The 53,418-nt window shown below is 60.8% G+C and carries 44 protein-coding genes and 1 pseudogene; 23 read left to right on the top strand and 22 right to left on the bottom strand.

Going from position 1 to position 53,418, the window contains the following annotated elements:
* The 20 genes and pseudogenes from ACODSJ_RS20635 to ACODSJ_RS20730 all read right to left on the bottom strand — a co-directional run.
* Positions 1-1,339: pseudogene (locus ACODSJ_RS20635) on the bottom strand (ImcF-related family protein); the annotation flags it as partial.
* On the bottom strand, positions 1,326-2,315 hold the full coding sequence (locus tag ACODSJ_RS20640) for a hypothetical protein (protein ID WP_489103536.1): 990 nt from the start codon (positions 2,313-2,315) through the stop codon (positions 1,326-1,328). The gene ACODSJ_RS20640 and the pseudogene ACODSJ_RS20635, both read right to left, overlap by 14 nt.
* A gap of 140 nt (positions 2,316-2,455) precedes the next feature.
* Positions 2,456-2,719 (bottom strand): PAAR domain-containing protein, encoded by a 264-nt coding sequence (locus ACODSJ_RS20645; RefSeq protein WP_489103495.1) that lies wholly within the window; start codon positions 2,717-2,719, stop codon positions 2,456-2,458.
* Positions 2,716-5,052: a T6SS phospholipase effector Tle1-like catalytic domain-containing protein gene (locus ACODSJ_RS20650; protein ID WP_489103496.1), complete on the bottom strand. Its 2,337-nt coding sequence runs from the start codon at positions 5,050-5,052 to the stop codon at positions 2,716-2,718. The genes ACODSJ_RS20645 and ACODSJ_RS20650 overlap by 4 nt, the downstream gene beginning before the upstream one ends.
* Positions 5,040-5,570 (bottom strand): Tli1a family immunity protein, encoded by a 531-nt coding sequence (tli1a, locus tag ACODSJ_RS20655; RefSeq protein ID WP_489103497.1) that lies wholly within the window; start codon positions 5,568-5,570, stop codon positions 5,040-5,042. The genes ACODSJ_RS20650 and tli1a (ACODSJ_RS20655) overlap by 13 nt, the downstream gene beginning before the upstream one ends.
* A gap of 23 nt (positions 5,571-5,593) precedes the next feature.
* The gene (locus ACODSJ_RS20660) at positions 5,594-6,133 is read right to left on the bottom strand and encodes a phospholipase effector Tle1 domain-containing protein (RefSeq protein ID WP_489103498.1); all 540 of its coding nucleotides are present in this window, start codon (positions 6,131-6,133) and stop codon (positions 5,594-5,596) included.
* Positions 6,121-6,654, bottom strand: coding sequence for a Tli1a family immunity protein (gene tli1a / locus ACODSJ_RS20665; RefSeq protein ID WP_489103499.1), 534 nt, complete (start codon positions 6,652-6,654; stop codon positions 6,121-6,123). The genes ACODSJ_RS20660 and tli1a (ACODSJ_RS20665) overlap by 13 nt, the downstream gene beginning before the upstream one ends.
* A gap of 52 nt (positions 6,655-6,706) precedes the next feature.
* Positions 6,707-7,096 (bottom strand): hypothetical protein, encoded by a 390-nt coding sequence (locus ACODSJ_RS20670; RefSeq protein WP_489103500.1) that lies wholly within the window; start codon positions 7,094-7,096, stop codon positions 6,707-6,709.
* Positions 7,084-7,617 (bottom strand): Tli1a family immunity protein, encoded by a 534-nt coding sequence (tli1a, locus tag ACODSJ_RS20675; RefSeq protein ID WP_489103501.1) that lies wholly within the window; start codon positions 7,615-7,617, stop codon positions 7,084-7,086. Before tli1a (ACODSJ_RS20675) ends, ACODSJ_RS20670 begins: the two co-directional genes overlap by 13 nt.
* Before the next feature lie 28 nt (positions 7,618-7,645).
* Positions 7,646-8,419: a YceK/YidQ family lipoprotein gene (locus tag ACODSJ_RS20680; RefSeq protein WP_489103502.1), complete on the bottom strand. Its 774-nt coding sequence runs from the start codon at positions 8,417-8,419 to the stop codon at positions 7,646-7,648.
* 2 nt (positions 8,420-8,421) lie between these two features.
* Positions 8,422-9,201 (bottom strand): toxin Tle1 chaperone Tla1, encoded by a 780-nt coding sequence (gene tla1, locus ACODSJ_RS20685; RefSeq protein ID WP_489103503.1) that lies wholly within the window; start codon positions 9,199-9,201, stop codon positions 8,422-8,424.
* Positions 9,202-9,212: 11 nt separating this feature from the next.
* Positions 9,213-11,606, bottom strand: coding sequence for a type VI secretion system Vgr family protein (locus ACODSJ_RS20690; RefSeq protein WP_489103504.1), 2,394 nt, complete (start codon positions 11,604-11,606; stop codon positions 9,213-9,215).
* Positions 11,603-14,272 (bottom strand): type VI secretion system ATPase TssH, encoded by a 2,670-nt coding sequence (gene tssH, locus ACODSJ_RS20695; protein ID WP_489103505.1) that lies wholly within the window; start codon positions 14,270-14,272, stop codon positions 11,603-11,605. The genes ACODSJ_RS20690 and tssH overlap by 4 nt, the downstream gene beginning before the upstream one ends.
* A gap of 113 nt (positions 14,273-14,385) precedes the next feature.
* Positions 14,386-14,877 carry an Hcp family type VI secretion system effector gene (locus ACODSJ_RS20700; protein WP_489103506.1) on the bottom strand — a complete coding sequence of 164 codons (492 nt, stop codon included), beginning with the start codon at positions 14,875-14,877 and terminating at the stop codon, positions 14,386-14,388.
* Positions 14,878-14,898: 21 nt separating this feature from the next.
* Complete coding sequence (locus ACODSJ_RS20705; RefSeq protein ID WP_489103507.1) at positions 14,899-16,668, bottom strand: OmpA family protein; 1,770 nt, start codon at positions 16,666-16,668, stop codon at positions 14,899-14,901.
* A complete protein-coding gene (tssL, locus tag ACODSJ_RS20710; protein WP_489103508.1) occupies positions 16,631-17,314 on the bottom strand; it encodes a type VI secretion system protein TssL, short form in 684 nt (227 codons plus the stop codon). The genes ACODSJ_RS20705 and tssL overlap by 38 nt, the downstream gene beginning before the upstream one ends.
* On the bottom strand, positions 17,311-18,666 hold the full coding sequence (tssK, locus tag ACODSJ_RS20715) for a type VI secretion system baseplate subunit TssK (RefSeq protein ID WP_489103509.1): 1,356 nt from the start codon (positions 18,664-18,666) through the stop codon (positions 17,311-17,313). Before tssK ends, tssL begins: the two co-directional genes overlap by 4 nt.
* Positions 18,667-18,689: 23 nt before the next feature.
* The gene (gene tssC / locus ACODSJ_RS20720; RefSeq protein WP_489103510.1) at positions 18,690-20,225 is read right to left on the bottom strand and encodes a type VI secretion system contractile sheath large subunit; all 1,536 of its coding nucleotides are present in this window, start codon (positions 20,223-20,225) and stop codon (positions 18,690-18,692) included.
* Between the two features lie 44 nt (positions 20,226-20,269).
* Entirely contained in the window at positions 20,270-20,764 is a 495-nt protein-coding gene (tssB, locus tag ACODSJ_RS20725; protein WP_489103511.1) for a type VI secretion system contractile sheath small subunit, read from the bottom strand.
* Positions 20,765-21,425: 661 nt separating this feature from the next.
* Entirely contained in the window at positions 21,426-22,331 is a 906-nt protein-coding gene (locus ACODSJ_RS20730) for a transcriptional regulator GcvA (protein ID WP_489103537.1), read from the bottom strand.
* 130 nt (positions 22,332-22,461) lie between these two features.
* On the opposite strand from ACODSJ_RS20730, the gene gstA reads away from it, so the two are divergent.
* The 13 genes from gstA (at position 22,462) to ACODSJ_RS20795 (ending at position 39,245) form a co-directional block, all read left to right on the top strand.
* On the top strand, positions 22,462-23,070 hold the full coding sequence (gstA, locus tag ACODSJ_RS20735) for a glutathione transferase GstA (protein WP_489103512.1): 609 nt from the start codon (positions 22,462-22,464) through the stop codon (positions 23,068-23,070).
* A 244-nt stretch (positions 23,071-23,314) separates the two neighbouring features.
* Positions 23,315-25,189 (top strand): 3-dehydroquinate synthase, encoded by a 1,875-nt coding sequence (locus tag ACODSJ_RS20740; RefSeq protein ID WP_489103513.1) that lies wholly within the window; start codon positions 23,315-23,317, stop codon positions 25,187-25,189.
* On the top strand, positions 25,186-26,076 hold the full coding sequence (locus ACODSJ_RS20745) for a UbiA family prenyltransferase (RefSeq protein WP_489103514.1): 891 nt from the start codon (positions 25,186-25,188) through the stop codon (positions 26,074-26,076). Before ACODSJ_RS20740 ends, ACODSJ_RS20745 begins: the two co-directional genes overlap by 4 nt.
* Positions 26,073-26,837 (top strand): EboA domain-containing protein, encoded by a 765-nt coding sequence (locus ACODSJ_RS20750; protein ID WP_489103515.1) that lies wholly within the window; start codon positions 26,073-26,075, stop codon positions 26,835-26,837. The genes ACODSJ_RS20745 and ACODSJ_RS20750 overlap by 4 nt, the downstream gene beginning before the upstream one ends.
* Before the next feature lie 44 nt (positions 26,838-26,881).
* Positions 26,882-27,766 (top strand): TatD family hydrolase, encoded by an 885-nt coding sequence (locus ACODSJ_RS20755; RefSeq protein WP_489103516.1) that lies wholly within the window; start codon positions 26,882-26,884, stop codon positions 27,764-27,766.
* Complete coding sequence (eboE, locus tag ACODSJ_RS20760) at positions 27,763-28,989, top strand: metabolite traffic protein EboE (protein WP_489103517.1); 1,227 nt, start codon at positions 27,763-27,765, stop codon at positions 28,987-28,989. Before ACODSJ_RS20755 ends, eboE begins: the two co-directional genes overlap by 4 nt.
* Positions 28,979-30,424, top strand: coding sequence for an alkaline phosphatase family protein (locus ACODSJ_RS20765; protein WP_489103518.1), 1,446 nt, complete (start codon positions 28,979-28,981; stop codon positions 30,422-30,424). Before eboE ends, ACODSJ_RS20765 begins: the two co-directional genes overlap by 11 nt.
* Complete coding sequence (locus ACODSJ_RS20770; protein ID WP_489103519.1) at positions 30,403-31,545, top strand: hypothetical protein; 1,143 nt, start codon at positions 30,403-30,405, stop codon at positions 31,543-31,545. The genes ACODSJ_RS20765 and ACODSJ_RS20770 overlap by 22 nt, the downstream gene beginning before the upstream one ends.
* A 10-nt stretch (positions 31,546-31,555) precedes the next feature.
* The gene (locus ACODSJ_RS20775; RefSeq protein WP_489103520.1) at positions 31,556-33,937 is read left to right on the top strand and encodes a hypothetical protein; all 2,382 of its coding nucleotides are present in this window, start codon (positions 31,556-31,558) and stop codon (positions 33,935-33,937) included.
* Between the two features lie 155 nt (positions 33,938-34,092).
* Complete coding sequence (locus ACODSJ_RS20780; RefSeq protein ID WP_489103521.1) at positions 34,093-35,016, top strand: hypothetical protein; 924 nt, start codon at positions 34,093-34,095, stop codon at positions 35,014-35,016.
* An 18-nt stretch (positions 35,017-35,034) separates the two neighbouring features.
* Entirely contained in the window at positions 35,035-36,336 is a 1,302-nt protein-coding gene (locus tag ACODSJ_RS20785; protein ID WP_489103522.1) for a hypothetical protein, read from the top strand.
* 3 nt (positions 36,337-36,339) lie between these two features.
* Positions 36,340-38,157 (top strand): hypothetical protein, encoded by a 1,818-nt coding sequence (locus ACODSJ_RS20790; RefSeq protein ID WP_489103523.1) that lies wholly within the window; start codon positions 36,340-36,342, stop codon positions 38,155-38,157.
* 32 nt (positions 38,158-38,189) lie between these two features.
* On the top strand, positions 38,190-39,245 hold the full coding sequence (locus ACODSJ_RS20795; protein WP_489103524.1) for a hypothetical protein: 1,056 nt from the start codon (positions 38,190-38,192) through the stop codon (positions 39,243-39,245).
* A 119-nt stretch (positions 39,246-39,364) separates the two neighbouring features.
* Here the strand turns inward: ACODSJ_RS20795 and ACODSJ_RS20800 are convergent, their stop codons facing one another.
* The gene (locus ACODSJ_RS20800) at positions 39,365-40,321 is read right to left on the bottom strand and encodes a threonine dehydratase (protein ID WP_489103525.1); all 957 of its coding nucleotides are present in this window, start codon (positions 40,319-40,321) and stop codon (positions 39,365-39,367) included.
* 94 nt (positions 40,322-40,415) lie between these two features.
* On the opposite strand from ACODSJ_RS20800, the gene ACODSJ_RS20805 reads away from it, so the two are divergent.
* Positions 40,416-41,249, top strand: coding sequence for a helix-turn-helix transcriptional regulator (locus ACODSJ_RS20805; protein ID WP_489103526.1), 834 nt, complete (start codon positions 40,416-40,418; stop codon positions 41,247-41,249).
* 16 nt (positions 41,250-41,265) lie between these two features.
* Here ACODSJ_RS20805 and ACODSJ_RS20810 read toward each other — a convergent pair whose 3' ends face one another.
* The gene (locus ACODSJ_RS20810; protein WP_489103527.1) at positions 41,266-41,862 is read right to left on the bottom strand and encodes a TetR/AcrR family transcriptional regulator; all 597 of its coding nucleotides are present in this window, start codon (positions 41,860-41,862) and stop codon (positions 41,266-41,268) included.
* Positions 41,863-42,045: 183 nt separating this feature from the next.
* Between ACODSJ_RS20810 and ACODSJ_RS20815 the strand changes: the two genes are divergently transcribed.
* From ACODSJ_RS20815 to ACODSJ_RS20855, 9 genes are all read left to right on the top strand, one after another.
* On the top strand, positions 42,046-42,201 hold the full coding sequence (locus tag ACODSJ_RS20815) for a hypothetical protein (protein WP_489103528.1): 156 nt from the start codon (positions 42,046-42,048) through the stop codon (positions 42,199-42,201).
* A gap of 187 nt (positions 42,202-42,388) precedes the next feature.
* Positions 42,389-43,402, top strand: coding sequence for an SDR family oxidoreductase (locus tag ACODSJ_RS20820; protein WP_489103538.1), 1,014 nt, complete (start codon positions 42,389-42,391; stop codon positions 43,400-43,402).
* Positions 43,403-43,483: 81 nt separating this feature from the next.
* On the top strand, positions 43,484-45,004 hold the full coding sequence (locus ACODSJ_RS20825) for a class I adenylate-forming enzyme family protein (RefSeq protein WP_489103529.1): 1,521 nt from the start codon (positions 43,484-43,486) through the stop codon (positions 45,002-45,004).
* Complete coding sequence (locus ACODSJ_RS20830; protein ID WP_489103530.1) at positions 44,994-45,605, top strand: HAD-IB family hydrolase; 612 nt, start codon at positions 44,994-44,996, stop codon at positions 45,603-45,605. The genes ACODSJ_RS20825 and ACODSJ_RS20830 overlap by 11 nt, the downstream gene beginning before the upstream one ends.
* A gap of 3 nt (positions 45,606-45,608) precedes the next feature.
* Complete coding sequence (locus ACODSJ_RS20835) at positions 45,609-47,372, top strand: FAD-dependent monooxygenase (protein WP_489103531.1); 1,764 nt, start codon at positions 45,609-45,611, stop codon at positions 47,370-47,372.
* A gap of 110 nt (positions 47,373-47,482) precedes the next feature.
* The gene (locus ACODSJ_RS20840; protein ID WP_489103532.1) at positions 47,483-48,580 is read left to right on the top strand and encodes an acyl carrier protein; all 1,098 of its coding nucleotides are present in this window, start codon (positions 47,483-47,485) and stop codon (positions 48,578-48,580) included.
* A gap of 76 nt (positions 48,581-48,656) precedes the next feature.
* Positions 48,657-52,079, top strand: coding sequence for a beta-ketoacyl synthase N-terminal-like domain-containing protein (locus tag ACODSJ_RS20845; protein WP_489103533.1), 3,423 nt, complete (start codon positions 48,657-48,659; stop codon positions 52,077-52,079).
* Between the two features lie 8 nt (positions 52,080-52,087).
* Entirely contained in the window at positions 52,088-52,615 is a 528-nt protein-coding gene (locus ACODSJ_RS20850) for an SRPBCC family protein (protein WP_489103534.1), read from the top strand.
* A gap of 81 nt (positions 52,616-52,696) precedes the next feature.
* Positions 52,697-53,395 (top strand): outer membrane protein, encoded by a 699-nt coding sequence (locus tag ACODSJ_RS20855; protein ID WP_489103535.1) that lies wholly within the window; start codon positions 52,697-52,699, stop codon positions 53,393-53,395.
* The last annotated feature ends 23 nt before the right edge of the window (positions 53,396-53,418 follow it).

The following is a 53,418-nucleotide window of genomic DNA, read 5'->3' on the forward strand; positions in this document are numbered from 1 at the left end:
TGCGATTCAGGCCAAAGCGCTGGTACCACGGCGCACCGTGTACGAGGCGATCATCAAGGCGCGCCAGGTCACGGACCAACTCGTGCAGCGCCAGCAGTTGCTCACCGGGCGTCGACGCCTGCTGCAACGCCGTCACCAACGCTTGCGCCTGGACGATCTGCGCGCGGTTACTGACGAAGGACAGCGCCATGCCCGCGCCCCATACCACGGCCAGCCCCAGAAACAGCACGTAGGCGATGCGCGGCGCGCTCCACCCCAGGCGAGCGCCGCTGGCCTTGTCGTGCTGCACGCCGTGCCAGGCCGGATCCGGCCACCAGAAGTGCTCGCCCTCAGGTTTTTCGGCCACCTTCAGCGGCAGGCTGAACCACACCCCGCGCAGCAGCACGCCAGGGTTGAACCCACCCAACAACGGCGCCAACGCCTGCCGCCAACGGGCAATGCCTTCGGCCTGCAAATCCCGGGACAGGCGAAACAGGAAATCGTGATGCATCTGCCGCTTGACCTGCATCTGCGCAATACCCTGCCAACGCAGTGGTTCCACCAGCTCACCCAAGCGCTCCTCCAGCAGCGCCGGCGTCACCCGCGCCGGCAACAAACAGCCCACCGGCTGGGTCTCGCGCCCATCCTGCGGCCAAGCGCTTTCACACACCTGCCACAGGTGCAACGGCAACTGCCGCCGCAGTTGGCGCGCCAGGTCCTGTAAATGCCGCATGGCCTTGGCCAGCGTTGGTGCGTCGGTGCTTTGCGATGGGGTCAGGGCCCAGACTACGCCGTCCAAGGCCCGGCCACGGCGCAGGGTGAGCCACTGCTCCAGCAGCGGGGTTTGCAAACTGTCCGCGACACTGCCGCCCCATAGCAGCACGGTGCGCTGGCCTTCGAGCCATTTCTTTTCTGCCAACTGCGGGGCGATGGCGGTGATTTGGGCGGGTTCGCCGACGACGAGGAGGAGGCGGGTTTTGTGGCGCCAGAGGGGGCCGTATTGGAAGCGCAGGTGTTCGCGCAGGCTGCGCAGCTTTTCTTCGTCGTCTTTCGTATCGGGCAGTGGATTCAATCGGGAGGCTGGGGTGTCGCCATGGACCTCCCGCGTGATCCATTGTGCCCGGTGTAGCGCCAAGCGATCCCAGGCCAACAGAATCATCGGGCAAAACCAACAGAGCGCCAGCCATGCCCCCAGCCCCCACAACACCAGCTGCTGGAACGCGACGGGCGGCCAACCCAGGTTATGGCCAGCCAAGCGATACAACAGGCAGCCGAGCAGGACCATGAACGTCATGATCAGCAGGTAGCCTGACCCCAACCCTAGCAATGAGCCCTTGCGCTCGCCGTTATCCCTCGCCATAAGGTTTTGCCACTCCTATTGCCAATCGCTTGTCCGCATCCTGGCTCAGCCAGCCACAGGGCTGCCCGGCCTCCTTTGCTTGTAACAACGCCAACGACATGCCGATAAACGGCGCCAGGTTCCCCAGCGAGCCCCAGTGCCCGGCCAATTGATGCTCGGCCGCCGACCAGCCGCCGGACACGAAGGCCTCCTGGCTGGCCGAGTCCATGGCCAGGCAGGTCGGCGGCGCTTGTAGCCCGGCGTAGCGCTGCATCTGGGCGCAGAGCCCGGCGGGCGGCTCCTGGGTCTCGCTCGCCAGGTATTCGCCGCGATGCAACAGCTGGCGCCCTTGTCGGCTCACCCGCCAGAGAAAACCGCCTTCGCCGGGCGGTGCGGCTTCTTCGGCGCTCTGCACCGACGCCACCCCAGCGCACAGCAGCCAATCGTCGGCACTGCGGCATTCGCGGTGGAAGATGTCGATCAACTCATCCAGGTCGGCCAGGCCCTGCAACGGCAAACGCACCTTGGGCAGCACCGCGCCCCGGTCGACCAATACCTGCTCGAAGGCCGCCAGGCTGGCTTCATCACCGTTCCAGACAATGGCCCGCAATTGCGGCCAGCACTCCGATACCTCGGCAAGCTCGAAGGTCAATTGAGCCAGGCGCTGCGCCAAAAGCGGCCCGCGATCGACGGTTTGACCGAGCCTCACCGGACAGCGCAACGAGGGTGTCGCCGCATCGGATGCCGTAGTGGCTTTGGGCAAGACGGTGTTCTGCATCAAGCCCTGGTAATGCGTTTGCTCATCTCCGATCGGCCCCAGCAACAGCACCTGCTCCACCGGCAGCCCCAGGCTTCGCCAGTACCACCAGCGTTGGGTGGCGGCGTCCTGGGTCCGACGGAACACGTCGCGGGTGTACAAACCGATCTGCCAAGGCAGCAGGCGCAGCGACAAGGCCAACCCCCAAACCAGGGGCAGCACCGCACTCCACAACCACAGTTCCAAACGGGGCTGATCCTCGGGCCAGAGCGGCACCAGAACCGCCGACTGCGCCCCCCACAGCAACGGCAACGCCAGCCACCAGCGTCCCCAGTGTGGTTCGCGTGGCTCAGCGAACGGCGGATAACGCGGCGGTCGGTTCATGGGTTCACCCCCATCGCCGACACCGCCAGCGTACTCACCAACGTACAGCCGCACTCACAGCGGTAGCCGTCCAGGGCCAACAACTGCCCACAAAAATTGAAACCCGTCGCGCCCTGGGCGATGCGGTTTTCGCCGTGTTTATCGCAGCGGACCTTGTCCCCCGTGCAGGCCAATAGTTGACCGATGGCCAGGAAACGGCCTTCAAGCACTTCGCCGCCGAAGGGGTGCAGCGGATCGCCGACGCGGATCAAGGGCATCATGAGATCACCTCCTTGACTTGTTCAACCAAGCCGCCGGTAGCTTTCAGGCTCTCCAGCATGCTCTGCATCCGCAGCGCATCCTCGGCCTCGATGATCGCCTCGCGCTGTTGCGCCACCACTTCGCCGATGGCAAAGGTCGGTTGCAGGATCTTTTCCGCCCCCGGCAAGAATGGCTCTACCTCGCCGCTGACGGCATTGATCACCTTGTAGCCCACGGACGCCGCGCCGAACGTACCGGCCGCGCCCTTCCAGCCATCCCGACGGATGCTGTACGCACCGCCCAGCACCAGCGCGATGCCCACGACTCGCCCGGCGATAACCACTGGGGTCATGCGTTTGCTGGACTCGTCGCCGAAATACACCATGCGATAGCGGAAGTAGTCGCCGAATATTTCCCGCGAGTCCAAAACGTTGTGCATGAACCAGGCCCGCGAGTCGTGGACCTGATCGTCGAACAACGCCACCAACGCGGCGATCTGCGGCGCGCTGAGTCGCTGGCTCACGAAGCTGGAGCCTTTCACGCCAAACAGGTCCTTGACATAGACCTCGCCCGCCGCCTTGATCCGCGTGTATTCCTGCTGCTCGTCATCATCGTTGAGCAGGTACACCGTGTCCCTGAACACACCATCGACTGCCCAGCCACCCCAGCCGGTTTGATCACGCCGAAAATTCTGGTAGTCGTGCTCGAACTCCACGGCGGCCTCACGGATTTGCTGCTGGTCAATCACTGGCTCGTAAGGGGGCGGGCCCGCCGCATCCAACAGCAGTTGCGCTGCGTTGGCTTGGCCGCTGGCTTTTTCGCGCTTTTCTTTGGCCTCCTTCATTCTCTTATCGCGGGCCTCTTCTTGCGTTTTTTGATCCGTCGCGTTGGTTTGCGTCGCGTGGATGTAAAACGGCTGTCGCAAATAGGTGCCTCGGGCAAAACGTTCGATACGCCAGCCGGTGATCCAGGCCAACTGCTCGGCCAGGGTGTCTTCCAGGTTATGGGAAAGGCGTAAGGCTTCGTCGTTGGTTGAGGTTTCTGGGGACTTGGCTTCGGCCAGTCCGAGGGTGATGCGCCAGGTGTTGAAGCGGTTGATGAGTTCCCCTGAGATATCAAACTCTTCTTTTGTATTGAGAGACATCTGTCGGGCTGGCGGAATCTGCCGCAGCTCTTCCGGTACCACCGCCTCGGGCACCGTCAATGGTGCGCCCGCCGCAAACGCCACCGCGTACAGGTCATGTAAAACGATCTGCGACAGCAACTCGCTCGAGCTGTTACGGGCCTTGCCCTGATCGCCCTTCGGGTAACCGCCGCCGACATCCGAGTGCATGCCAGGGTAAACCACCTCTTGGGCATAACCAGGGTAGCGACCATCGGCGTAACGGATTGAATCCAGTGGAAAACACAAGCGCTGTTCATGGGCTGCAACAAAGTGTCGACACACCTTGATCCACTTGGGAAAGCGCCTCTCATCGGGCAGCGGCTGGGTGCCATCGGCCCAGTCCATATGCCCTTCGGCAAAGGGCGCGGCACGGGCGCTGCCCACCGAAGCCACGGTGTCCAGCAGGCCCAGGAACTCGATGCTCAGCGGAATTCCCAACAGTGCCTGTGTTGGATGTTTGGCCCCCGGCGGCGTGTCGAACAACTCGCTCAACCAGTTGACGAAGGTCCGCGCCTCCGCCGCCCCACGGGAAAAACCGTAGACGAACAGCTTGATCGCCAGCACCTTGGGTTGCACCGTGGCGACCTTGGCGCGCAACGGTTCCAGCAGCGAAGCCATGGCCTGGCGACGGCTGCTTTTGCCCAGGTTGGTCAGGGGCCAGATGGTGGCCATGGTTTTGAGTTTGGCTTGCATGGTCGTCAAGGACAGTTCATCCCGAGTCAACGCAAAAGACAGCGCATCGGCGATTTGCAGCAAACCCCAGTTGATCCGGTCCTCGCCCCGATTGGCGACAGCCATTCCGAAGGTCGTGAAGTCCAATTCGCCGATCTCCGGGAAAGGTGTGCCTACGCCGGGGATGTAATAACGGAAGTAACCGCTCTCTTGATGCTCCAGGCTGGTGTGATAGAGCCGGGCGATATTAGTGGGGTGGGGAGGCTTGGCATTGTGGGTGTCGTGAGGTTCGTTGTTATTAGTGCCATCGAAAAACAGGCTGATATGCAGGACGCGGGCGCAAGTGGATGCACCGCGTAAACCGCGTTTGGCATTCAACTCCTGGCGATGCAGATTAAATTCGGCCATTTGCTGCTCGTAGTTGTCTCTGACTGCTTGAGGGTCGCTAGGCAAACGCCCCTGTTTGGGAAACAAGGCCGGTGCATAAACCGGCTCAACACTTTTCACTTCGGACATACGGCAGGCTCCTGCATTTTCAACGGTTCTTTAATGGGATATCCAGGTTGACCGAAAGCCATACAGGCTGTCGTGACCTTGACTTGATGGCACGGTAAGAAATGAACTTTTAACGAGCACAGTTTTTCTGTCTCGTAAGGCGGAAGATCCACAATGGCTCGATGTTGTTGGTAGTTGGCTTTATGTTTAACCATGAAAGCTCGAAACTCATCAGTCCCTAATGGCGGTGAGGGCGCATAAGGATTCGGATCAGTTTCCCATTTCACTTCAAACTTCAAACCCGGTTGCCATTGGCTGGGCAGCATTGCGCAGCACATGCCGCCGCCAAAACCGAAGGGGGAAATATTGGGCCCACCATAACCGTTAACGGAAAAATAATTGATGGCCGCCGATGTGTGATTCACCCCATTCAAGTTGCCCGCCAAATACTTTTGCGTGCCGCCTGAACATCCTGCCAATAGCAGTAGAAAACATCCTCTCAGCCATGGCCGTACGGCTTTCCTTGTTAAACGACTCATTCAATATCCCTTTGCATGCGTTATTAAAGTTGCACACGAAACATGTCTATTCCCAAGCATGTTTCGTGTGCAACTTTGGGTAGGTCCAGTTCCTGCTGATTGTTCAGGGCAAAGGACAACGCATCGGCAATCTGAAGCAATCCCCAATTGATCCGGTCCTCGCCCCGATTGGCGAAAGCCATGCCGAAGGCAGTGAAGTCCAATTCGCCGATTTCCGGGAAAGGTGTGCCTACGCCGGGAATGTAATAACTGAAATACCCATCTTTCGGCTGGTCCAGGCTGGCGTGATAGAGCCGGGCGATATTGGTTGGGTTCTTGGCCTTGGTGTCGTGGGGTTCGTTGTTCTTGGTCCCGTCGAAAAACAGACTGATATGCAGTGCACGGGCACAGGTAGACGCGCCACGTAAACCGCGTTTGGCATTCAACTCCTGGCGATGCAGATTGAATTCGGCCATTTGCTGTTCGTAGTTGTCTCTGACCGCTTGAAGGTCGCTGGGCAAACGCCCCTGTTTTGGAAACAAGGCTGGTGCATGAACCGGTTCAACACTTTTCACGTCGGACATACGGCAGGCTCCTGCATTTTCAAAGGTTCTTTAATGGGGCTGTTAGGTGAGGGATAGGCCCAACAGGACGTGGAAACCTTGACCTGATGACAAGGCAGAAAATGCACTTCCAAGGCACACAATCGGTTCTCGTAAGGCGGAAGATCTACGATGGCTCGATGTTGTTGGTAGTTGGCTGCATGTTTGGCATAAGCCTCTTCATCGGCTCCGTATCCAGATGCCTTGCGTTTGAGTTTTGCATAAGGATTCGGATCAGTTTCCCACTCCACTTCAAACTTCAAACCCGGTTGCCATTGGCTGGGCAGCATCGCGCAGCACATGCCGCCACCAAAACCAAAGGGCGGTATATTTCTTCCACCATAACCATTAACGGAAAAATGATTAATGGCCGCCGACGTGTGATTCACCCCGTTCAAATCACCCGCCAAGTACCTGGGCGCACCTCCTGAACACCCGGTCAAAAGCATTAGCACACATACACCCATCCATGGGCGAACGGCTTTCCTCGTTAAAAAATCCATTCAACCTTCCTTTGCGTACGTTATTAAAGCTTCGTATGAAACATGTCTGCTTTCAGACATGTTTCGTTCGACTGAAATCCAATTCACCGATTTCCGGAAAAGGTGTACCTGCGCCGGGAATGTAATAACTGAAATACCCATCTTTCGGCTGGTCCAGGCTGGCGTGATAAAGCCGGGCGATATTGGTTGGGTTCTTGGCCTTGGTGTCGTGGGGTTCGTTGTTCTTGGTCCCGTCGAAAAACAGACTGATATGCAAGGCACGGGCGCAAGTGGAGGCACCGCGTATACCGCGTTTGGCATTCAACTCCTGGCGATGCAGATTGAATTCGGCCATTTGCTGCCCGTAATTATCTCTGACCGCTTGAGGGGTGCAGGGCAAACGCCCCTGTTTGGGAAACAAGGCCGGCGCATAAACCGGTTCAACACTTTTCACGTCGGACATACGGCAGGCTCCTGCATTTTCAACGGTTCTTTAATGGGGCTGTTAGGTGAGGGATAACGCCAACAGGAAGTGGAAACCTTGACTTGATGACAAGGAAGAAAATGCACTTCCAAGGCACACACTCGGTCCTCGTAAGGTGGAAGATCTACAATGGCTCGATGCTGTTGGTAGTTGGCTGCATGTTTGGCATAAGCCTCTTCATCGGCTCCGTATCCAGATGCCTTGCGTTTGAGTTTTGCATAAGGATTCGGATCAGTTTCCCACTCCACTTCAAACTTCAAACCCGGCTGGCATTGGCTGGGCAGCATCGCGCAGCACATGCCGCCGCCATAACCGAATGGACTGGCATTTCCCCCGCCATAACCGTTTACCGAAAACCAATTAATAGCTGCGGAGGTGTGATTCACGGCATTCAAGTTACCCGCCAAGTACTTGGGCGTGCCTCCTGAACACCCTGTCAAAAGCATCAGCACACATACACCCATCCATGGGCGAACGGCTTTCCTCATTAAAAAAACCATTCAATTTACCTTTTAAAAAAACAATTAATCAATGAGTGCGAGCAGATGACTGGAAGCTCGGCTCACTTGCAAGAACTGCCCCCTCACAACCAACAGAAGGAAAAATTGTAATCTTGCTATCACCCTTATTAGCATCTGATTCGAAATCATAGAAACTAAAGCCAGTTGCACTGAAGCCACTATCAGTTGGCACTGCGCCGAACGCGGATTCGGAGACTTTTTCCCGACATGATATATTCACTCCAACTTCCACCTTGTCTCCGTATTTCACGTTCAGTGAGCGTGGCGCGTACCCTTCAAGCATAGGGATATACATCATGACAGCGGAGTGTCTGACCGGCGCATCCGAAACCTTCAAAGAAATGGTCTTATTCCCCCGTCGATACCGAATAAAATAAGAAAGCGATGACGTGTTTTTTTCAAATTTAGCCGAAGAGGTAAAATCAAACTTGAATGCGCCATACGTAGACATTGACCTCACCTGCTCATGCGTATACATCCTGCTCTCCCACCGGTCCGCACGGCTATAGTCATGGGGAAGTAAAAGAGTATCTATCGCAAAATCAACCGGAACACTGGCCAGAACAGCAAAAGGACAAACAATTGTCATATAACAAGCAAAGCCCGCCCAGCTTGCTCCCGTCTGGAGCTCTAAAAGCTGTAGATCGGCATTGACCCCCTTGTAATATGTAGTCGGCGTCGTATGCCTTTCATTGCTCATACGGGCCGAATAGGTTCCGCACCCGGTGACGCAGGCAAAAGCAAATAATATCGCTGTCCTCTTAAGAAATTTACCAGCCACTATTAATTCTCCCGCGCCGACAATTTTGCTTTCCCTATATTCAATTTTGCGTATTCCTCCAAATCGCCAAAGTAATTATCCTCACTCGCTTGAAGCACCAAGCAATAACAAAGTGCAAACCATTGTTCTTCGGAATGTTCCGGAAACTGCGCCTTGGCTATGCCCCGCAAAGCGTGCGCATCACTGATACTGCCCAGCCGATCAAACTGGGCGTCTGTCAACGAAACTGGATGCAGGGGTTCTATAAGCTTCTGGCTCGAACGGTAGGTACCCGAGTGCCAGACAGGTTGTTGGTCCCGGTCGAGCCAGCTCCACAGCAGCGCCACGCTCAGGAACTGCTCTTTTTGTTCGGCGGTCAGCACACTTGCCAGTAACTCGGGCAGCACGCGGGGATCGTAGAAACGCAACAGTCCAGTCTGGCCGCCCCATTCAAGCTGCGACGATGCCTGGAGGGACTTGACCAAGGCGTCAAAGGGCATCGGTGAAATCAGCACAAGGAGACGCGGTAGTCCCCAAAGTTGTTCGACCAGTTCCTCCAACCAGTCTGTGTGTCGCCAATCACCGAGATCGATGCGCATCAAAATCGGCGCTTGGTCCAGCAACGTCTCTTCCGGCGTGCCGCTGAACAAAGAAAACCAGGGCATGCTCGGCATGCTCCGCAGCGCCGGCAGGACGGATAGTCCCCAAGCGGCTTGATCGACCACGACGTCGACATGCCCAACGTTGGCGGAAGCACACAGGCTTTTTATCTGCTCGATCCACTGCACATACAGTTCTTTCATATTCTGTTTCCTCATCCAGCAGTACGCATGGCGGCGCCCGCCGCTTGCCTTTGAGCCATCTTCACGCACTCCTCGCACACCGACTGCGGCAAATCCGGCAAGGCAAAACTCTGCCCGGCGGGTAACTCCCAAACGTGCCAGCCCTTGAGGTTCAACTTGCCGGGGGAATGGATGTCGATGTCGCCATTGGGGGTGATCCGAATGAGGCCACCCCCACACCCCAACGTGATGCCATTCTTGGCCGTCACCTGCACATGCCCTTGCACCGTCTGCACGCTGATGTCCTGCTGGGCTTTCAGGTCCAGCACATCGCCGTGGGATTCGATTTCCAGCGGCCCCTTGCCCGAGACCAGGCGCAGGCCTTCTTCTTGCGCGAGCAAGGAAATGGCCTGGTTGGCGTGCAGGGACAGACGCTTGGCGGCGGCCAGGTTGATTTCGTCCTGGCTTTGCAGGTACAGCGCGTCGCCGCTGTTGAGCAGCAGGCTGGCCGGGGTCACCGCGCCGATGCCTTTGGGGGCGCTGAGCAGGATGGCCGGGGCCTTGAGGTCTTTCGCGTCGGCCTGGAGTTGCTGCAAGCCGTTCAGGTCGGGTTGGCGACTGTGGTGGGCCTGGGCGATGTCTTGCCAGGCGGTCATCTGGTGTTTCGCGCCTTCGACCTGAGCGGTGGCCGGGGCCATGCTGAGGACATCGCCAGTGGCCTTGACCTGCTCATCCGCACTGATCAACACCCCTTTACCACCCCGAATCGCCCCCCAGCCGTCAGTGCGCAGTTCAAACCCTTCCCCGCGTTTTTTCTTCTCGGCATCCACCAGATGCCCCAGGTTCAACTGGCTCTTGCCGCTGTGCTCGGTGCTGAGCTTGATGTGTTCCTGCCCACGGGTGTCGTCCATTCGCAGTTTGTTGTTGCTCGGGGTGCGCAGCACGTTGCGGCGTTCGTTGCGTGCGGTGACCAGGTCGGGGTGGTCGCTGTCGTGCAGGGCGTGGGCGATGTAGGGACGGTCCGGGTCGCCCTGTTCGAAGGCGACGGCCACTTCGGTGCCGGCCAGCAGTGGGAAATGCAAGCCGTAGGTGTCGCCGCCGTAGGGTCGGGCCAGGCGCAGCCAGAGGCTGGCTTGGCCGGGTTTCCAGGTGTCGCGGTCGAACAGGAAGCGCACGCGGTAGCGGCCTTCGAAATCGAGGTCGGTGTAGGGGGCGTTGGCTTCCGGGTGGCTGATGCGGGCCGGGAGGGTGCCGCTGATGCAGGGTTTGGGCGGCAGCGGTGGGCGGAAGCACACCGTTTCCGAATAGGGAATGGCCTGGAAGGTCGCGACGAAACTGCGGTCGCGGGCCGCTTCGGTGCGCAGGCCGACAATCACCGCGTCGGGCTCGAAGGCCTGGGGCGCGCCGCCGGTGATTTCCAGCCTCTGGCCCGGCGCCAAGGTCGCGCTGCTGGTGGTGCCGTGCAGTTGGGTCTGCGCGTTGAGGTAGCGCTCGTGGCGCAGGCGCGCGTAGAAAAAGCCGCTTTCGCTTTGCAGGTCTTCGTCCTGGTCGTAGCGGTCGCCCAGCTCCCGGTAGGGTTCGGCGTAGTGATAGGCCTCGCCGTAGGTACTCTTGGCGCCGCGGGTCTGGTCGACCTCGCCGTCCAGGAAAGCGTGGGCATCGCGGTAGTGATAGGCCCGAAAATCAATGTGCTGCTCCACCACCTGATGGGCCGTTTGCAGGTTCCAGACCGCGTCCTGCCCCTGGCCGGCAAAACCCGACGGCGAGCGACACGGCAATGTAACGTTGCGTTGGTAATGGCGTTGGTCATCGTGGAAGTGCACCACGTCGAAGTTCACCCGCTCGTGGCTGACGAAGCGATACCAGATGCCGACCTCGGCCAGCAGGCGGTCGATGAAGGCCAGGTCACTTTCGTCGTACTGCATGACCTGCTCGCGCCGGGGGTATTCGCGTACCAGCTTGAAGTGGAAGTGGTAGCCCTCGAAGTCGTGGCGCGTGCGCAGGATGTGCTCGACGATCTGCGGCACCGACTGGTGCTGGTAAATCCGAAACTGCTTGCCCCGCCCCAGCAGCGCGAAACGCGGTTGCAGGGTGATTTCATAGCGCGCTTCATCCTTGGAGCCGGACAGGCGCTTGAACCCGGTGACCACGCCATGGAAGGTGCGCAGCGGTTTGATCTCCGGCGGCTTGAAGCCCTTGGGCGTCGGCGGTGGCGGCAGGGGGTAGAGGCAAAAATCCGCGTCCTGGTTGAGCAGGTCGGTGGCCGCCAGGTCGCGCTCGGTGCAGGTGAACTCCACACGGTAGAGGTAGGGCCGGCTCAGGTGCTCGTCGCCCTCGAAGGCCAGGACGTCGAGTTGGGCATCGAGTTTGTAGACCTCCAGGGTGTGGCGGCTGTGGTCGAAGAAGGTGCGCACGTTCATGTTCATTTAGCGCCCTCCGTGGCAACGCAGTGCGTCTCATCCGGGGCATCGGTGAAGCACACGGTGATGCCTTCCTCGGCGCTGTAGCCCAGGCTCACCCCTCGGGTTCGTTGCTGCGCCGCCCGGCGCTGCAACAGATGTTGGCTCAATACCGGCAGGATCTGTTCGTCGAGCAGGCTGTCGATGTTGCGCGCGCCGGTGTCGGGCAGCAGGCACGCGGCAACCAGGGCTTGGTTGAGTGCGCCGTCAATCCGGCAGTCCAGGCCGTAATGGCGTTGCAGGCGCTTGGCTACCTGGCCCAGCTTTATTGCGACGATGCGCTCGAGGGCATCGGCTTGCAGCGGGCGGTAGATGAGGGTCTGGCAGCGCGCCAGCAAGGCCGGTTGGAAGTGCTCGCGCAGGATCGGTCGCAACCGTTCGTGCAGTGCGCTGTCCGGTGTGTCGGGGTGTTCTTGCACACAGGCTTGCAGGAGGTCGCTGCCCAGGTTCGAGGTCATGAGGATGACGGTGTTGCGAAAGTCGATCTCGCGCCCTTCCCCATCACGCATGAAACCGCGATCGAAGACTTGGTAGAACAGGTTGAGCACGTCGCGGTGGGCTTTTTCCACCTCATCGAGCAGCACGACACTGTAGGGCCGTTGGCGCACGGCTTCGGTCAGCACACCGCCCTGGCCATAACCGACATAACCGGGCGGTGCACCCTTGAGCTGGCTGACGGTGTGGGCTTCCTGGTACTCGCAAAGGTTGAGGGTGATGAGGGATTTCTCGCCACCGAACAGGCTGTCGGCCAAGGCCAGGGCCGTTTCGGTCTTGCCAACGCCGCTGCTGCCCACCAGCAGGAAGACGCCCAAGGGGGCCTTGTCATCGGTGAGCCCGGTCTTGGCCGCGCGCAAGCGCTGGGCCAGGGCATCGAGTGCCGGGGCTTGGCCGATGACACGCTCGCCCAGTTGTCGCTCCAGCTCCAGCAGGTGGCTTTGTTCGTCCTTGAGCAGGTTGCCCAGGGGTACGCCAGTCCAATCGGCGATCACTTCGGCTACGCTGCGTGCGTCGACGTCCAGGGACACCAAGGGTTGATCGCCTTGAATGGCCTCCAGTTCTCGCTGCAGTTGCGCGCAGGCCTGCCGTTGCGATGGCGCCGCCTCGCGTGCATCGAGCAACTGTTGGGACAGTTCGAGCACCTGCCGGTATTGCCGCACCCGTTCGACTCGGTGGCGCTCCAGCTCGGCGTGTTGCGCCGCGATGCGCTTCAGGCGCTCAGTGTCGGCATTGCCACCTAGGGTCTGATCTTCTTCCAGCGCCTGGCGCTCCAGCTCCAGGGCAGCCAACTGCGCCTTGATGCGGACCAACGCCTGGGGTTCGCAGTCCACACTCATGCGCACCCGCGCACTGGCCGTGTCGAGCAGGTCGACGGCTTTGTCCGGTAATTGGCGGCCGGTGAGGTAGCGCCGCGACAGGCTAACGGCCGCCTGCACGGCCGCGTCCTGGATGTGCACGCCATGGTGGCTGGCGTAACGCGCCTTGAGGCCACGCAACATGAGGCAGGCGTTGGCATCGTCCGGCTCGTCGACCTTGACCCGTTGAAAGCGCCGCTCCAAGGCGGCATCACGCTCGAAGTATTGCTTGTACTCGCTCCAGGTGGTCGCGGCGATGGTACGCAATGCACCACGGGCCAGGGCCGGCTTGAGCAGGTTTGCCGCATCGGCGCCGCCCGCCTGGTTGCCAGCACCGATCAAGGTGTGGGCTTCGTCGATGAACAGCAGGATCGGGGTGTCGGACTGCTGTACCGCGTCGATGACATTTTTCAAGCGTTGTTCGAACTCACCCTTGACCCCGGCACCGGCTTGCAACAGTCCAAGGTCCAACGCGCGCACGCTGACCGACTTGAGGCTATCGGGCACGTCGCCCTGGGCGATGCGCAGCGCCAGGCCTTCGACCAGCGCCGTCTTACCCACACCGGGCTCGCCGACCAAAAGCGGATTGTTCTTGCGACGGCGACTGAGGATGTCGATGACTTGGCGTATTTCATCGTCACGCCCGAACACCGGATCGATCAGCCCTTCCCCGGCCTGGGCGGTGAGGTCCTGGGTGAATCTGTTGAGCAGCGCCTGTCGCGCATCAGGCATCGCCGTATGGCCAGTCATGAGGGGCTCGCTCAAGGAACCAGCAGCCTCGCTCATTGCGACGTGCGCCTGCACTTCGGGACGTTCTTCCGAGGTTTGATCGAGCAAGGCAGACAAACGCTGCAATTGAGTTTCGCTGAGACTGAGCAATGGCCACGCCGCATCGCAAGCCAACAGGTTCGGCGCGTCCATCAGCGCCCCCAATAAATGCACGGAACGCAGCCTGTCGTTGTGCTCGTCCAGCGAGGCGCGCAGCCAGGCATCGCTGATCAGTCGCTGCAAAGGTTCCGACAGCTGCGGCTTGCCCTGTACGCTGCGCGGCAGGCTGTCGAGATGATTGAGCAGGCCGCACCACAGCGCCTCCAGGTCCCATTCGTAACGACGCGCGATGACAGTCAGGTCACCCTCGCCCTGCCCCAGCAACTTGAGCAGCCAGTGTTCAACGGTGATGTGGGCATGGGCACGGCTTTGACACAGTGTCGCCGCGTCACTCAGTGCCTGGGCGCAATAAGGGTTCAGACGACGAAGCAAACGCGTGGGGCTCTGAGCCATGAGAGGGGCATCCTTGTGCGGGTTTCCGTGTGGTGTAAGGCAAGTGGCGGGTTGAAACTGATGTGCTGGCCCATGGGGCCGACAGACGCGAACGGTCTGCCGGCTCTTGCATGTCAGGCGCTCTGACGTTCGCTCCAGGAATCGGAATAGATGATGTTGCCGTCCTTGTAGGTCCAGGTGACCTTTTCGTAGCGCAACTCAATCTCTTCCAGATGATTGTGTTTCTCTTTCGTCGGGTCCTTGATGTCATGCATTTTCGGCGCGACCTTGACCACCTTGACGTTTTCCAAGCGGGTAACGAAGTACACGACTTCCTGCCCTTCATCGTTGATGCGGTACCACTTGAACTCGGCGCTCTGGAGGGTTTCCCCGGTGCTCACAGCCCTGTAGAGGTAGGGGCTCGAAGCATCGATTTCCTTGGAAAATTGAAACGGTGCATGCACCCGCGCGCCCGTCAACTTGCCGGTGTTGTCATCCGTGGGGATCGACAGGCTGTGCTCCTGGGCAATCACTTCGATGCTGCCCTCGCGCTCTTGCACATCCACCGAACCCTTGATGGCCTCTTTAGCGTCCTTCTGCAGCCAGAGATAAATGGGAATTGCCATGTGAAGCTCCTGTTTTGAAGGTTAGAAGTCGCGTGATGCGACAGGGGGTTGCACGCCCGGGCCGGCTGTGGGAGCTGCACAAGCCCCCACTTCAGGGACCAGGCGGATATCGACACGACGGTTGGCTGCGCGCCCCGCCTCAGTGTCATTACTGGCGATCGGATGGCCGGCGCCGACCCCTTGCACGGCAAAGCAGCTGTCGGGGATTGCGCCCATCTGCTGCATCCAGTCATGCACGGCAGCGGCGCGGGCGCGGGACAACCGAAGGTTGTACGAGGCGTCGCCAGTGGCATCGGTGTGCCCGGTGATCACGATCAGCCAGTCCGGTTGGGCCTTGATACCGACCAGCGCATTGATCAACACCTTGGTCGAATCCTGCTTGAGCTGGGCACTGCCCGGACCGAACAGCGATAGGCTGTCCAGGCGTACCGGTTCGGGTACCTGCACGGATACCGGCAGGGACGGCTCGCGGTGACGGGCAAGGACCGCCCGCAACGGCCCCCTCAGGTACTCGCCGCGATACAGCCCCAGACCGAATGCCAGAGGTTCGCCATGGCGGTAGTAAGTGTCCAGGCGGTTGGCGGTCTGATGAAGCACGGTCATGGCTTCATCGCGCAGCATCAGCGCGCGCTGGCTACGCGGCCCCGATTCAGGGATTGACGCATAACGACGCAGGTCGTCGCTGACCTGGCGCACCAGCAAGGTGTTCTGCCAGGCCGAGCTGGTGAGCGCGACCACGCCGGCCAGCGCAAACAACCACACTGCGATGACGCTGGCTTGTTGGACCGAGCGGCGCTGTGCACGCAGCGGAATCAGATTCAACAGAGGGTCCGGGAATGGCAGCGCCGCGTCCGCCACCGCTTGCTTGTTGTCGACCAGCGCAACCTTGCTGCGCAGCCATTGTCGCCACAGGTTTTGGTTCATGACCTGGGGCAACGCCGACACCTGTTTGATCGCGCAGATCATCGCCGGGCCGAGAGCCCCAACGGCGTCGCGGCTGGCGAGGTGTGGCAAGACCGTCTCGTGCAGCCAGTCCACCGCGCTGCACAGTTGCACGCAAGCGTGCATTCGCGCCGCTCGCAATGAAGCATCGGCGGGTTGCAACTGCCACTCGGCCAAGCTGACGCAAGCCCCGGCGTCACGAACGCGGGGGCCAGCCTCGCCATTCGTCCAGCAGAACCAGGGGTCTTCGCCGTGCTGGGTTTGGAAATAACTCACCAACATCGCCGGCAGCGCCGTACCGTGCCGACGCGCCAGAGCGACCTGGTGACGAAAGGCCCGCAGCCATCCTGCCAGGTGGCCACCGTCAGCGTGCGCGGTAGAGTTGACGATCAACATCACGCTGAGCTGAGGCCCCCAACCCGGACGTAACGCCAGGATGTTTTCGGTCATGCTCGACAGTTGCTCCAGCCCCGACACCCGTACATAGCACCCCTGATCGCTCAATCGCAGTTGCACGGGTTCGTCGGCGAAGGCGCCGAACAGGCTGTCCACATCGTCGCCACAGACCAGCATGACCGGCCGGCGAAACGAAGCCGGGGGCAACGGCACGTCAGCATTCAGATTCCACCATTCACGCCGATGCGCGGCACGACGCTGGCTCAGAACCCAGCCCAGAGAGACACCACCCACCACCAGCAATGCAGCGCCGATACGCACCGAAGTGATAAGCGGGATGATGGCGAGCAATGTGAGGATGAGTGTCCCCGCCCACAGCCAAAGGGCTCGTTGCAATTTAATCGTCATCTGCTGGTCACGCCCCACCTGGCAGAAGCGAGACAACCGTGCCATGTAGCAGATGGTCCATTGCCCACCAGACCGCGGCGAGCAAGAGCGCAACCGTCAAGGCATGTGCCCATGGTGATCGCCGCCATGACAGGCTGTCGCTCAGCTTGCTGACCTTTGTCTGCGTGGCCAGCCTGCGATTGACTTCCAGGGGCGCCACGTGGGCGTTAAGGGCGGCCAATATCTGTTCACGCTCAGGATCGGCAGCGTCCTTGTAGCGCCCACGAAAACCGAGCATCAGCACGCGTTGGAAGGCCGTCAGCACTCGCGTATCCGGCGCGGGCTCGCGCAAGACTTCGCGCATGTCCTCGTAGAGAAACACGCCTGCCTGATGCCGGTTGAAGAATTGCGCCTGTAGCGGCTCGCGAGCCCATTCAGCACGGTCTGCGCCTTTGGTGCAGGTAAGCACCGACTCATCGAGCAAGGCGCATTGAGCATGGCTGATGTGGTCGATGCTGCGTTGATCGACGCCCGACGACTCCAGCTGCTGTCGAACGTGCTCGATCTGATCCACGCATAGCTGGCGCACGGCCTGAACATCCCGTGCCGAAGCACCTTTGCGCAATTCGACCACCAGCAGGTACGTCTCGTGTAGCAGCGCATCGATATCCACCGCCGTTGCGTTCGGTTTTCTTGGGGCAATCTGGGTCATGTGCGTAGCACCGCAAACAGTTCAAGTTTCACTTCAGCCACCGTGCTCGGGACGTAGAAGGCACAAACCCCTGCGGCCAGCACGGCTTGCCACTTGGGATGGCTCAGATCGAGGGCGAAGTATTGGTTGTCCAAGCGCAGCGCAACGGCCGCCGGAACATGAGCAAGGGCGCGCAGTGGAACGCCGTCGAGCGCTGCGTTGACCAGTGCATCGACTTCATCCGGCGTGCCGACCTTGCACAGGCGTGGAAACTGTTCCTGCAACTGCGTCGCTGGTAGCCGGCAGTGCACTGACAAGTAGAAGTCCGCGCCGTCAGGTTCTCGCAAGCGAGCATCGTTGAGCATCACCTGCCAGCGATTGGCCCCCTTCTCCTCCAGCGTCAGGGCAATGACCCGCGATGGCAGACTGGCTTCCAGTAACGTAGAGAGCGTACGCATCAACGGTGGAAACACAGTTTCCAGGTGCTCATGTCGATAGGCTGGAATTTTGTCGAGGTCATGATCCAGCGAGAACGTCAACAGGCTACCGGCCAGCTTGATCAGCTCCCGATAGACCTGTTCCGGGTGCCGTTGGGGGTATGCCTTGAGGTCAGCCAATATCGGCTCATAGGTATTGAGGGCATTGAGCAGCCAGAACAACGACACGTCGGCTACGGCAAAGTCGGCCATACGCTGGTTGCTTTCCCGACGCATGCTCATCAGGCGTTGTCGCTTGGCGGACAACTGTGTCAACAGATTATCCAGTTGACTCAGCAGCCCCGAATGCGCGGCGAAACTGAGCAGCGGCGGCACGTAGGCCGGATCGAGGCTCCAACTGCCCTGCCCTTCACGCACCAGGCGAGCGATGGGACAGGTCAGGTAATCGCTGTTGTCATCCTGATCCAGGCGCAGGCTCAGTGCATGTTCCAGCACGCCGATGGACTGCACGTCGTCTGCGTAGAGGTCCTGTACGGGACGCCAATCCTGGCGATAACGGGTCGGGCGATCAGCCCGACCTTCCTGCAACAGGCAGTTATTGCCGTTGGCCTGCTCCAGGGGTAAAGCCAGCAACAAAAGCATTTGCTGGACGTCATCGGACAATAGTTGCGCCAACTGCAGCCCCGGCGGCAGGCGGTCAACCCGCTCGCTGTCGAGCAAAGTGCCATCCGGCATACGCACGCAGAGCCGGGTGGCCTTGAGCTTGCCCAGCCGCAGTGCGTCCAGGTCAAACGCAACGGCCTTCACGCCCCAAGGGTGTGCCAGGGCCAGGTGAGCGATTTGGTCATTGGCCCAAGCTTCCCAGCGTGCCTGCTGCTGGAACTGTTGCGCAGACAACAGGGTGCCGGACGCCCACAAGGGACGATCGATTTTCATGGCATCGTTTCCTTGGGTGCGAGTCAGGCTTTCGCCTTGGGCATCTGCGAAACCAGCGACAGATTGACGTCCATGCCTTCGACCTGAAAGTGCGGAACCGCATACAACTTCACGCGAAAAAAGCCGGGATTGTCTTCGATGTCTTCTACGATCACCTTCCCGTCACGTAGCGGATGGGAAGCCTGCAAGTCGTCGCCCGGGTCAGTCATTTCGGTGACGAGTCCGCCGATCCACTTGTTCAGTTCCAGCTCCAGCAAGCGACGATCCTTGGTGGTCCCGATGTTTTCCCGCTGGATCAGCTTCAGATAATGAGCAATGCGCGAAAGCAGGAAAATGTAGGGCAGCCGCGCATTGATCCGGCTGTTGGCGGTGGCATCCGCCGCGTCGTACAAGGCTGGCTTTTGTGCGGAACTGGCCGAGAAGAAGCAGGCGTAGTCGCGGTTCTTGTAGTACGACAAGGGAATGAAACCGAGATTGGCGAATTCGAACTCGCGGGTTTCCGGAATCATTACCTCAGAAGGAATCTTCACCTGATTGCCAGTGCCCAGGTCATACAAGTGGATCGGCAAGTCCGTAACCGCTCCGCCAGACTGTGGCCCGCGAATCTGCACGCACCAACCGTTGGCGATAAAGCTCTTGACCATATTGGCGGCGAAAGCGAAGGATGCGTTGGTCCACAGATACTTGTCGTGATCGGGCCCCTTGACGCTTTCGATGTAGTTGAAGCTGCGCACCGGGATGGTGTCCGGTCCATAGGGCAATCGACCCAGGACCCGCGGCATGGTCAAGCCGATATAACGAGCATCGTCGCTGTCGCGGAACGCCTTCCATTTAATGTACTCGGCACGATCGAAATAATTGCCGATGTCCTTGATGGCGGCCACTTCCTCCATTGATCGTTTACCAAAAAATGCCGGCCCTACCGATCCGATAAAGGGCATGTGCGCCGCTGCTGCAACTTTCGAAATATTGCGCAGCAACGCAACGTCTCGTGGACTGCGATCGAATTCATAGTTGGAGATGGCCGCAGCAATCGGCTCCCCACCCGGCATATCGTATTCGCGCGTATAGGTGTGTAGATACAATCCGCTCTGCGCGATCTCGGGTGCGTCCTCGAAGTCCCGCACCAAATCGTCCTTGCTGATATCCAGCAGCTCGACGCGCACGTTCTGGCGAAAATCAGTCTGGTCGACCAGTGACTTGACGCCACGCCAGGTGGACTCGACTCTTTGAAAGTCAGGATGGTGCAGCACCGCATCGAGTTGACGACTGATCTGCATGTCCAACGAAGCGATATGCTCATCAAGCAGTACTTTGTCCAACCGCTCTACTTTCTGCGACGTTTTCTGGAGCAACTTCAAGAACACGCTGACAGCCGCAGTAACTCGCTCATCGACCGAAGCCTCGGACAACGCATCGGCATGCTGGAAAGCTTCAATATCCCCCAGCTGCGCAACAGGATTCAGATTGATCCTATTGAACAAAGCAGCATAGACACCCTTATCTTCAGACAACACTGTAGCGCCGCGCGAATGCACGTTAGAACTTTCAATGGACATATAAACCTACTCTTTTGACCTGCCGCCGGGTTGAGTTCGCGAGCCTACTTTGGAGCCAAGGCTGCCAGCTCAATGCGCAATTCGTTACTGAGCGCATCATCCTTGAGGATGCGTTCTAACTCGCGACGGAAGGTCATGTTATCCAATAGATTGGACTTGAGATCGCGTAATAGATTGCGCATGGCCAGGAGTGCGCGCAATTGGGGAACCTGCCGCGCAATTTGCTCAGGTTCAAAATCTTTCATGCTCTGAAATTTCAATTCGACCAGCACTTCAGACCCATCACCCGCCAAAGTATTGTCCGCTGCGATCTTCAGACTTGGCGAAAACTCCCCCAGAACACTATCAATGTTGTTCTTGTCGATATTGACTTTGCCCCTGTCCGATAACGGGCGCTGCTCTTGACCGTTACTGTAGTCACCCATCACCATCAGTTTCAGTGGCAGCTCGACTTTTTTCTGTGCGCCACCTGTGTGCAAATCCAGCTTGATGTTGATTCGTGTTTTGGGTACTTCATTCTGGAAACTGTATGAAGCCATATCTTCTTCCTTTAGACGTTATTACGGCACCGGATGCCGCATAGACATATCACTTGCCCGCTCTCCCTCCCCTGTCGCCAGCCATACCTCGCTGACACTCAGCAACCGCGCCAACTGCCTCATCCGTAGCCGAGGCACGCCCCGGGAGCTCCAGTTCGTCAGGCACTGCGGGCTGACGCCCATGACTTCGGCGAAAGCCACGGGGGCGATGCCGTACTCCTGAAGGATGCCCCTCAAGCGTTGCCCGCAAGCCTGCCGGACGCTTGAATGCGGCGTGTTTTGCGGTTCGCACCAAACGTTGACCATCGTTATTGCTCTGCACCTTGCCTGTACGTGAGGTGCATCAATGTATGCAACGCGGGGCGAGACTGAACAGGTTTAAAACGGGCTCAAAAATTCGAAGAAGAAGGGACCTACAGGCAAAAAGCGGAACGCCTACAGATGCTTCCTAGATAAGGGGGCGGTGACGAAGGAAGACGTATAGCTCCTCCCCCCAATCTGTAGGAGAGGAACTACAAATTCTGGATTGCGGAGGGAACTCACTGAGAGCCTTCCTACCGGGTCTCTGTTTGGGAACTGAACTCGAAAGGCAAAGTTCAAGTTTTTTGTCGCCGCCCGGAGCAAGCTCTCTCGCCACGGGGGGCTGAACGGCTCGGTCCAATCATGTTTCGCCGCTACAACGTACCGACTCCATCAACCAGGTTCTAAAGGCCTGCACTTTGGGCGAATCGGCCATCTCATGCGGGGTCACGAAATAGAAGCCGCAATCGGACTTCAATCTCAGATCGAAGGGCGCAACCAGGCGCCCAGTCTTCAGGTCGTCCTCGACATAGGTCGAACGCCCGATGCAAACACCGAGGCCGTCCACCGCCGCCTGTACCGCCATCATTGCCAGGTCGAAGGTCAACCGGCTGCCTTCGGCCAGTCGGGTCGGTTGGCCGGCGGCGTTCAGCCATGAACTCCAGTCGTCACCGGTCGCCCCACTGACTTGCAACAAGGTGTGGCGGGCCAGGTCACTCGGGCTCGCCAAGGCGCTGGGGCCTTGCAGCAACCTGGGGCTGCACACGGGGAAAATTTCGTCGGACATCAGCCAGTCGGCCCGCAAGCCCTTCCAGTCGCCGACACCGTAGCGAATGGCCCCGTCGACGCCGCCCTTGCGAAAATCCACCTGGTCAGTGGACGCGGTGACGCGCACGTCGATAGTGGGAAATGCCTGCTGGAACGACGCCAGGCGCGGCAACAACCATTTGGAGGCGAATGAAACCAGCGTGCTGATGGTCAGCACACTGTTATTGCGGCTTTCCAGCAAGGTGTCGGTGCAGTAGCGCAACTCCTGGAAGGCTGAACGAACGCCGGGGAAATAGACATGGCCTTCGGGGGTCAAGGCCAGGCCGTCCTTGAGCCGCAAGAACAAACGCACACCCAGTTCGCCTTCCAGCCGGCGGATTTGATGGCTCACAGCAGTTTGCGTGACGCTCAGTTCTTCAGCCGCCTTGGTAAAGCTCATGTGCCGCGCGGCGGCCTCGAACGCCTTTAGGCCGTTGAGAGAAGGGATTTTGCCAACCATTGGAGGTGTAAGACTCATGAGATTTTGTCATAGGCTAGCAGCCAAGATGTCCTTTGAAAATGCGTCGAGGCTCACGGATTCTTAAGCCCGGATTGTCCGGACAGCCGCTTACGCACTTTTAAGGAACCTCATGAAACTCTACTTCGCCCCACTGACCTGCTCATTGTCACCGCACATCGTGCTGCGGGAACTGGGTCTACCTTTTGAATTGATCCGCGTGGACAACAAGACCAAGCGCACCGCCAACGGCCAGGACTTCCTCAAGATCAATCCCAAGGGCTACGTCGCGGCGCTGGTGCTGGATAACGGCAGCGTCCTGACGGAGGGGCCCGCCATCGTGCAGTACCTGGCCGATCTCGTCCCGGGCAACTCGTTGGCGCCAGCCAATGGCACGTGGGAACGGGTCCGCCTGCAAGAGTGGTTGAACTTCATTGGCACCGAGCTCCACAGCGGTTGTGCGCCGCTGTTCAACCCCGACATCGCGCCGCCAACCCAGGCGATCTTCCGGAAAAAACTGTTCAAGCGCCTCGACTACCTGGCCCAGGCCCTGGCACAGCAGGACTACCTGATGGGCACCTTCGGCCTGGCCGACAGCTATTTGTTCAGCGTGCTCAAATGGCTGCCGGTGTTCAACATCGAGATCCAGGATTGGCCGCGACTGGCCGCGTACATGGCGCGGATCGAAGCGCGCCCCAGCGTCCAGGCCGCCATGGCCGCAGAAGCGCCGCAAGTCGCTTGACTCAAGGCCAGTGATGCAACGCCAGAGCCGCCGGCGTGCCCTGGCGAGGCATTAATAATCATTTTGCCATTAGACGGCCTTGCAAAAACAACCTGGCCGTCTAGATTCAAAATTGTCTTCAGCCGCGCAGTTCGTTGCGCACACCCCACCCCCTCAAGCGAGCGCTCCATTGATCTGAAAACGTAACTGGCGTTGCTTTATTTACTGACAAGGAATCTGTCATTAACAACAAGAGGGATGCTTGATGAAGCATGGCCGTGGGTTTCGTTCGCTCTCGCAAAAGGGACCAGCCGCACACTTCTGGCTGTCGTTGTTTTGCTTCTCGGGCCTGGTGATCGCCAGCTTCCTGCTGTTCGAGCAACAGATCGAGGGCTTGCTCGCCCATCTCAACCTGTACTTGCCTTCCACACCGTCGCAAACCTTCAACGTGGCGCTGCTGCTGATCGCCTTGCTGGCGCTGGACGTGGTGCTACCGGTGCCTTCGAGCATGGTCGCGCTCCTGGCCGTGGCCATGCTGGGCAGTGTCGGCGGTTACCTGGTGATTTTCATCGGTCTGTGCCTCGGTGCCGGCTTGGGCTACGCATTGGGCGCCGGCTATTTTCGCCTGCTGGCGGGTCGCCTGGGCCTGCACCAGCGCCAGCCGGGACAACTGGGCTACCGGTTGGGAACGTTGTCGCTGATTTGCCTGCGCGGCATTCCGGTGCTGGCGGAAACCTCGGTGGTGGCCGCTGGCATGCAACGCTATCCGCTGCCCGCGTTCCTGCTGGTCACCACGCTGGCCAATGCAGGCTTGGCATTGGCCTATAGCGCGATTGGCAGCTTTCTCGTCGAGCAGAACGCCCTCTTGGTCACCCTCCTCGCCAGCATGGTGCTGCCCGGGTTGTTTCTGGTCGGCTACAGCCTGGTCAAGAACCTGCGCAAGAGCGACACCGAACAGTCACTGCATGGGCGTTTCAAGGTGAACTACGACTACCCGGTGGTGTTCACCGATCACCTGTTCGATCCGCTCAACCCGTGCCTGTACCATCAGCTCACCAGCGGACACCGGGGAGCGGTGACCGTGCTGGTGTTTGCCGATGAGCAATTGTTCGACAGCGCACCTCAGTTGGCGGGGCAGATCGAGGCATACTTTGCTGCCCATGCAGCCGACCTGCATCTGAAAACCGCACCGATCGCCGTACCGGCCGGCGAGCTGAGCAAGGACGCCCAGGTGCTGCAACAGCTCTACGCCGACATGCTGCAACAGGGCCTGGACCGGCATTGCCATGTACTGGCTCTCGGCGGCGGCGCGGTACTGGACGCGGTGGGCTACGCCTGCGCCACGTTCCACCGCGGCGTGCGCCTGATTCGCGTACCGAGCACCGTGCTCGCGCAGAACGACGCCGGGATCGGCGTGAAGAACGGCATCAACGCCTTCGGCCAGAAAAACCTGCTGGGAGCGTTCTACCCCGCGACTGCCGTGATCAACGACTTCCAGTTGCTGACCAGCCTGAGCCGCCGCGACCAGATCGCCGGACTGGCCGAGGCGGTCAAGGTGGCGCTGATCAAGGACGCGGAGTTTTTCCAATGGATGGAGCGAAACGCCGACGCTCTCGCCCGCTTCGATCATTCGGCCAGTCGCTACGCCATCCACCGCTGCGCCGAACTGCACCTGGCCCACATCACCGGCGCTGGTGATCCGTTCGAGCGCGGCAATGGACGGCCCCTGGATTACGGCCACTGGGCCGCACACAAACTGGAAAACCTGAGTCGGCATCGGCTGCGCCACGGTGAAGCCGTCGCAGTGGGCATGGCCCTGGATGGACTCTATGCCAATGCCCTGGGGCTGTTGAGCGATGCCGAGGTCGAACGTGTCCTGGCCCTGCTGCTCAAGCTCAGTTTCTGCCTGAACCCACCGGAACTGTCCCTGAAGGACGCCCAAGGACGCTCGCAGGTTTTGCTCGGGCTGGAGGAATTTCGTCAGCATTTGGGTGGGCAGCTCTCCATCCCCATGCTCAATCGGATCGGTGAATCGCTGGACGTGCATGCCATCGACAGCGCGCAAATGGAACAAGCACTGCAACGGTTGTCGAGCCACGCGGCGCCGATGCTGACCCTGAACGAGAGCTACGGACAATGAGCCAGGCATCGTCGGACCTCAAGACCTGGCTGACCCTCGGCCGGGTCTCCAACCTGCCCACGGTATGGACCAATGCCCTGGCCGCGACCTTGCTCGCCAGCAGTGCCGGTGCCCTGGCACCGCCGTCCTCCCTGGTGTGGCTCTTGCTGCTGGCCGCGCTGTCGCTGCTGTACCTGGCCGGGATGTTGTTGAATGACCTGTTCGATGCCGATTGGGACCAGCAACACCACAACCCACGGCCGATCACCCTGGGCCTGGTCAGTCGAAACCAGGTACGCCTGGCCACGGCACTGCTGCTGACGCTGGCCGCCGCCTCGTTGCTGGGGTTGGGTCAATTGATCGAACAGCCGCACTGGCTGTTGGGCAGCGCCACCGTGCTGGTGGGCTGCATCCTGGGCTACAACCTGCTGCACAAGAAGTACGCCCACAGCGTCTGGTTGATGGGGGCCTGCCGTTCGACCCTCTACCTCACTGCCGCGGCCAGCCTGGCGATGCCGCCGCAACCGATCTGGCTTTGCGCCCTGCTGCTCGGTGTCTACATCAGCGGCCTGACCTACCTGGCCCGCCAGGAACACCGCAACCAGTTGCTCAGCCGCCTGCCCCTGGTGCTGATGCTGAGCCCACTGACCCTGGCGATCTACAGCGACAACCCGTGGTTCTGGCCGGTGCTGCTGCTATGGCTCGGGTGGCTGGGCTGGCACTACTGGCGTCACCTCGCCAACCCGCAACACCGAAAAGTCCGCGCCTTTATCGGCGCCGGGCTGGCGGCCCTGCCGTTGTTCGATGCGCTGGTGCTGGCCGTCGCCAATCAGCCCTGGGGCAGCCTGGCTTGTGTCCTGGTGTTCTTCCTGCTTCCCCACTTCCAACGCTGGATCAAACCGACATGAACATGGACGTCACGGCGCCGTCATCGACGGCCCTGCAGATGCGGCACGACTGCCTCAACGAACAACGCCAGCACTTGCTCCAGCAGTTGGACGACAACGAGCTTCGATGGTGGCTGGCGGCACAAGCGCGGCTGGCGCAGGAGCCGACGGCCGATACCGCCGCGCGGTTGAGCAGCCAGTGCAAACGCCAGCTCAAGGACCAACCGATGCCCGACTGTGTCGGTTGGAGCACCGTGCAGATGGCGCGGGCACTGCTGGTGGCCCGGGTGTTGGAACCACACGCCCTCGACGCGCAATTGCCCTTGCTGCGCCAGTTGTTCTTGTGGGGCGACGATCAGGAAAAGATCGCCCTGCTCAAAGCCCTCGACGGGCTCGACCGCCAAGGGCTGTGCGTGGAATTGGCCTTGCAGGCCGGACGCACCAGCAACAGCCAGGTGTTTGCCGCCCTCGCCCTGGATACCCCTTACCCCTCGCGGCACTACGACGAGCGCGCCTTCAACCAACTGGTGCTCAAGGCATTGGGCATGGGCCTGGACGTGGGTCGGCTGATTGGCCTGGAGCAACGCCAAGGCGTGTCGCTCAACCAGTTGGCACTGGACCTTTTGGACGAACAACTCGCCGCCGAACGGACGGTCTCCCCAGGGCTGCCCCTGGTCATTGCCTTCAACCTGCTCAGCGCCGCGCAACAGCAACGCCTGGTGGGCTTGAACCGACAGCAATGCTTGCCGCCGAACTGGCGCGAGCACTTGGCCGACGCTTGATCGAACGAACGTCGCGTCGCTTTTTTCCCTGATGAGGATTCACCATGCCCAAGTACTTCGACCCGCACATCCATATGGTCAGCCGCACCACCGACGACTACCAGAACATGGCCGCCGCCGGCATCACCGGGGTGATCGAACCGGCCTTCTGGCAGGGCCAGGCCAGGACCAGCGTCGGCAGTTTCGTCGATTACTTCGACACCCTGCTGGGCTGGGAACGCTTTCGCGCCAGCATGTTCGGCATCCACCATTTCTGCACCATCGGCCTCAACCCCAAAGAAGCCAATGACCTGTCCCTGGCCAACGAGGTGCTGGAGATCCTGCCGCGTTACCTGGTGAAGGATGGCGTGGTGGCGGTGGGTGAAATCGGTTACGACGACATCACGCCCGAAGAGGATCGCTTCGTCGCCGCACAGTTGGAACTGGCCAGGCAATTCAACCTGCCGGTGCTGGTCCATACCCCGCACCGAGACAAGATCGGTGGCACCAAGCGCACCCTCGCGGTCATTCGCGAAGTGGGCATCGCCGAGCACATGGTCATCATCGACCACCTCAACGAACTGACCCTGCCCCTGGTGCTGGACAGCGATTGCTGGCGTGGCCATTCCATCTACCCCAACACCAAGATGTCGGAACAGCGCATGGTCGCGCTGCTCAAGGAGTACGGCACGGAAAAAATGGTGGTCAACAGCGCCGCCGACTGGGGCATCAGCGACCCGCTCAAGGTGCCCAAGACGGGCGCGGCGATGTTCGCTGCGGGCTTTAGTGAAAGCCAGGTCGAACAGGTGCTGTTCCACAATCCGGTGGATTTTTTCGCCCAGAGCGGCCAGCTGGACAAGACCCTGGTCAGCACACCGCTGCCCATCGACCAGCGTCGCCAGTGGCAGGACAACTCCGCCCTGCGGGGCCAGGAGCCGGTGATCAAATGAGCGCCACCACGGGTTGGGCTGCCGCGCAGATCGGCTATTGCAGCAACGTGCACCCGACCCGTGACCTGGTCGGCCTCCAGTCATCCATCGAACGGCATTTCCAGGGGGTGCGCACACGGCGCGGGCTGGATCAACAGGACAGCGGCCTGTGGATCTGTGCCCGCGCCGCGACCGAACTGCAACAGCCGGCGGCGCGCACGGCGTTCCTCCAGCGCCTGCAACGCAGCGGGCTGCGCCTGACCTCGCTCAACGGATTTCCCTATGGTCAGTTTCACCTGGGTGCGGTGAAGGCCGACGTCTACCTGCCCAGTTGGGCCGAGCCCGAGCGCCTGGCCTACAGCCTGGATTTGGCGCGGATCCTGGCCGACGCCCTGCCGGCGGACTGCGATCAAGGCGTGATTTCCACGGTGCCTCTAGGCTACGCCGCCAGTTGGACCCCGAGGTTGCAGCGGCGCGCCGAATCCATGCTGCGCCAACTCACGGCGTCGCTGGCGCGGCTGTACCTGGAGACCGGCAAGAAGATCGTGTTCTGCCTGGAGATGGAGCCCGACTGCGTGCTGGAAAACACCGACCAGGCCATCGCCTTCTTTCGCCACTGGCAGGCCACAGACCGCCACCACGAACACCTGGCAGTGTGTTTCGACGTCTGCCACCAGGCCGTGATGTTCGAGGACTGCTATCAGTCGCTGGACCGGTTGCGGCAGGCCCACGTGCCCATCGGCAAGATCCAGCTGTCCAATGCGTTGATTTGTCACCTGCCCGAGGACGACAGGCGCCGCGCACAGGTGCTGGCGACGTTGGGCGGTTTTGCCGAAACCACCTATCTGCATCAAGTGAAAGCCCGCGATGAACAGCAGCGGCTGGCGGCCTGGGCGGACCTGCCGGCGGCCCTCGACGATTGCACCCGGAACCTGCGCCCTCCGGAGCTGCGGATCCACTTCCACATCCCGCTGTTCAGCGAACACTTGCTTTTGCCCGAGCTCAGCGGCAGCCAGGTCGCGCTGGGGCAGACCTTCGATTTCCTGTCTACGCACACTGATTTTCGCCCGGTACTGGAGGTAGAAACCTACAGCTGGGGCGTGCTGCCCGCCCAGTTACGGCCCATCACCGAGCACGACCAGCTCCAGGGCATCGTCGCGGAGTTGCAGTGGGTCGAGGACCAACTGCGCCAACGGCAATTGCTGCAACAGCCGACGCGAGAGGCGTACGCCGATGCCCTCTGAACACCCGCGCCAGCCGCTGCTGCTGATCAACGTGGTCGGCCTGACCCCGGCACTGCTGGGGGCCGCGACGCCGCACATCAACGCACTGCTGCAGACGGCCAAGATGGCCAGCCTGCAACCGGTGTTCCCGGCCGTTACCTCCACGGTCCAGGCCTCGATCCTGACCGGCCTGGCGCCATCGAAGCACGGCATCGTCGGCAATGGCTGGTACTTTCGCGACCAGGCCGAGGTGCGTTTCTGGCTGCAGCCCAACGCGCTGATGCAGGGTGAAAAGGCCTGGCAGGTGCTCCAGCGCGAGATCCCCGGGTTTCGCTGCAGCCAGTTGTTCTGGTGGTACAACATGTATGCGGACGTGGCGGCCGCCATTACGCCAAGGCCTCATTATCCGGCCGACGGGCGCAAGCTGTTCGGCCTGTATTCGACACCGTCGACGTTGCACGAGCAGATCGAGCAGCAGATTGGCGAATTCCCCTTTGCCAGCTTCTGGGGCCCGGCGGCCGGCATCGCGTCGAGTCGCTGGATCGTCGATTGCGCCATCACCGAATTCCAGCTCAATCGGCCGGACCTGCAACTGGTCTACCTGCCCCACCTGGACTACTGCCTGCAACGACTGGGGCCCGACGATCCGTCGATTGCCGACGAGGTACGGGCCATCGACAACGAAGTGGGCCGCCTGCTTGCCTTTGCCCAGGCGCAAGGCGCGGCGGTGATGCTGCTGTCCGAATACGGCATCGAGGCCGTCCAGCAATCCGTCTCCATCAACCGGGTGTTGCGCTCGGAAGGCTTGTTGCAGGTTCGCCAGTCGCTGACCTGGGAGATGCTCGACCCCGGTGCCAGCGCAGCCTTTGCGGTGGTCGATCATCAGGTTGCGCACGTCTACGTGCAAAGGGCCCAGGACGTAGCGCGGGTCAAGGCCCTGCTGCAACGCCAGCCCGGCATCGCGCGGGTGCTGGACAAAGCCGAGCAACGGGCCTGGCAGCTGGATCATCCGCGCAGTGGCGAGCTGGTGGTCGTGGCGGCGCAAGGGTATTGGTTCGATTACTACTACTGGTTCGACGATCGCAAGGCCCCCGACTTTGCCCGCACCGTAGACATCCATCGCAAGCCGGGCTACGACCCGCTGGAGCTGTTCGTCGACCCGGCCATTCGCTTCCCGAAACTCAAAGTAGCGCGCCGCCTGCTGCAAAAAAAGCTCGGCTTTCGCTACTACATGGACTTGATCCCGCTGGACACAGCACTGATACGCGGCAGCCACGGACGCCTGCCCGAGAGCGCCCGGACCGGTCCTCTGCTCATCACCAATTGTGATCTGCCGTTGCCACAGCACCTTGCGGCCACGGCGGTGAAGCAACTGCTCCTGGAACACTTCCTGGGGCGCTCCTCTACCGACCCGGCCAATGCCAAGGAGATTCCATGCGGCGAGCCATTTCCATAACTGTTCTCAGTGCCCTGGCCGGTTTGGCGCAGGCGCAGGACACCAACAATTTCGACTGCAACCAGTTCCTGCAGTTTGGCGCAGACATCGACAAGACCCGGGCCGAGTTTGCCCAGAGTCCCGAGACCATGGCGTGGAACTGGTTCGTCTGCCTGAACAAGCCCAGCGCCGCACAAAGCAGCAATCTTGAGTGGGAAACGTTGAAGCCTTCGGACCAGGTCTACCTGCCCAATGGCGCCCCACCCGGGGCCTATGACAGCTCCGCGCCGCTCCCGGCGGCAGTGGTGACGCAAGCCACGGCACTCGGCATGGACCTGTCCCGGGCCTTCCATAACATCAATGCGATCCAGCAGGTGGATGGGCTGATCCTGCAAATGGGTGGCGCCGTGCCTACCTCCCAACAAGGCAAGCCCGTGCGCTTTCAACTGCTGATGAGCCGGGATACGTTCGATTACATCGTGCAGCGCAAGGTCTACAACATGAATGGCCAGGCCGCCCTGCCCGACAACCTGGCCTTTGCGCCCACTGCCTGGGAATTGAAAGCCGCGTGGTTATGGATCGGCGCGGACACGACCTACCGACAAACCCTGGTGAACGATGGCTACTACGTTGCCCAGGCCTATTACCAGCAGGAGGACGGCACTTATCAGGTCGGCTATGCCGCGTTGAGCGGCCTGCATGTGATCAACAAGCTGCACGCCAACTGGGTCTGGACCACCTTCGAAAACGTCAACAACAGCAAGTACACGGTGACCAACGCCGTGCCGGCGACGCCGATGACCAACACCACGGGGCCGACCCCGGCCGCCAAACCGGTGAATGCCAGTTTCCAGGCCAGTAACCCGACGCTGTCGCAATACGAATTGATCGGGGTCGAGTACCAGCCCATCACCCAGGTGCTCGCCAACTCGCAACTGGAGTCGGCCTTCCAGAACACCTCGTCGTGCCTGGCCTGCCACGGGACCGCCGCCTATTCGCTGCAAAAAGGCTATTTCAATTTCGCCATGAAAGAGAACGGCGGCATCGTCTACCCGACGACCCCGCTGCCGAATTCAGCCTTCGACGGTTACAAAAAATTGGACTTTGTCTGGTCGCTGAAACGCGCCCAGTGGCAACGCTAAGGAGCATGACATGAGCGTATTGAATTTTCCCCGCATCTACCTCAACGGCCACATGTTCTGGAACCCGCCGACGGCCAACAACAACGACGTGTTTCCGCTGTATGAGGCGGTCAACATGGACATCAACTGGCCGTTCATGCAGTACTTCGACATCACGCCCGGGAACGCCCCCACCCAGTTGATGCCCTGGACCATCACCCCCCTGGCGATAGCGAACGTACCGAGCTATGTGTTGCAGGTACCGGGCAACGCCAAGCCATCAAGCTACCCTTTCATGCCCGCCGAATGGGACCTGTTTGGCGACAATGCCTGCGGTACGGTGAGCTACAAGAGTACGCGCTCGACGATCATTGGCGGCGAGCTGCAAGCCAACACCTACATCACCCAGGATGCGCTGGTTGGCAGGGACTACCAGCTACTCGGCAATCCCTTTGGTAGTAGCACACCGACTGCCGCGCGCTTCGTGGATATCAGCCCTTGGCAAAATACCTTCACCGCCTTGTATTTCGACAAGCTGGTATTGGGGGATGGCACCTGTGGCCTGACCCTCAACCGCCAGTACCGGATGATGGACCGTTTCCTGAATTTCAAATGGGCAGCCTTGGGCGGCCTGGCGACGGTCACCACCACCTGGCAGAGCTGCTTTCCCAAGGAAAATCTGGAATGGGTCATCGGCGACTCTTCGCTGCTGAGCAATCTCCAGCAGCAAATGACGCTGCAAGGGGCCAAAGGCCTGATGTTCAGGTTTTCCACCTACCTGACCTGTTACGACAGGAACGGGGTTTTCAACGACTTCCCGTACATCAACACCCGGTCCCATGACCCCGATGTCATGGCGCGTGTGCAAGCGCTGTATCAGCAGGGCCTGGATAACGTCGCCGATATCTTCTTCAATCCCGCCTACAGTCGCACCGCCGCGACCCTGGGCCTCTGGTTCGCCGACGAATACCCCACCGCCCCGGCCGGCCCCCGCCTCGTGCCCAAGGACGCCGTGTCCATCTTTCAAACAGACCAACCCGAGGATGCCCAAAGCGCGCAATTGGGGGTGATCTCGGCACAGATCAACGACCGTACCTTGTCGCTGGATCTGACCAACACGTTCCCGTTCTATCCGGTAAACGCCAACGCCCCCATCCTGACCGCGGAAAAATTCCGCGCAGGCGACTACCAACTGGGCGTACGCCAGAACGGGCAATTCACCCCGGCGGTCAGCTTCGGTTTCGAACAGTACCGACAAGCCGCCTTCGACAAGCGCTCGGGCCTGCTGGACTTGCCCCTCAGCGACGCCGCCAAGGCGACATTGCAGTCCGGTCCACTAGAGCTGCAACAGCAGGGCCCGGCCCCGGCAGCCCCGGTGACTGCTGCCACCCAGCAGACATGGACCGCCGAAGTGATAGAGAGCGGCAGCTTCATCGACGTGGGCGGTAGCAAGACCCTGAACATCATGGTGCAGAAAAATGGTCGGCCTGCCGCCAACACCACGCTGTGGGTGGCCGAATACAACAACCCCTACATGGTGACCACCAGCGATTACTACCTGGCGTTCAGTAACGCGGCCGATTTCACGCTGTTCTATGACAACCCGGCAGACCGCACCTTGAACCAGCCCAATCTGCCGCAATTCGCCGAGATGCCGCCGGTAGCCAGTTACCTGGCCAGTGGCAGCGGTCGCGGGCTGACCGCCTTGAGGGTGCAAGAACCGAGCGGCACACCGATAAGTTACCAGCAGTTCCTGCATGGCGAGGGCAAGCCGATCGCGATCGACTTGCGCCCTTGCCTGGCATTCAACGCCGCCGTCTATGTCACCGGAACACTGGGCAACGACCAGGCCACCCAGGTCGACTACTCCTATGTAACGACCACCACCAACGCCGACGGCATCGCCCAGGTCAGCTTCAGTGCCCTGGCTCCGGGCTTCCCGACCTTGCGCTTTTTCGTAAAGGAAGACGCCGGCGACCCGATCGTTCCCTTCAGTTTCCCACTCGTGCAGGCCTACACCGACTTCCTCGCCCCGATACGCGTCCTGCCGCTGGACATGCAACTGCAACAGGACTTCGTCAACTACTGGAACTCCATCTACCAGAACCAGGACGCCGCGAAGCAGCTGTGGGACAACTTCATCTACCCGCGCATCCTGCAAACCTTCTATTACCTGTACCCGATCATGAACAAGTTCATGCCACTCGATTCCCAGGTCCGCGTCGAAGGGGCCATTGACCAGTTGATCGTGCTGATCAGCAAGGAGTACCAGGAAGAAAGCACCCTCGCGATGCCCATCACCCGTGACATGTCGCAAAGCCGGCGCGCTGTACTGGAGCTGTGGGCCCAGGCCCTGGTCAAGCGCAACTACCCGCCCATTCCCCTCAAGATGAGTGATTACAACAATCTCTGACCCATACGGTGACCGTGGCGAGGGAGCTTGCTCCCGCTGGGTTGCGCAGCAACCCCTTTTCTGTGAGCGCTTCGCACTCAAGCGGGAGCAAGCTCCCTCGCCACAATTAACCAGGTGATGGAGCCGCCACCCGGCACTTTTAGAAGGAGTGACCTATGAAAACCAGCCTCTTGAACCGGCTACTGCTGCTGATCCTGCTGCTCAGTCCGCCGCTCTTCGCCCAACAGGACAGCGGTGCCGTGTACTTCACCATGGGGGTGCACAACACCGAGGGGTGCAACGAACAGAACGGCAACTGCATCGCCAAGCGCCTGCCGGGCGAACCTTCCGATCCGTTTTTCCCGGCGTTCTGGATCAGTGACTGGACCATGTACCGGGTGATGCACAACTACGAGAAGAACCCGCCGCCCTACAGCAATCCACCGACCACCCTTGCGCCGACGGACTACACCGTCTCCCGGGGCACCAGCTACTACGACACCACTTACATCCCGGCCGATGGCGATGGCTTCGGCGCGATGATGGAGCACTACGAGAAATACTGCCTGCCGATCTTCCCGATCAAGAACAACAACTACACCTGTTCCTTCGTGTCCCTGGGCAACAAGGCGTACTTCCTGACCTACCCGCAGGACCGCCCCAAAGACATGCCGGCCTGCTGCATGTTCTCGCCGATGAATCATCCTCCGCGGCAAGATTTCATCCAGCACCTGCCCTACAGTGCCGCGCGCAGCCAGAACCTCAACGGCAGCGTGCAAGCCTATGCCGTCGACGTCGACTCGCCAGACGGTCCGATCCTGTTCGGCTACGCCTTCTACAAGACCGCCTCGGGACAGCCGCCGTACCGGCATCCCCAATCGTTCTATTTCTCCGGTGACGCCAGCGTCGCCAACGCCCCGATCGTCAGCCAGAACTACACCAACTTCCGCATTGCCAAGCCCGACCCTGCCCAGACCTGGGCGCAGGTGGCGGCGATGTGTCCGTCCAACCCACCGCCCTGCCAGTTGTTCGAACCGCCTGCGTCACTGAGCAACGGCCAGAAGGCCCAGTGGAACAAACTCATGCAGCGCAAACCCTGACCCGAGCGAAGGATCGCCATGAACACTTCATTCCGTTTTAGTGCAATGCTGCTGGGCCTGGCCAGTCTCCCGGCCCTGGCCCTGCAAGCCCCGGAACAGGCCAGGCCGGCGGCCCAGGCCACGAGCCTGAATTGCCAGCCCCCCAGCACGGCGCCCGCCGCGTCGGCCAGCCAGGACCTGTTCGATCAGTACAGCTGGCAGCTGTTCATCGCCATGAACTGGCCCGCCCAGGCAGGGCAACGCGGCGACCCGGACTGTTCCAAGCAGCCGGGAGATGCCGGCTACACCGTCTGGCAGACCTACAAGACCGTGGAGGAAACCTTCCTGCCGGGCGCGGTCAATCCGGGGCCATGGAACAGCCCGCAACGGGCCAAGAGCCTGGGCATCATCAACATCGCCGCCTTGAAGAACAGTACCCAGGTCAATGCCGTCGACCAGGCCGTGGGTGGCTGGCTGATCGACCAGGCCGGCAACCCGACCTACTACGACATCTCCTCCAACGAGGCCTCGTACAACTACATCGTCGCCAACGATTTCTATAACGCCGAGGTGGTGTCCCGGGCCAACAACATCAACTTCCCCAACGGGGTCATCGAGATCAAGTCGAGCTGGCGCATCCTCACCCCCAACGACAACGCCAGTCACTACCTGACCATGCTCGCCCGGGTCGCGACCTTCGATGACCAGGGCCAGCGCACCGGGGTTACCGAGGCCTACCTGGGGCTGGTGGGCCTGCACATCATCACCAAGGTCAGCGGCTATCCGCAGTGGATCTGGTCGACCTTCGAGCAGGTCGACAACGTGCCGCCCAAGGTGATGGCGCACGGTGGGTGGGTCGATCAGCCCACGCCCGGCACGGCCTACTCCTACTTCAACGCCGCAACCCCGGCCGCCGCCCTCAACCAATCGCCCTGTGACTGGCAGTCCCAGGCCGGACACCTGATTTGCGTGCCCAAGCCCGGCACCACGTTCCAGACCCCGAACCCGTTGAACCGGGTCACGCCGATCGCCGAGATCACCGACGAGGTCAACACCCGTTACCGCAGCGACCCGGACCTGCAAAAAAGCGTGCTCAAGTACTACCAGCTCATCACCACCCAGCGCCCGCTGATGCCGGACAACCCCAGTAACCCGCTGGGCCAGCCGACCCCGGCTCTTTCGGCCAACGTGACCATGGAGAGCTACATCCAGCCCAACAGCAGCTGCATGAACTGCCATTCCATGGCGACGCCGGTCAGGAGCCCCTACAAGGCTGATTTCTCCTACATGTTCAAATTCGCCAACGCACCGGCCGGTAAAACCACCCAGGACAAGGAATAGACCATGAGCATCCTCAATGGACCACGATTGAACTTCTGGGGCGGCATTCGCACGGACGTCAGCCTGCCGAACAACTCGCCGACCATTCCCTATGATGGCAACGATAAGTGGCCGCTCTTCGACCTGACCACCTCGACCCTGGCACCGGGCGCCCAGTCCTACAGCGACGACGACTTGAACAACATGATCAATGCCCCCGATGGCGACTACTACACCGCCGGGGGCTGGAATCACTACGGGCAGCATGTGGTGGACATGCAAAACGCGCTGATCAGCTCCCAGGGCATCCCGGGCACCATCAGCACCACCGGCGACCTGGTGGGCCAGGCTGTCTACCTGCTCGGCTCGGTGGACCCGGTGACCGGCCAGGGTCCCGTGTCCGGCCCGATGATGGTCGACCTGGACCCTACCTCCTCGACGACCACCCAGATCTTCGTCGGCGGCCTGCAAATCGGCGGCAACGACAACGTCCAACTGCTGATCCGCGATAACACCGTGTGCAGCAGTTTCGACGTCGCCGGGCGTGTGCTGCTGCCGGCGAAAATGGACGCACCGGGGTCTTTCCACGCCAGCGGCACCTTCCAGCTGACCTTTCCCATGAGCAGCATCGTCAGCTGGAACCAGAACAGCACCGGCCTGCGCTCGATCATCCAGGCGCCGGGGGCGACGGGCATCGTCCTGCGTTTCGTCATGTTCGAAATGTGCCCGACCATGACCACCGAACAACTGGACGCCGACTACGCCGCCGGTAAGTACACGCCCAACCCGAGCATCGGCCGGGTCATCGGCACCTTGGCCCCGGCCTTCGCCGACGAGCCGCTCAATTGCCAGCCGGGCCGCCAAGTGGTCAACCAGGCCACGGGGAATGCCGGTTATGCCGACCTGGGCAACACCGGTTACCTGAGCATCGACATGGTCAACGTCATTCCGAAGGAAACCTTCCGGGCCGTCAGGGACGACATCACCAGCCCTATCGGGCCGAACGCGAACTATGGGACCGTGACCATCAGCGCCGGCACCACCACCCTGGGCACACTGGACCCGACCAGCCGCCCCTTGGTGGACTACTACGTGTACGGCGGCATCGTCGACCTGCCGATGACGTCCAGCCAGCAACAGGCGGTGCGCACGTCCGCCCTGTCGATCAGCGCACCCGGCAAAGTCGCCGGGACCACCCTGAACGCCACCGAATCGACCTATCGGGTCTACGCCGACTATCGCAACGTCTACCTGGATGACCATCCTGATGGCGTGTCACTGACCTTGCAGGTCCGCTACCTGGGCGGAGCGGTCCCCAGCACGACCGAAATCGACCTGGAGGCGATCCCAGCAGCTAATCCTCCCACCTACAAGGAACCGCAGTACTGGGACTTCCTCGACTTCCCGAAATCGTTGACGATAAACGCCGGCCAACTCGCGGTCAGCGTCCCGGTCACCGTCAAGTCGGGCACGGCCGCCCAGGCGGGGTTCGTCGCCCTGACCTGCACCGCCAATGGCCTGGACAGCAGCGGGTATTTCACCAGCTTCCGCAAATACGCCCAGACCGACTTTGGCATTCCCGCAGGCACGACCATCACCTGGCCGCTGATGTACCCCAACGTCCTGCGTTTTCACTACCTGGCCTTCCCCGCCATGTCGCGCTATATCCCGCTCAACCAGCCGGACGCGGTCATGGGCGCCAAGAACCCGATCCTCGCCCGCACCGCGGACGCCTACAAGGGCACCACGCTGTTCATGCCCGTGGTGCGTTCGATGTCGCCCTGCCAACGGGCGCTGCTCAGGGCCTATCTCACCGGTGAACCGTGGCAACCGCCGCAATGACCGCGCCCATTCACGTGCCTGGAGAGACATCGATGCCCATACCCATTCATATCCCTGCAACACCCGAGGAAGACTTGTGCCCTAGCAGTGTCATTGCCGAGGGCCTGCTCAACCCCAGGGGTGTCTGTCTACAGGCCGACGGCAGCCTGTTGCTGGCCGAAGCCGGCTCGGGCCTGCCGGACGAGACCTTCAGCGGTCGCATCAGTCGACTGTGCCCCGACCCTGAAATGCCGGGCGCCTACCTGCCCCGCGAAACCGTGACCGGCGGTTTTCGCGCCATGAACATGCAGGCCCGCATGCTGCGCGATGAGATCATGGGGCTGTCGGACATCGCTTGCGGCGATGGACGCTGCCTGGCCAGCCAGACCGATTACGTCGGGGGCTCCAGATTGCTGGACCTTCGATACACCCCACCAGAGCCGGTGTTTCACGGTCGCGGCAACTTGAATGCGCTGTGTTATCACCCGACCCGCCACAGTTGGCTGGCCGTCAAACCCGACACCAATCAGTTGGTGGAATTCGCCCAGGGCCAGGAGGAACGCGTGCTGGTCCAACTGCCCGACCTGGACCAGGGCCAGGAAGCCGTGCCGGTGACCCTCGTGTACGAACCGGCAACCGATGCAGTGCTGATCAGCCTGTTTTCCGGAGAACTGCACGGCGACCCGGCGCGCAAGGGCATCGACTTCGCCGACAAGGCCGGCCAGGTGATTCGGGTCGATCCCGCCAGCGGCAAGATCGACGTGCTGATTCGCGGGCTGCAACTGCCCACCGGCCTGGCCCTGCGGCCCCAGGGCAACCTGTTGGTGCTGGAACTCTGCGACCGCCTGCAACAACCCTTGCCGCCGGATTGGAACGGCGAGCCGCTGCATGGCGGCTTCACCCGGTTCACCGGGCGACTGCTCAATTGCAACCTGCAAACGCACCACGTCAGCGTGCTCGCCCGTGGCTTGGATACACCGTCCAACCTGTGCCTGGTGCGGGATGCCGTGCTGGTCAGCGAAGGCATGGGCCTGACCGGTCGGCCCCTGCCCACGCCCGGCCGCGACAGCGTTGCGCTCAGCGGCAGGCTCCGGCGGGTACAGCTCTGAACCACGTCGGCCCAATGCGTTGCCAGTGGTTCACTCAAAGTACATTTGATTCATGTGGCGAGGGAGCTTGCTCCCGCTGGGCTGCGTAGCAGCCCTTTTTTACAGGCTGAGCCCCCCACTCACCCAATCAACTTCGCATACAACGGCCGGTCGATATTGCCGCCGGACAGAATCACCCCCACGCGTTTGCCCTGCATGGCCTCACGTTCCTGCATGAGCGCCGCCAGGGCCGCAGCGCCTGCGCCTTCGGCGAGGTTATGGGTGTCGGTGTAGTACACCCGCATGGCCTCGGCTATTTCGCCGTCGTCGACCGACAGGATCCGCGCCGCACCGGCCACATAGATGGCGAAGGCCTCGGCAATCGGCCTGCGCACCGCCAGACCGTCGGCAAAAGTGTTCGCCGAAGCGGTTTCGCGGAGCGTACCCGCCTCGAACGACAGCTTCGCCGCGGCGGCCTCGCTGGACACCACGCCCACCACTTCGGTGTTGAGGCCCAGGGCGTCGCGGGCGGCGATGACGGCGCAGATACCCGATCCGCAGCCGATCGGCACGTAGACGGTGTCCAGGTCCGGCACCGCGTCGAACAGTTCGAGCGCATAGGTCGCCACGCCCTTGACCAACTCGGGATGGAACGGTGGCACCAGATAAAGGCCGTGCACATGAGCCAGGCGCGCCGCCTCTTCGCGGGCCTCATCGAAGTCGCGGCCGTACTCGACCACCTCGCCGCCAAAGCCACGCATGGCCGCATTCTTCTCCGTCGAATTACCCTGGGGCACGACGATCAAGGCTCTCAAGCCCAAGGCCGTCGCCGCCAGTGCGAGACTCTGGCCATGGTTGCCACGGGTCGCCGTGACGATGCCTTTCGCCTCTGGATGGGCGCGCCTGAGCCAGTGCATGAAGGTGATACCTCCGCGCACTTTGAACGCGCCCGTCGGTGTGTGGTTTTCGTGCTTGACCCACACCGTGCAACCCAGCCGCTCTGCCAGCAGCGGCCAGGCATACTGGGCAGTGGCGGGCATGACTTGGTATACGTGGCGGGCAGCTTGTTGGATGTCGTCGCGAGTCGGTTTGTGCATAGGGTGACCTCCAGGTTTTGTCCACTCTAGCCAGCGACACCTGAACACGGCTTTCAGAAAACCGACCTGACTTTCAGGTGCGCTCTTCACTACTATGGTGTTCATGAACCCTCGAAACCGCCCGACCTCGCCCCCGTCCGAACCAATCCGCCGGATCGAGGCCGGCCCATGGGCGATCGAACTGTTGCCCGGCTGCGCCTACGCGGCCCGCTACGTGGCGCCCCGGTCGGCGATTGGCTTTGCCTTCGACAGCCAGCGGGGGGTGCACGCCATCGGTAGCGACCGCGTCCAGCCCTTCAGTGCGATGCCCAACGGCCTGGCGTTCGTTCCGGCCGGGTGCGACGTGTACTCCGAGTCCGCCACGGGCGGTGAGTACCTGCGGGTGGTGCGCACCGATGCCATTGCGCTGGTGGGTGACCATGCCTTCAACAATCGCATCGACCCACAGGCCGTTGCCCTCGCACACCGTATGCGCGGTGCGTTGCTGCATGCGGCTGTAGAGGACGATTGGGAGCGCTGGGCGCTGGAACTGGCGGCACGGTTGGCGGGGAACGACACGCCACCGACAGCCGCCACAAACGCCCTCGACAGACGCCGGATGCGCCTGCTCGACGAGTTCATTGATGCAGGTCTGGGTGAGCCGTTGAGCGTACAGGCGATGGCGGGGCTTCTTGGGCTGTCCGAGGGCTATTTCATGCGGGCATTCAAAAGCGCGACCGGCCAAAGCCCCCATGGCTACCTCATCGACCGACGCCTGGCCAGGGCCCGCGCCTTGATGCGCGACTCGACCGCCCGGTTGTCAGACATCGCCCAAGCCTGCGGCTTCAATTCCCAGGCCCACATGACGACCGCCTTCAAGCAGCGGCTTGGCGTCAGCCCGGCACAGTTGCGCCGCCACTCGGGCGCGCAGACATCGTTCAGGCCTTGAACTGCACCCCCTTCATTTACAAGGGCTCGGCTGTCTGGATCAGCGAATTCAATACCAGTTTTATTTCCACAGCCGGATCTCTATGGCCTTGTAATATCAAGCCTTCCGACAATGCAGTAAAAGTCCGGGCAAGCGCGGCATAAGCCAAGGGCGGCTTCTTGCCAGCATGGTTGAAGATGATGGCGATCAACTTGCCCAACGCTTCGCAGTTCTCTTTGTGCAAGTCGTAGTAATGGGGGGCAAACTCTTCATCGCGCAAGGCGATCAGTTGCAGTTCCGCATCCAGCACGGCGCAGTTGCTACTGTCCTTGAGCGTGTCGATATAGGCATTCAAGCCTTGGCTCAACTGTTCCGATGAATAACCCGACGTGAGGGTCGCGCTCAGCCGTTCGAGTTCCACGCGCTTGAAGCGTTGGGCCAACTGCAGAAGCAAGTCTGACTTACAGGTAAAGTTCGAGAAAAACGCCCCCTTGGAAAAACCGGCCTCCTCGGAAATAGCGTTGACGCTGGCAGCATGAAAACCCTTTCTAATCATCAGGTCGACGGCCGTGTCGAACAACTTGTCCCTGGTTAGTTGTTGGCTCTCTTCTCGACCCAATCTTTTCTTAATCACGCCTGCGGCTCCTCTGGCCAAACCAAATATCTATTTGTAACTGGATGCAACAATCGGCCTTCTCACTGCGCATGATCCCGTTTCGGTGCGCATCATATCTTATATACGCCCGGCATATTCATTTGCATTTAAACTTTCAACAATGCCATGTATATGCCACATATCGTGGCGCAAGAACGGCGAATGCAAACGGCCCTCACCGCGCAGCTTTTCTTGCTACGGTCAGCGATCTGGCCTTGGGTCATGCGCTGCCAGATCATCGGACATCGGCTGTCGCGCACCGTTCTTGAGCTGATCGAAGCTATTTTTTCCACCCGGGAATCGCCTCAAGCCCCGTGAACACAGACGTAAAAGCCCGATACAGAGGGGCCCGCGAAGCATTCCGACGAAATACCGCTTGATTCTCAGATACCGAATGGTTTTTAATTGCGCCGTTGGTGAAGCCCAACGCCTGATCAAGGAGCATCGAGTCAGCCACAGCGCTCTCGATGCAGCGACAGGTCATCTCAAAGGAGCGGTACTTTTAATGGAATATGCCTTCGTTACAGGCGCTACTGGCCTGCTCGGAAACAATGTCGTGCGTGCGCTTTTGAAACGCAACATCAAGGTCAAGGCGCTCGTTCGTTCCGTAGAAAAAGCCCGGAAACAGTTTGGCGACCTGCCTGTCGAACTGGTGGAAGGCGACATGCTCGATGTCGACGCCTTCAGCCATGCACTGCGCGGCTGCGATGCCCTGTTCCACACCGCTGCATATTTCCGCGACAGTTACAAAGGCGGCAAACATTGGCAAATGCTCTATGACACCAATGTGACCGGCACCGAACGGCTATTGCAAGCGGCCTATGCCGCCGGCATCCGCCGGGCGGTCCATACTTCTTCCATTGCCGTGCTCAAAGGCAATCGGGATCAAGTGATCGACGAAACCATGTCTCGCAGTGAAGCCGAGGCTGACGATTACTACCTGAGCAAAATATTGTCCGAGCGCAAAGTCCAGGAATTCCTGCTGCGCCACCCGGACATGTTCATCACCATGGTCTTGCCGGGCTGGATGTTTGGCCCGGGCGATATCGGCCCGACTTCGTCAGGGCAGTTCCTGCTCGATTTTGTTGGCAAAAAACTGCCCGGCATTCTGCCGGCGAGCTTCTCCGTGGTCGATGCCCGGGACGTCGCCGAACATCAGATCGCAGCCATTACCCGTGGCCGGTCCGGTGAACGCTACCTGGCGGCCGGCAATCACATGGACATGAAGAACATTTTCCAGGCCCTTTCCAGTGTCAGCGGCGTAAAGGCGCCCGAGCGAAAAGTGCCATTGACCATGCTGCGAATTATCGCGCTGATCTATGAAACTTATTATCGCATTACCAAAAAGCCGGTGCTGATCAGCACTTCCACGGTGAAGCTCATGGAACAAGAGCAAGGCCGCACCCATTTCAGCCACCAGAAAAGTTCAAAAGAACTGGAATGCAAGTTCCGCCCGGTGGCGGAAACCTTTACCGATACCCTGGCATGGTATCGGATCAACAACTACACAGATGCTTAATTGAAACATTTCATATATAGCCTGCCTCTGTAGTACTTTTTTTGACTGGCCACACTTCCAAGGATTGAGAGAGGTTGGTAAATGAAAAAGCTTTCAAGTAATGAAGGTTTTCTGCACCGCTTCGTCGGTTTTTCGGAGTCTTTTCCCGAACAGATCGCTATTAAGCATCTGGACACGGAAGAAGACACCGTCACTTACCGCGAACTGCACATCATGGCGCAAGAGTGCAACGGTGCATTAACGGCACTGGATGTATTGCCGGGTGACAAAGTGGCGTTGATATTACCCAATGGCGTGGCATTCATCGCTTATTACCTGGCAATTATCGGACGCGGTGCTGTTCCGGTGATTCTCAACTACAAACTGACGTCGTTCGAAATGACCAACGTCGTCAGCCTTGCCAAGCCGACGCTGGTGGTGACGACCGACACGCTGCTGGAGCAACATCACGCGTTGTTCCAGCCGGCCCACGGCGTTCGACACGTCTTGGTGTTGCCCGGCGAAAACGCCTCGAAGGCCGCCCTGCCCGCCCACGCAACGGCCGTGTCCGCGCTGGCCAAGGTGTGCGAGCCCCTGGTGCTGCCCGAAGGCAACCCGATTGTCTCGATGCAGTTCACGTATCGAGGCATGGGCAAGCCCCTGGCCGTTTGTCACCGCTACCTCGACCTGACCCAATCGAGCGATGGGCTGCATGAGCACTTCCATCTCCAGGGCGTCGGATCGGTTCATCTGGTGACGTTGCCGCTGTACGCCATTTTCGGACTGTCGGTGATGATGGTGTTTCCCTTGAGCGTGGGCGCGACCCTGCTCATGACCAATACCCTGCTCAACCGCGACCTGGCTCAAGTGCTGTCCGAGCATCAGGTCACGTTTGCCTGCCTGGTACCCGACGTCATTCGCTACTTCAATACGCGACTGGCCAAACGCAAAGGCGCGCCGTTGCCCATGCACCCGCAGCTGATGATCTACTCCGGCGGCAGCCATCTGCCGGCCGACGACGGCGAGAAGCTGGGCAAGCTGCTCGGATGCAATGCGGTCCTGCAAGGCTATGGTTTGACCGAAAGCATGCCGGTGATCGTTCAGAGCTCCGTTGGCGAGGTCCATCGCGGCGCCATGGGACGGGCGATCAGCGGCGTGGAGTTGCGCGTGGTCGATGCCCAGGGACAGGATGTGGCCCCCGGGCGCATTGGTGAGTTGCTGATACGTGGCTCGATGGTGATTGACGGATACCGCGATGCCGAGGACGCCAATGCGCGGTTCTTCCGCGATGGTTGGTTCCACACCGGCGACCTGGTCTGGCGCGACGACGAAGGGCACGTGTTCTTCTATTGCCAACGCCTGCGAATTTCCAAGATCAAGGCCCAGATGGTCGACCTGACGGAGATCGAATCGATCGCCCTGACGCACCCCGACGTCAAGCGCGCCAAGGCCTATATCGTCCCGGACAACAAGGAAGTCAATGTCCTGCACCTGACTGTCGAGGGCAACGACGAACTGACCCAGAACACTGTCTCGACACTTCTGGCCGGCTACCTCTCGGGCTTCAAGCTGCCCAAGACCATCGAGATCATCCCTCTCAAGGAAGAGACCCATGCAAGCTGACAACGCACGGCCCGTTCTGGCCGTTTTCGACTTCGACGGCACACTGACCGACCGCCACACCTTCTGGCGCTACATGCGCTACATCGTAGGCACCCGCTCGTTCTGGCTCAGGATCATCCCCCTGCTGCCCAAGATGCTCAGCGTGATCGTCGGTATCACGCCCTTGATGCAAGCCCGCCTGGCATTCATCAAGTGCTATCTGGGCGGGCTGTCGGTGGAGCAGGAACGCGAGCACGCCAAATATTTCATCAGCGAACTGCTGCCGCTCTGGCTCCGCCCCGAGGCCATGCGCCGGCTGCATTGGCACCAGTCGATGGGCCACATCACCGCGCTCGTCAGCAACTCCCCGGAAAACTATCTGATTCCCTGGGGCCAGGCCGTGGGTTTCGACTACGTCTGCGGCACCCGCCTGGCAACGGCCAAGAACAAACTGACCGGTGGGATCTCCGGTACCAACTGCGTTGAGAGAGAGAAAGTCACTCGGCTCAAGGGCTGCTTGAGCAACCTCGATGACTTTTACATTTATGCCTACGGCGATTCATCAGGCGACGATGCCCTGCTCGGCATTGCCAACTCTCCCTTCTACAGAAACTGGTACTGATCGATGAACACTCTGAGCACGTTGGCCCCCGAGCACTTCAAGCGACCTGGCAGCACCCCGACCGTGATGATCGTCGGCGCCGGCCCTATTGGCCTGTCCCTGGCAATCATGCTGAAAAAATGGGGCGTTTCGTTCCGCATCATTGAAAAGAACGCCGGCCCCTCCACCGCGACCAAGGCGATGGCTATCCACTCCCGCACCCTGGAAATCTTCCGGGACCTGGGCGTGGCCGAGCAGGCCGTCAGCGACGGTTTCAGCATCAACCAGTTTTCCGTGCAGTCGAACGCCAAGCGGGTGCTGAACTACAACTTCTCCTACCTGGACGCCACCTATCCTCAACTGCTGAGCCTGCCACAGCCGCAGACGGAGAAGATCCTGCTGGAGCGACTGAACGAACTGGGGATCGAAGTCGAGTGGAATACCGAGCTGGTCGACATCGAGAACCAGCCGGGCTCTGTGCGCATGACGCTGCACCACGCCGAGGGTGACGACGAGTCGTTCACCAGCCGTTGGGTCGTGGCCTGCGACGGTGCCCGCAGCAACATTCGCAAACGCCTGGACATGTCTTTCGAAGGTTCGTCCTACGACCGTTTCTTCATGCTCGCCGACGCCGATATCCAATGGTCCGGAAGCAAGGACGAAGGCGCCTTCTTCCTCGGCGCGCAGGACGGCTACGTGGCTGTGGCACCGATCAGCGCCCAATCGCGTTACCGGCTGTTCATCGAGATGCCGTACAACCTGCCGCCGGAAGGCGAACGTCCGTCCCTGAGCCTGGAGAACTTTCAGCGCTTGTGCGAAGGCCGTGGGCAGAAGATGACGTTATCGAACATCTCGTCGACCACCATTGCCTCGTTCCAACACCGCCGCGTGCAATCGCTGCAGCAAGGCTCGGTATTCCTGGTGGGTGACTCGGCGCATATCGGCAGCCCGATCGGTGGCCAATGGATGAACCTGGGCGTTTCCGAGGCCTACAACCTGGCGTGGAAAATGGCCTATGTCGACCAGGGGCTGGCGGATCCCTCGCTGCTGGAGAGCTACAACGACGAACGCTATCCCGTGGCGCTGGAGGTTGAAAACACCGCCCACCGACTGACCAGCCTGATTACCCTCCGGCACCCTGCCCTGGTCTGGCTGCGCGACAATGTCCTGCCGCTGTTGAGCAACCGCAAGAAAGCCCAGCGCAAGCTGCCGTCGATGATTTCCGGGCACCAGTATCACTACGCCAAGAGTGATTACATCCAGGAATCGCTGACTAAAAAGCAACGCAAGAACTGGGACAAGAAAGGCAAGAAACCCGAGTTCCAGTCCCCGGTACCGCGTGCCGGCCAACTGGCACCCGACGTTGAACTGTGGCAGCAGCAAGGCCTGCCGCCCAAGCGCTTGATCGACTTGTTCCACGGGACATTCACGCTGCTGATCTTCAGCGCGGCCGATCAATTCTCGCCGTTGCTGCCAGGCTATTACTCGCTGGCCGAATCGGTGGCAAAAGACTATCCGGGCATCAAGGCTTATTGCGTGGTCGATGCCCTGAGCAGCGCCGGGCTGCCTGGCCCGACGCTGTTGGACCCTGACTGGCGCCTGCACAAGCGCTATCACGCCAAGGAAGGCACCCTGATGCTGATTCGTCCGGACGGCTACATCGCGTTCCAGGGCGCCGACGCAATCACACTCGTTACTTATCTGAACGTAAGGTCCGGGCTGCTCAAGGGAGCCAGAAAAACAACATCTTGCGAGATCGACGCAGTGGAACTCCAACTTCAAGTCTGACCATGGCTACTGCCAGTTTGAATCAATGACTCATACAAGGCCCCTCATGGGGCCAGGACTTTGATCTTTCTTGATGCCAGGAAGGATCGACTTTGGTTAGGAGAACCACCATGCGCTTGCAACTGAACGATGTCGTCCAGGAATTCATCACGTCCAATGGAAAAATAGCCCACAGCTATTTCTCCCTTTCGGAAAAAATCATCGACTCCCTGTGCGAATCCAATGTCGCCAAGGAAGCGATCCTGCTGCGTTTGCTGGAGCAGGCCGAAACCGTCACAGCCCATTACTTCAATGCCCACCAGCAAGTCCTCGAGGGCGTCTACGCCCATGGGCTCGAGGCCGCCAACCAGAGCGTAGTCGCACTGGAACCGGTACCGTCGAAAGCGACAATAGTCGCACCGGCCACCGCTTCCGAGGCCGTCACTGCACCAGCACCGGCGCCAACGCTGAGCTACGGGCAATGGTTGCGTGCCGAAATCAGCACGGTCACCGGCTTCAAGCAGGAGCAGATCGACTTCGACCAGACGTTCGAAAGCATGGGCATCGACTCCCTCGGCCTGGTGGATATTTTCGAATCCCTGGCCCAACACTTCCCGGAAAAGAAAGCGCTCACCTCGCAGCTGTTCGACGCGCCGACCCCAACCGTCCTGCTTGCACGCCTTGAAGCCGATCCACAGGCACCGGCGGTGGATGTCCAGGCCTGGGTACTGGAGCAAATGGCGACCATCACCGGCTTTACCGTCGAGCACATCAACGTCGAGCAAAGCTACGAAAGCCTGGGCTTGGATTCGTTGGTGCAGCTGGACTTCCTGGAGGCGGTGGTGGCCCTGTGGCCGCAGCTCAAGGCGCAAAGCTCGGAGCTGGCCAACGCCAAGACCCCGCAGGCAACGATTGCCTTGATCAACGCCGCACTGGCCGCCCCTGTGCCATGTGCCGCCCCCGGTGAAACGCCTGCCCCGACGGCCACCGAGGTGCAGGTGCAGGAAAGCAACCCGCTGCTCGATGCACTCACCCCCCTGATCGCCGACGCGCCACAGTCGATCGACGTGCAAACGCCTTTCGCCCAACTGGGGCTCAACGGCTTTGCCCGCGAAGCCCTCTGCCAGTCCATGGCGCAACAGTGCGCGGCCAGCGAGTTTGCCGGCGAAGCGCTGATGTCCCGTCGCACGCCCCAGGACGCCTTGTCGCTGCTGGCACGGCTGAGCTAAGCCCGGCGGCAAGAAAAGGAATGGAATCCGGGCGATCGAACAGATCACCCAGCATTTTGCGATCAGGAGACAGGGTATGAGTGGTACAACATTGGCGGGCGATTTCTGCTTCAGCGCGATGGCGGGCGAGTTTCCAGGCGCGCCGTCGACGGATGCGCTGTGGCAGTTGCTCTCCCAGGGGCAGATCGCTCCGATCGAATCGATGCCGACCCGCTGGGAGTTGGAGAAGAGTTCGATTTATTCGGCCAAGGCCGGCGAAAAGGATCGCGTCTACCTGGACAGTGCTTTCTGCCTGAGCGATGACCCGTCGACCCCTTCGCGCCATGAAGGACGGCAGGTCGCCATTGGCAAGAAGGTGCTCAAGACACTCTTCACCCAATTGGCCGGCCTGGGCTCGCCACTGGCCACCCAGCGCACCGCCCTGGTGGTCGCGACGTCCTGGAGTGACGAAAGCTATTTCGTCACCGGCATGGCCGGACGAGAGCAGGCTCCCATCGGCTTTACCCCGGGTGAGCAAGTGGCGGAACTGGCCTCGGCGTTTGCCTTGGGCGGCCCGGCGCTGTCGGTGGACACCGCGTGCAGTTCGTTCCCTTATGCCCTGGACATGGCCCAAGCGCTGGTCAACAGCGGGCAGGCCGATAACGCCATCGTCATGGCGCTCAACACCGTGCTGCCACCGGCCTTGTTCCTGGGGTTCTCGCAGCTGACGGCGTTTTCCGCTCGTGCGCAGATGGAAGCGTTCGGCCAGGACGCCGACGGTATCGTGCCGGGCGAATGCGCGGTGGCCTTTTTGGTCGAGCCGCTCGCCCAGGCCCTGACCGCGCAGCGTCAACCGCTGGGCGTGCTGCGGGCCTTGGGGCTTTCCGCCGATGGCGCCGAGGGCTCGGTGTTCGCCCCTGGCAAACAGGCCCAGTACTCGGCCTATCAACGCGCCTATGCCGGCCTTGACCCCAAGCACGTGGACTACATCGAGACCCACGGCACCGGTACGCCGCTGGGCGACGCCACCGAACTGGCATCGCTGGACAGTTTCTTCGCCCCTCATCGGGCAGACGGCGAGAAGGTCATGATCGGTTCGATCAAATCCGTCATCGGCCACCCCCTCGCGGCCGCCGGCGGCGCATCGCTGGCCAAGGCCTTGATGATCCTGCAGCACAAGGGTGTCCCGCCCCAGCCTGGTTACCGTCCCAGCAGCAAAGTCGACGAGACCTGCCTGCGCCTGGCCACCGAACAGGTGCAGCCGCTGGCCGAGCGCGAGTCGGCGATCCGGATCGGCATCTCCAGCTTCGGTTTTGGTGGCGCCAACGCGCACCTGGTGGTGGATGAGTACATTGCCGACGACCAGCCCGTCCCTGCCGCTGCCAAGCCTTCAGCAACCCCTGGCGTGCTGCGACTGGACCTGGCCGTTGTCGAAGCAGAAGCGGCGATGGGCGGCCACCGTTCGCTGCAATCGTTCAAGCAGCAACTCGAACAACCGGCGGCGTCCGGCGTTGTCTTCCCCTATGGCCGCTTCGTCGATTACGCCGCCACGCCGGCACGACCGCTGGTGGGGAAATTCCTCGCGCAGGATCACGTCATCGACATCGACGGGTTCGGCATGGGGCCCAAGCCCTTGGCCCACGTCGATCCGTTCAAGCTGCTGATCACCGACCGTGTGAACCATTTGCTGCGACGCCTGCCCGGCGTGGCTGGTTCGTCCGGCACCGCGATGGTCATGTGCTGCAACATGGGCGGCGAGCGTTTCAGCAACGCCTACAGCAGCGCCCATCAGTTCTATTCCCGGGCCCAAGGCCTGGCACCGGGCGTCGAAGTGACGGACGTGGCCACCATGTTGCCGAACATGTTGTCCGGCTACCCGACGCAGATCTTTGACTTCAAGGGTTTCCACCAGACCCTGGTGGGCACCGCCGGCCTGTTCTGGCAAACCTTGCTCGCCTCGCCGCAATGGTTCAACGAAGGCATCGACACGCTGTTGCTCGGTGCCGGGCGTTTCCTCAGTGGTGAAATCGAAGTCGAGCGCGCCCAACGTTCCCCCACCGTGCAAGGCGAAGGCCTGGGCCTGGTTGCGCTGCGGCCGTACCGCCCCGCTGCCGCCGACAAGCCGTTGCTGGTGATCCGCGCAGCGGTCTTCGCCCATGCCGCCAACTCCCTGCAAGACGCTTGCCAGCTGCTGGACCAGCAGCCGGGCCTACACGACGTCATCGTCTGCGAGCTGCAACCCGAAGCCCAGCCTGCCAGCGGATCCTTGCGCGAGAAGACCGGTTTCCTGGCCGAAGCCAGTGGCATCGAAACCTTGCTGGCTGTGATGCTGCAAGGCGCGACCCACTCCGTGATCGAAGTGCGCGACGGCGGCAAGCCGGTGATGTGGCTGTCCACCGAAAAGCTGCGCCAATGGAGCGCGGCGGCAGATGAAAGCACCGCACCCATCAAGCATCCCTTTGTGTTGCGCTTTGCCCATTCGGCATCCCACGAACTGCAACCTGTCATCACGCCAGAGCGGCCTGTGAACGTCGTGCGCGAGCCGCAACACGACGGCGTCGATGTGATGCAACTCAGCGACATGCTGACCAGCACCCTGCTCTCCGGGCTACGGGTCAGGGTGCGCGCCATGGAGGGGCTGTTCGCCTTGCACCGTGGCGCCCAAGCCCAGCGCCCGGCGCCCTGGCAGCGGCGCGCGGAAAACACCGTGATCAGCAACCCCCAGCGCAACGGCCACGCCCTGCATGCCCGCCTGGTGGTCGACGAAGCGCACCCCTACTTCTTCGATCACCCGCTGGACCACGTCCCGGGCATCCTGTTGCTCGAAGGCGTCCTGCAATTGATCGAACTGGCCATGCCGACCCTGGGCGGACGGGTTGCCTACGCCAAGTCCCTGACCATCAAGTTCCAGCAGTACGTGCAAAAGGAAGGTGCGATCGACCTGCATGTCGAGCAAGGCCAGGACCCGCAGGTGTTCAATGCGAAGGTCATGCAAGGTGGGAAGCTGATGTGCACCTGCATCATCGGGATGGCCTACAGCTGCGCGTTCGAGACCTCGCCAGCCGGCGAATTCACCGCCACCCCGTGCCGCGACAAGGCCCTGCTGCACAAGGCCAGGGCGCAGAACGTCATCGTCAGCGACATGAGCAGCGTCGCCCAGGGCTTGAGCGTGGACACGGTGCAGGTGCCGCCGGACCACATCTTCCAGGAAGGTGACCCTGCGCACTATTCAATGGTGTATTTCCTTGAAGTGGCCCGCCAGTGCTACATGCAGATCGCCCATAGCCATCTGCGGATTCCACTCAAGACACCGATGAACCTGCTGTCCCTGAGCTTCACGCTGGATCGGCCGATTCCGCGGAACAGCCCGTTGTCCTTGGCACCGCAGGCCGGTTTTGATGCGCAGCTGCAAGCGTTCAAAACCAACCGCATCTACATCGACCTGTTCAACCGGGGCGAAAAAATGGGCCAGGCCAGCATTACCGCCCAGGTGCTGAGCCAATCCGCGCCCGCTGCCTGAGGCATCAAATGGACCTCCCTTTTCGCCATGACCGTGCCCCCAACTCTCAAGGTGTCGCCGTGAACGATGTCAAAGTGCAAGTAATCGTCAAATCAGCGCCTTCCGAAATATGGAAGATCTGGAGCAACTTCGCAGAAGCGCCGCTATGGGACACCGACGTTCGCCATTGTGAACTCAATGGCCCGTTCGAGCCGGGTACCCGAGGCAAGTGCACCCTGCGAAATGGCTTGAACATGCCTTTGAAGCTGGAAGCGGTGCACCTGCACGAAAGCTATCGAAACACGGCTCGGCTGCTCTGGATCGATCTCGAATTCGATCACCAGATGCGCCGGCTTTCCCCGCATGAAACCCAAGTGATCCATAGCGCCAAGATCTCCGGACCCTTGAGTTTCATCTACCGTGGGCTGCTGCGCAAAGCGCTGACCGCGGCAATGACAACAGCACTGGACAACCTGTGCACCCTGGCGGAACAACGAACGAATGCGCTCGCCAACTCAGGGCTGGAAAAACCCGAGGCGCATTTGCACCTTGTGTGAACCCTCCCGGGAGCGGGCCGTTCAATAGCCCCTCTCGGAAACACTGCTTACTCACTGATAAAGGGACACTTCGGAACGAGCATGAATCTACAACACAATACTCAGTACCTGGTTATGAGCCTCATTGGCATGGGCTTGTTCGCCCCTGCCTCCAGCTTCGCCGACACGCTCGGCCCTTACGTCAGCGTCCTGGGGGGGGTGAACTGGGTCGCTGATCAGGACCTCAGCCAGAACGACCTCGACTTTGTCGAGATGCAGTACAACCAACCCACGGACTCCGGCTACGCCACCGCGCTGGCCATGGGCTGGCAGTTCCAGTCGGGATTGCGGCCGGAGCTGGAGGTCAGCTATCGCAAGAACACCCTGACCCAGTTCAATCACCGGGTCTACGAAGGCGGCGGCAGCATCGACGGTGAAGGCAAGGAGGAAGCCAGTAGCGTCATGGCCAACCTTTGGTACAACGTCCTGGACCTGCCGGCCCCGTTGAACCACGTTACGCCTTACGTGGGCGGTGGCCTGGGCTACGCAGTCCTGACGATCAGCGGCCTGGAAGCGGGCGGTGTGCAGTTCGGCGGCACCCATCGCGACACCGTCGAGGCCTATCAACTGGGTGCTGGGGTTGGCTACGAACTCACCGAGCACTGGTCCATGTCCGTGGATTATCGCTACTTCAAGACGCGCGAAGCGCACTTTGGCGACATCCCCAACCTGCCCCAGGGCGACGTGAGCACGCAATACAATGCTCAGTCGTTGATGTTGGGCCTGCGTTACTGGCTGTAATGAACACGGCGGTTGCCTTGCCC

The sequence above is a fragment of the Pseudomonas sp. FG6 genome (genome assembly GCF_057809015.1).

Bases quoted from the DNA above. Each gene is read 5' to 3' on its own strand.
- ACODSJ_RS20645 (WP_489103495.1), bottom strand. From the start codon at position 2,719: ATGATGCCCTTGATCCGCGTCGGCGATCCGCTGCACCCCTTCGGCGGC.
- ACODSJ_RS20650 (WP_489103496.1), bottom strand. From the start codon at position 5,052: ATGTCCGAAGTGAAAAGTGTTGAGCCGGTTTATGCACCGGCCTTGTTT.
- tli1a (WP_489103497.1), bottom strand. From the start codon at position 5,570: ATGAGTCGTTTAACAAGGAAAGCCGTACGGCCATGGCTGAGAGGATGT.
- ACODSJ_RS20660 (WP_489103498.1), bottom strand. From the start codon at position 6,133: ATGTCCGACGTGAAAAGTGTTGAACCGGTTCATGCACCAGCCTTGTTT.
- tli1a (WP_489103499.1), bottom strand. From the start codon at position 6,654: ATGGATTTTTTAACGAGGAAAGCCGTTCGCCCATGGATGGGTGTATGT.
- ACODSJ_RS20670 (WP_489103500.1), bottom strand. From the start codon at position 7,096: ATGTCCGACGTGAAAAGTGTTGAACCGGTTTATGCGCCGGCCTTGTTT.
- tli1a (WP_489103501.1), bottom strand. From the start codon at position 7,617: ATGGTTTTTTTAATGAGGAAAGCCGTTCGCCCATGGATGGGTGTATGT.
- tla1 (WP_489103503.1), bottom strand. From the start codon at position 9,201: ATGAAAGAACTGTATGTGCAGTGGATCGAGCAGATAAAAAGCCTGTGT.
- ACODSJ_RS20690 (WP_489103504.1), bottom strand. From the start codon at position 11,606: ATGAACATGAACGTGCGCACCTTCTTCGACCACAGCCGCCACACCCTG.
- tssH (WP_489103505.1), bottom strand. From the start codon at position 14,272: ATGGCTCAGAGCCCCACGCGTTTGCTTCGTCGTCTGAACCCTTATTGC.
- ACODSJ_RS20700 (WP_489103506.1), bottom strand. From the start codon at position 14,877: ATGGCAATTCCCATTTATCTCTGGCTGCAGAAGGACGCTAAAGAGGCC.
- ACODSJ_RS20705 (WP_489103507.1), bottom strand. From the start codon at position 16,668: ATGGCACGGTTGTCTCGCTTCTGCCAGGTGGGGCGTGACCAGCAGATG.
- tssL (WP_489103508.1), bottom strand. From the start codon at position 17,314: ATGACCCAGATTGCCCCAAGAAAACCGAACGCAACGGCGGTGGATATC.
- tssK (WP_489103509.1), bottom strand. From the start codon at position 18,666: ATGAAAATCGATCGTCCCTTGTGGGCGTCCGGCACCCTGTTGTCTGCG.
- tssC (WP_489103510.1), bottom strand. From the start codon at position 20,225: ATGTCCATTGAAAGTTCTAACGTGCATTCGCGCGGCGCTACAGTGTTG.
- tssB (WP_489103511.1), bottom strand. From the start codon at position 20,764: ATGGCTTCATACAGTTTCCAGAATGAAGTACCCAAAACACGAATCAAC.
- ACODSJ_RS20730 (WP_489103537.1), bottom strand. From the start codon at position 22,331: ATGGTTGGCAAAATCCCTTCTCTCAACGGCCTAAAGGCGTTCGAGGCC.
- gstA (WP_489103512.1), top strand. From the start codon at position 22,462: ATGAAACTCTACTTCGCCCCACTGACCTGCTCATTGTCACCGCACATC.
- ACODSJ_RS20740 (WP_489103513.1), top strand. From the start codon at position 23,315: ATGAAGCATGGCCGTGGGTTTCGTTCGCTCTCGCAAAAGGGACCAGCC.
- ACODSJ_RS20745 (WP_489103514.1), top strand. From the start codon at position 25,186: ATGAGCCAGGCATCGTCGGACCTCAAGACCTGGCTGACCCTCGGCCGG.
- ACODSJ_RS20750 (WP_489103515.1), top strand. From the start codon at position 26,073: ATGAACATGGACGTCACGGCGCCGTCATCGACGGCCCTGCAGATGCGG.
- ACODSJ_RS20755 (WP_489103516.1), top strand. From the start codon at position 26,882: ATGCCCAAGTACTTCGACCCGCACATCCATATGGTCAGCCGCACCACC.
- eboE (WP_489103517.1), top strand. From the start codon at position 27,763: ATGAGCGCCACCACGGGTTGGGCTGCCGCGCAGATCGGCTATTGCAGC.
- ACODSJ_RS20765 (WP_489103518.1), top strand. From the start codon at position 28,979: ATGCCCTCTGAACACCCGCGCCAGCCGCTGCTGCTGATCAACGTGGTC.
- ACODSJ_RS20770 (WP_489103519.1), top strand. From the start codon at position 30,403: ATGCGGCGAGCCATTTCCATAACTGTTCTCAGTGCCCTGGCCGGTTTG.
- ACODSJ_RS20775 (WP_489103520.1), top strand. From the start codon at position 31,556: ATGAGCGTATTGAATTTTCCCCGCATCTACCTCAACGGCCACATGTTC.
- ACODSJ_RS20780 (WP_489103521.1), top strand. From the start codon at position 34,093: ATGAAAACCAGCCTCTTGAACCGGCTACTGCTGCTGATCCTGCTGCTC.
- ACODSJ_RS20785 (WP_489103522.1), top strand. From the start codon at position 35,035: ATGAACACTTCATTCCGTTTTAGTGCAATGCTGCTGGGCCTGGCCAGT.
- ACODSJ_RS20790 (WP_489103523.1), top strand. From the start codon at position 36,340: ATGAGCATCCTCAATGGACCACGATTGAACTTCTGGGGCGGCATTCGC.
- ACODSJ_RS20795 (WP_489103524.1), top strand. From the start codon at position 38,190: ATGCCCATACCCATTCATATCCCTGCAACACCCGAGGAAGACTTGTGC.
- ACODSJ_RS20800 (WP_489103525.1), bottom strand. From the start codon at position 40,321: ATGCACAAACCGACTCGCGACGACATCCAACAAGCTGCCCGCCACGTA.
- ACODSJ_RS20805 (WP_489103526.1), top strand. From the start codon at position 40,416: ATGGTGTTCATGAACCCTCGAAACCGCCCGACCTCGCCCCCGTCCGAA.
- ACODSJ_RS20815 (WP_489103528.1), top strand. From the start codon at position 42,046: ATGCAAACGGCCCTCACCGCGCAGCTTTTCTTGCTACGGTCAGCGATC.
- ACODSJ_RS20820 (WP_489103538.1), top strand. From the start codon at position 42,389: ATGGAATATGCCTTCGTTACAGGCGCTACTGGCCTGCTCGGAAACAAT.
- ACODSJ_RS20825 (WP_489103529.1), top strand. From the start codon at position 43,484: ATGAAAAAGCTTTCAAGTAATGAAGGTTTTCTGCACCGCTTCGTCGGT.
- ACODSJ_RS20830 (WP_489103530.1), top strand. From the start codon at position 44,994: ATGCAAGCTGACAACGCACGGCCCGTTCTGGCCGTTTTCGACTTCGAC.
- ACODSJ_RS20835 (WP_489103531.1), top strand. From the start codon at position 45,609: ATGAACACTCTGAGCACGTTGGCCCCCGAGCACTTCAAGCGACCTGGC.
- ACODSJ_RS20840 (WP_489103532.1), top strand. From the start codon at position 47,483: ATGCGCTTGCAACTGAACGATGTCGTCCAGGAATTCATCACGTCCAAT.
- ACODSJ_RS20845 (WP_489103533.1), top strand. From the start codon at position 48,657: ATGAGTGGTACAACATTGGCGGGCGATTTCTGCTTCAGCGCGATGGCG.
- ACODSJ_RS20850 (WP_489103534.1), top strand. From the start codon at position 52,088: ATGGACCTCCCTTTTCGCCATGACCGTGCCCCCAACTCTCAAGGTGTC.
- ACODSJ_RS20855 (WP_489103535.1), top strand. From the start codon at position 52,697: ATGAATCTACAACACAATACTCAGTACCTGGTTATGAGCCTCATTGGC.